Origin of the sequence: Serratia sp. 2723 (genome assembly GCF_050434425.1) — a bacterium.
In the GTDB taxonomy this organism is placed as follows: domain Bacteria; phylum Pseudomonadota; class Gammaproteobacteria; order Enterobacterales; family Enterobacteriaceae; genus Chania.
On record NZ_JBNDIN010000020.1, the window covers coordinates 1 to 57,671 of the forward strand.

General features: G+C 53.8%; 51 protein-coding genes (1 of these 51 running past the window's edge). 21 read left to right on the forward strand and 30 right to left on the reverse strand.

Annotated features, from left to right (window positions below; genetic code table 11):
* Nucleotides 1-246: 246 nt before the first annotated feature.
* The 5 genes from ABIE29_RS21845 to trxC all read right to left on the reverse strand — a co-directional run bounded on the left by ABIE29_RS21845 (nt 247) and on the right by trxC (nt 6,124).
* Nucleotides 247-579 (reverse strand): YfiM family lipoprotein, encoded by a 333-nt coding sequence (locus ABIE29_RS21845; protein ID WP_429621248.1) that lies wholly within the window; start codon nt 577-579, stop codon nt 247-249.
* 76 nt (nt 580-655) lie between these two features.
* The gene (pssA, locus tag ABIE29_RS21850) at nt 656-2,011 is read right to left on the reverse strand and encodes a CDP-diacylglycerol--serine O-phosphatidyltransferase (RefSeq protein WP_429621250.1); all 1,356 of its coding nucleotides are present in this window, start codon (nt 2,009-2,011) and stop codon (nt 656-658) included.
* A gap of 153 nt (nt 2,012-2,164) precedes the next feature.
* Nucleotides 2,165-4,816 (reverse strand): bifunctional acetate--CoA ligase family protein/GNAT family N-acetyltransferase, encoded by a 2,652-nt coding sequence (locus tag ABIE29_RS21855; protein ID WP_429621252.1) that lies wholly within the window; start codon nt 4,814-4,816, stop codon nt 2,165-2,167.
* A gap of 55 nt (nt 4,817-4,871) precedes the next feature.
* Nucleotides 4,872-5,576 (reverse strand): tRNA-uridine aminocarboxypropyltransferase, encoded by a 705-nt coding sequence (locus ABIE29_RS21860; protein ID WP_429621254.1) that lies wholly within the window; start codon nt 5,574-5,576, stop codon nt 4,872-4,874.
* A 128-nt stretch (nt 5,577-5,704) separates the two neighbouring features.
* A complete protein-coding gene (gene trxC, locus ABIE29_RS21865; RefSeq protein ID WP_429621256.1) occupies nt 5,705-6,124 on the reverse strand; it encodes a thioredoxin TrxC in 420 nt (139 codons plus the stop codon).
* Between the two features lie 196 nt (nt 6,125-6,320).
* On the opposite strand from trxC, the gene ABIE29_RS21870 reads away from it, so the two are divergent.
* Nucleotides 6,321-7,412: a tRNA/rRNA methyltransferase gene (locus tag ABIE29_RS21870; RefSeq protein WP_024484850.1), complete on the forward strand. Its 1,092-nt coding sequence runs from the start codon at nt 6,321-6,323 to the stop codon at nt 7,410-7,412.
* A 214-nt stretch (nt 7,413-7,626) separates the two neighbouring features.
* On the opposite strand, the gene ABIE29_RS21875 is transcribed toward ABIE29_RS21870, so the two are convergent.
* The 11 genes from ABIE29_RS21875 to ABIE29_RS21925 all read right to left on the reverse strand — a co-directional run bounded on the left by ABIE29_RS21875 (nt 7,627) and on the right by ABIE29_RS21925 (nt 21,272).
* Complete coding sequence (locus ABIE29_RS21875; protein ID WP_429621258.1) at nt 7,627-8,055, reverse strand: hypothetical protein; 429 nt, start codon at nt 8,053-8,055, stop codon at nt 7,627-7,629.
* A 220-nt stretch (nt 8,056-8,275) separates the two neighbouring features.
* Nucleotides 8,276-9,811, reverse strand: coding sequence for a multidrug efflux MFS transporter permease subunit EmrB (emrB, locus tag ABIE29_RS21880; RefSeq protein WP_429621260.1), 1,536 nt, complete (start codon nt 9,809-9,811; stop codon nt 8,276-8,278).
* Between the two features lie 17 nt (nt 9,812-9,828).
* Nucleotides 9,829-11,001, reverse strand: a complete 1,173-nt coding sequence (gene emrA, locus ABIE29_RS21885; protein WP_429621262.1) for a multidrug efflux MFS transporter periplasmic adaptor subunit EmrA — start codon at nt 10,999-11,001, stop codon at nt 9,829-9,831.
* 21 nt (nt 11,002-11,022) lie between these two features.
* Complete coding sequence (locus ABIE29_RS21890; RefSeq protein WP_429621264.1) at nt 11,023-12,474, reverse strand: efflux transporter outer membrane subunit; 1,452 nt, start codon at nt 12,472-12,474, stop codon at nt 11,023-11,025.
* A gap of 22 nt (nt 12,475-12,496) precedes the next feature.
* A complete protein-coding gene (mprA, locus tag ABIE29_RS21895; RefSeq protein ID WP_429621266.1) occupies nt 12,497-13,018 on the reverse strand; it encodes a transcriptional repressor MprA in 522 nt (173 codons plus the stop codon).
* A 394-nt stretch (nt 13,019-13,412) separates the two neighbouring features.
* Complete coding sequence (locus ABIE29_RS21900) at nt 13,413-14,612, reverse strand: MFS transporter (protein ID WP_429621268.1); 1,200 nt, start codon at nt 14,610-14,612, stop codon at nt 13,413-13,415.
* Between the two features lie 673 nt (nt 14,613-15,285).
* On the reverse strand, nt 15,286-16,287 hold the full coding sequence (gene proX, locus ABIE29_RS21905; protein WP_429621270.1) for a glycine betaine/L-proline ABC transporter substrate-binding protein ProX: 1,002 nt from the start codon (nt 16,285-16,287) through the stop codon (nt 15,286-15,288).
* Nucleotides 16,288-16,358: 71 nt separating this feature from the next.
* Nucleotides 16,359-17,468, reverse strand: coding sequence for a glycine betaine/L-proline ABC transporter permease ProW (proW, locus tag ABIE29_RS21910; protein ID WP_429621272.1), 1,110 nt, complete (start codon nt 17,466-17,468; stop codon nt 16,359-16,361).
* Nucleotides 17,461-18,660, reverse strand: coding sequence for a glycine betaine/L-proline ABC transporter ATP-binding protein ProV (gene proV, locus ABIE29_RS21915; RefSeq protein ID WP_429621274.1), 1,200 nt, complete (start codon nt 18,658-18,660; stop codon nt 17,461-17,463). The genes proW and proV overlap by 8 nt, the downstream gene beginning before the upstream one ends.
* A 315-nt stretch (nt 18,661-18,975) precedes the next feature.
* Complete coding sequence (locus tag ABIE29_RS21920; protein WP_429621276.1) at nt 18,976-19,662, reverse strand: response regulator; 687 nt, start codon at nt 19,660-19,662, stop codon at nt 18,976-18,978.
* Nucleotides 19,663-19,679: 17 nt separating this feature from the next.
* Nucleotides 19,680-21,272 carry an ATP-binding protein gene (locus ABIE29_RS21925; protein ID WP_429621278.1) on the reverse strand — a complete coding sequence of 531 codons (1,593 nt, stop codon included), beginning with the start codon at nt 21,270-21,272 and terminating at the stop codon, nt 19,680-19,682.
* A gap of 342 nt (nt 21,273-21,614) precedes the next feature.
* Between ABIE29_RS21925 and ABIE29_RS21930 the strand changes: the two genes are divergently transcribed.
* Nucleotides 21,615-22,967 (forward strand): 2-hydroxycarboxylate transporter family protein, encoded by a 1,353-nt coding sequence (locus ABIE29_RS21930; RefSeq protein WP_429621280.1) that lies wholly within the window; start codon nt 21,615-21,617, stop codon nt 22,965-22,967.
* 65 nt (nt 22,968-23,032) lie between these two features.
* Here the strand turns inward: ABIE29_RS21930 and nrdF are convergent, their stop codons facing one another.
* The 5 genes from nrdF to ABIE29_RS21955 all read right to left on the reverse strand — a co-directional run bounded on the left by nrdF (nt 23,033) and on the right by ABIE29_RS21955 (nt 27,472).
* Nucleotides 23,033-23,992, reverse strand: a complete 960-nt coding sequence (gene nrdF, locus ABIE29_RS21935; protein ID WP_429621282.1) for a class 1b ribonucleoside-diphosphate reductase subunit beta — start codon at nt 23,990-23,992, stop codon at nt 23,033-23,035.
* Nucleotides 23,993-24,000: 8 nt separating this feature from the next.
* Nucleotides 24,001-26,145 carry a class 1b ribonucleoside-diphosphate reductase subunit alpha gene (gene nrdE / locus ABIE29_RS21940; protein WP_429621284.1) on the reverse strand — a complete coding sequence of 715 codons (2,145 nt, stop codon included), beginning with the start codon at nt 26,143-26,145 and terminating at the stop codon, nt 24,001-24,003.
* Complete coding sequence (gene nrdI, locus ABIE29_RS21945; protein WP_429621286.1) at nt 26,127-26,528, reverse strand: class Ib ribonucleoside-diphosphate reductase assembly flavoprotein NrdI; 402 nt, start codon at nt 26,526-26,528, stop codon at nt 26,127-26,129. Before nrdI ends, nrdE begins: the two co-directional genes overlap by 19 nt.
* A gap of 8 nt (nt 26,529-26,536) precedes the next feature.
* On the reverse strand, nt 26,537-26,773 hold the full coding sequence (nrdH, locus tag ABIE29_RS21950; protein ID WP_024484825.1) for a glutaredoxin-like protein NrdH: 237 nt from the start codon (nt 26,771-26,773) through the stop codon (nt 26,537-26,539).
* A gap of 267 nt (nt 26,774-27,040) precedes the next feature.
* Complete coding sequence (locus tag ABIE29_RS21955) at nt 27,041-27,472, reverse strand: carboxymuconolactone decarboxylase family protein (RefSeq protein WP_429621288.1); 432 nt, start codon at nt 27,470-27,472, stop codon at nt 27,041-27,043.
* 296 nt (nt 27,473-27,768) lie between these two features.
* Here ABIE29_RS21955 and ABIE29_RS21960 point away from each other — a divergent pair, with 296 nt between their 5' ends.
* Nucleotides 27,769-29,211 (forward strand): PLP-dependent aminotransferase family protein, encoded by a 1,443-nt coding sequence (locus ABIE29_RS21960; protein WP_429621290.1) that lies wholly within the window; start codon nt 27,769-27,771, stop codon nt 29,209-29,211.
* Nucleotides 29,212-29,276: 65 nt separating this feature from the next.
* On the opposite strand, the gene ABIE29_RS21965 is transcribed toward ABIE29_RS21960, so the two are convergent.
* Nucleotides 29,277-29,585, reverse strand: a complete 309-nt coding sequence (locus ABIE29_RS21965) for a DUF883 family protein (RefSeq protein ID WP_429621292.1) — start codon at nt 29,583-29,585, stop codon at nt 29,277-29,279.
* A 261-nt stretch (nt 29,586-29,846) separates the two neighbouring features.
* Between ABIE29_RS21965 and asr the strand changes: the two genes are divergently transcribed.
* Nucleotides 29,847-30,266 (forward strand): acid resistance repetitive basic protein Asr, encoded by a 420-nt coding sequence (gene asr / locus ABIE29_RS21970; protein WP_429621294.1) that lies wholly within the window; start codon nt 29,847-29,849, stop codon nt 30,264-30,266.
* A gap of 157 nt (nt 30,267-30,423) precedes the next feature.
* Here the strand turns inward: asr and ABIE29_RS21975 are convergent, their stop codons facing one another.
* Together ABIE29_RS21975 and ABIE29_RS21980 are read right to left on the reverse strand one after the other, a co-directional pair.
* Nucleotides 30,424-30,804 carry a DUF4440 domain-containing protein gene (locus tag ABIE29_RS21975; RefSeq protein ID WP_429621353.1) on the reverse strand — a complete coding sequence of 127 codons (381 nt, stop codon included), beginning with the start codon at nt 30,802-30,804 and terminating at the stop codon, nt 30,424-30,426.
* Nucleotides 30,804-32,183 carry an MFS transporter gene (locus ABIE29_RS21980; RefSeq protein ID WP_429621296.1) on the reverse strand — a complete coding sequence of 460 codons (1,380 nt, stop codon included), beginning with the start codon at nt 32,181-32,183 and terminating at the stop codon, nt 30,804-30,806. Before ABIE29_RS21980 ends, ABIE29_RS21975 begins: the two co-directional genes overlap by 1 nt.
* 106 nt (nt 32,184-32,289) lie before the next feature.
* Between ABIE29_RS21980 and ABIE29_RS21985 the strand changes: the two genes are divergently transcribed.
* Nucleotides 32,290-33,186: a LysR family transcriptional regulator gene (locus tag ABIE29_RS21985; RefSeq protein WP_429621298.1), complete on the forward strand. Its 897-nt coding sequence runs from the start codon at nt 32,290-32,292 to the stop codon at nt 33,184-33,186.
* Here the strand turns inward: ABIE29_RS21985 and ABIE29_RS21990 are convergent.
* Nucleotides 33,146-34,174 (reverse strand): alpha/beta hydrolase family protein, encoded by a 1,029-nt coding sequence (locus ABIE29_RS21990; protein WP_429621299.1) that lies wholly within the window; start codon nt 34,172-34,174, stop codon nt 33,146-33,148. The genes ABIE29_RS21985 and ABIE29_RS21990 overlap by 41 nt on opposite strands.
* 143 nt (nt 34,175-34,317) lie before the next feature.
* Here ABIE29_RS21990 and ABIE29_RS21995 point away from each other — a divergent pair, with 143 nt between their 5' ends.
* On the forward strand, nt 34,318-35,322 hold the full coding sequence (locus ABIE29_RS21995; RefSeq protein ID WP_429621301.1) for a helix-turn-helix domain-containing protein: 1,005 nt from the start codon (nt 34,318-34,320) through the stop codon (nt 35,320-35,322).
* Between the two features lie 103 nt (nt 35,323-35,425).
* Nucleotides 35,426-35,764, forward strand: coding sequence for a DUF2002 family protein (locus ABIE29_RS22000; RefSeq protein WP_429621303.1), 339 nt, complete (start codon nt 35,426-35,428; stop codon nt 35,762-35,764).
* Between the two features lie 27 nt (nt 35,765-35,791).
* Here ABIE29_RS22000 and ABIE29_RS22005 read toward each other — a convergent pair whose 3' ends face one another.
* Entirely contained in the window at nt 35,792-36,238 is a 447-nt protein-coding gene (locus ABIE29_RS22005) for a DUF1198 family protein (RefSeq protein WP_429621305.1), read from the reverse strand.
* Nucleotides 36,239-36,284: 46 nt separating this feature from the next.
* The gene (locus ABIE29_RS22010) at nt 36,285-36,623 is read right to left on the reverse strand and encodes an MbeD/MobD family mobilization/exclusion protein (protein WP_429621307.1); all 339 of its coding nucleotides are present in this window, start codon (nt 36,621-36,623) and stop codon (nt 36,285-36,287) included.
* Nucleotides 36,624-36,799: 176 nt separating this feature from the next.
* Here ABIE29_RS22010 and smrA point away from each other — a divergent pair, with 176 nt between their 5' ends.
* Complete coding sequence (gene smrA / locus ABIE29_RS22015) at nt 36,800-37,372, forward strand: DNA endonuclease SmrA (protein ID WP_414822402.1); 573 nt, start codon at nt 36,800-36,802, stop codon at nt 37,370-37,372.
* Nucleotides 37,373-37,416: 44 nt separating this feature from the next.
* On the opposite strand, the gene ABIE29_RS22020 is transcribed toward smrA, so the two are convergent.
* Nucleotides 37,417-37,830 carry a DoxX family protein gene (locus tag ABIE29_RS22020; protein ID WP_429621309.1) on the reverse strand — a complete coding sequence of 138 codons (414 nt, stop codon included), beginning with the start codon at nt 37,828-37,830 and terminating at the stop codon, nt 37,417-37,419.
* A gap of 106 nt (nt 37,831-37,936) precedes the next feature.
* Complete coding sequence (locus ABIE29_RS22025; RefSeq protein ID WP_429621311.1) at nt 37,937-38,119, reverse strand: YodC family protein; 183 nt, start codon at nt 38,117-38,119, stop codon at nt 37,937-37,939.
* 324 nt (nt 38,120-38,443) lie between these two features.
* Between ABIE29_RS22025 and ABIE29_RS22030 the strand changes: the two genes are divergently transcribed.
* From ABIE29_RS22030 to ABIE29_RS22090, 13 genes are all read left to right on the forward strand, one after another.
* Nucleotides 38,444-38,809, forward strand: coding sequence for an antiterminator Q family protein (locus ABIE29_RS22030; RefSeq protein ID WP_021807641.1), 366 nt, complete (start codon nt 38,444-38,446; stop codon nt 38,807-38,809).
* Between the two features lie 289 nt (nt 38,810-39,098).
* Complete coding sequence (locus ABIE29_RS22035; RefSeq protein WP_429621313.1) at nt 39,099-39,503, forward strand: phage tail terminator-like protein; 405 nt, start codon at nt 39,099-39,101, stop codon at nt 39,501-39,503.
* Between the two features lie 100 nt (nt 39,504-39,603).
* Complete coding sequence (locus ABIE29_RS22040; protein WP_429621315.1) at nt 39,604-40,266, forward strand: phage tail protein; 663 nt, start codon at nt 39,604-39,606, stop codon at nt 40,264-40,266.
* A gap of 73 nt (nt 40,267-40,339) precedes the next feature.
* Nucleotides 40,340-40,690, forward strand: a complete 351-nt coding sequence (locus tag ABIE29_RS22045; RefSeq protein WP_429621317.1) for a phage tail assembly chaperone — start codon at nt 40,340-40,342, stop codon at nt 40,688-40,690.
* Nucleotides 40,691-40,737: 47 nt separating this feature from the next.
* Nucleotides 40,738-40,992 (forward strand): DUF1799 domain-containing protein, encoded by a 255-nt coding sequence (locus ABIE29_RS22050; RefSeq protein WP_037435565.1) that lies wholly within the window; start codon nt 40,738-40,740, stop codon nt 40,990-40,992.
* A 57-nt stretch (nt 40,993-41,049) separates the two neighbouring features.
* Entirely contained in the window at nt 41,050-43,719 is a 2,670-nt protein-coding gene (locus ABIE29_RS22055) for a phage tail tape measure protein (protein WP_429621319.1), read from the forward strand.
* Nucleotides 43,720-44,175: 456 nt separating this feature from the next.
* Nucleotides 44,176-44,517: a phage tail protein gene (locus tag ABIE29_RS22060; protein ID WP_024486957.1), complete on the forward strand. Its 342-nt coding sequence runs from the start codon at nt 44,176-44,178 to the stop codon at nt 44,515-44,517.
* Nucleotides 44,518-44,525: 8 nt separating this feature from the next.
* The gene (locus ABIE29_RS22065; RefSeq protein ID WP_429621321.1) at nt 44,526-45,278 is read left to right on the forward strand and encodes a phage minor tail protein L; all 753 of its coding nucleotides are present in this window, start codon (nt 44,526-44,528) and stop codon (nt 45,276-45,278) included.
* Nucleotides 45,279-45,280: 2 nt separating this feature from the next.
* Nucleotides 45,281-45,991 (forward strand): C40 family peptidase, encoded by a 711-nt coding sequence (locus ABIE29_RS22070; protein ID WP_429621355.1) that lies wholly within the window; start codon nt 45,281-45,283, stop codon nt 45,989-45,991.
* Nucleotides 45,991-46,641 (forward strand): tail assembly protein, encoded by a 651-nt coding sequence (locus ABIE29_RS22075; protein WP_429621357.1) that lies wholly within the window; start codon nt 45,991-45,993, stop codon nt 46,639-46,641. Before ABIE29_RS22070 ends, ABIE29_RS22075 begins: the two co-directional genes overlap by 1 nt.
* Nucleotides 46,642-46,700: 59 nt before the next feature.
* Nucleotides 46,701-52,484 carry a TipJ family phage tail tip protein gene (gene gpJ / locus ABIE29_RS22080; RefSeq protein WP_429621323.1) on the forward strand — a complete coding sequence of 1,928 codons (5,784 nt, stop codon included), beginning with the start codon at nt 46,701-46,703 and terminating at the stop codon, nt 52,482-52,484.
* A 48-nt stretch (nt 52,485-52,532) separates the two neighbouring features.
* Nucleotides 52,533-54,722, forward strand: coding sequence for a hypothetical protein (locus tag ABIE29_RS22085; RefSeq protein WP_429621325.1), 2,190 nt, complete (start codon nt 52,533-52,535; stop codon nt 54,720-54,722).
* Between the two features lie 240 nt (nt 54,723-54,962).
* A complete protein-coding gene (locus ABIE29_RS22090; RefSeq protein ID WP_429621327.1) occupies nt 54,963-56,879 on the forward strand; it encodes a hypothetical protein in 1,917 nt (638 codons plus the stop codon).
* Nucleotides 56,880-57,015: 136 nt separating this feature from the next.
* On the opposite strand, the gene ABIE29_RS22095 is transcribed toward ABIE29_RS22090, so the two are convergent.
* Nucleotides 57,016-57,671, reverse strand: partial view of a class I SAM-dependent methyltransferase gene (locus ABIE29_RS22095; RefSeq protein ID WP_429621329.1) — the 3' portion only. The gene runs 82 nt beyond the window's last position; only the last 656 of its 738 coding nucleotides appear in the window; the start codon falls outside the window, past its right edge; its stop codon occupies nt 57,016-57,018.

Here is a 57,671-nt window from a genome sequence, read left to right on the forward strand (position 1 = left end):
AGCCCTCTCCCAATGCAACGACCGGGAACATCCTGAACACCCGAGTGAGGGAGAGGGAGCAGACCGGCGTCGTGGATAAGCCTGTGCCGCTTCGGGAAATGGGAACCTTATTACTTCGGCAGTGATGAGTAAGCCTAAGGATGGGGTATGACGCAGAGAAAACAGCGAGCTCGATCGGTTCCCTCTCCTGGGGGAGAGGGTTAGGGTGAGGGGTCATTACTCGATCTGGCTTAAATTAACCGGCCCTCAACGCGCCAGATGATAAATACTGTACCCCGTCGCAGCCCCTGCCACATCCCAGGCAAAATCCTTCCAGCTCCAGCCCGTACCGCCTTCCCGGCTGTCATACAGCTCTTTCGCCGCGCCCAGGCCAATCGAAAATAGCAGGCCAAAACTGCGGCTACGTGCCTCATTCCAGTTATGATGATCGCCATAAGCCGCGCCAGTGGCCGCAAATGCAGCGGAAGCGACAAAGTGTTGAGCCTTGTCTTTGCCGGTCCAACTATCATTGGCCATGTGGGTACAGCCACTGGAGAACAACAGTACCGGAAGGAGTATAAGCAGGCGGAGTGGGCGCATAGTGAAAACATCCTGTCTCAATATGGACAAAAAAGCCCGGCGTTGCCGGGCTGTGGTGCAGTCAATTATAGCGAGTTTACAGGATACGGCTAATCAAACGGTCAATACGGATCCGACGCAGACGACGGATCAGTTTGCGTACCTTGACCGGATACTCCTGAATACTTTGCAATTCGAGATAGTGGCCCACCACCGTGGTATGGGTGCGGATCGTTTCCAACTCTTTATGCCGCTGTTCCTGCATTTCGTGCTTGGGATCGTGGAACAGAATGGCGTTCTCCAGATCCAGCCGCCAGGCGCGCGGGTTGAGGTTGTTGCCGGTGATCAACTGCCACTCGTCATCGACCCACATCCCTTTCAGGTGATAGCTGTTATCGCCGTCTTTCCACAGGCGCACAATCAGCTGGCCGGTATCGACATAGCGTTGCAGGCGGCTCAGGAAGCGACGCAGGTTGATTTCGTAAAGATAAGGCAGCGCGCCGATAATCTTGAACGGCTGATCTTCAGGAATGTAGAAGTCATTGGCCGTCTTGTCACCCACGATAATTTCCACCTGCTTCCCTTGGCGCAGCAGATAAATGATATTGCGCACCAGCAAGGCTGGCAGGTTGAAGTAAGGCGTGCACAGCGTCAGTTTCTGATCGGTGCTGGACATCAGGTGGTGGATCGTTTTGTTCAGAATGCTCTGTTTGCCCAGGCCGACTAACGGGGTGACGGCCAGCTCATCATTACTGGCGTTCCCCTGAAATTGATAGGCGGCACGGCGTAGGCCAAAACGGAACAGGCGGGTTTCGTTCTTGATCTCGAGGCTTTTGGGTCTGTCATCACGATCAAGACGCTGCACGGCACCGGCGGTTAACAGATGCTGTTTGATGTAATCGCACAGAGTCACCGCCAACAGATTATTGGTGATCAGCTGATAGCGATCGTAACGATACTTCTCATGCTGGTGCAGATAGACATCATTGATACTCGCACCGCTGTAGATCACCGTATCGTCAACGACAAAGCCCTTTAAATGCAGTACGCCCAGCGCTTCGCGAGTATTGACCGGAACGCCGTAAATCGGCACCGAAACCTGCGGGTGTTGTGCCGCCATGGCGCAGTACCAGTCGGCATTGGTATTGGCCGCTGCTGCACCGATACGCCCACGTTGAGCGCGATGCCAGTCTACCAACACGCAGATCTCCAGCTCAGGGCGCTGCTGCTTGGCTTGATAGAGCGCATTGAGGATGTCGCGGCCCGCATCGTCATGCTCCAGATAGAGCGCTACCAGATAAATACGGGTTGTTGCGTTAGCGATCGATTCCAGCAACGTTGCACGGAAATCAGCCGGCGTAAAAAGGGTACGGACATCAGCAACCGTCTGGGGGAGTTTGGGCAGTTGTGCAAGGTGTTGTTGATGTTTGCTACGTTTAAATTTTGACAACATCACAGTGCGCTTCTTCTCTCATATTTGGATGGCCGGAACGCCACTTTCATGAACACAATACTTCGAACAATCGGGCGATAATACCACTAGTTGCCCCGATTGTGCGTATGTTTTGGCGTTAAGTGGTGGATTCGTATTACATTGCGACAGCGGTCACGGCCTCGCCCCATCCTGTAGCGGCAGGGTTAAATTGACAATCCCCTCGTCAATTTGCACATCGACCTTGAACCCCAGCTTTTGTGCCAGCGTGACCATTCCGCGGTTATTCGGCATGGTGATGCCTGTCAGGCGGGTCAGGCCTTGCGCTCGCGCATAGCCAATCATTTTCATCAACAGCTGCCGGCCCAGGCCCAAGCCTTTCAGATCGGAACGCACCAATACGGCGAATTCGGCGTCGGTGTTGTCCGGATCTGACAGGGCGCGCGTCACGCCGATGATCTCTTCGCCATCGCGTACCGCTACGAAAGCCATTTCTCGATCGTAGTCGATTTGGGTCATGTTAGCCAAATCGTCGTGGCTAAACTCGTTGATCTCACTAAAGTAGCGGTAATAGAGATCTTCCTTGGTGACCCGGTCGATAAAGTGCTTCAGCGCCGGTTCATCCTCTGGCAGGATCGGACGGAACAGGCATTGGGAACCGTCTTTTAATTCAATGCTTTCTTCCAGCTCATGGGGATAAGGGCGGATCGCCAGCCGTGCCTGTGGATCGCCACTGAAAGGCGTTAACTGCATGGAAACGTCCAGCAGGGTAAATTCGCTGCCGGAGGCTAATACCGGATGAATATCGAGACGTGAGATCTCCGGGCAGTCGAGGATCAGGTTGGAAACCTGCACCAACAGGCGGCTCAGGCCCGGGATATCAAGCGGCCTTAGCGCGCTGCGACCTCTGATTTTGCCCCCTTTCACCGCCTGCAATACCAGATAACGTGCCAGCGCCATATTCAACGGCGGCAGGGCAACGGCGACCTGGTTTTCCTTGCGCCATTCGATGCCGCCTTCGCCGAGCATTATCAGCGGGCCGAAGGTCGCGTCCTGTTCGACGGCAATCCTCAATTCCTGTGCTCCGGCACGGTTAGCCATGCTTTGCACCAACAGACCGTGGATGCGCGCTTGCGGATAAGTACGCTTCACCCGATCAAGGATCGCTTCCGCCGCACGTTGCACCTCAGTGGCGGTTCGTAGATAAAGCATGACCCCCTGTACCTCGGATTTATGCGAGATATCTGGAGAACGCAGTTTCAGCGCCACTGGGTAGCCAATCTGTTCGGCAATGTGCACCGCTTCGGCGCTGTCACTGGCAATCCAGGTTGGCAGGGTGCTGAGGCCGTAAGCCTGCAAAATTGGTTGGACTTCATGGGTATCCAACTGGCTTGCTCCTTCGGCCAACGCCTGATGGATTAACTGGTGCGCGGCGGCGGTATTGGCCGTAAGCCCAATCGGTAGCGCCGGAGTTTCCTTCAGTTGCTTCTGGTTACGGCGGTATTCCACCATATGCATAAACGCGGTGACCGCGCCTTCTGGCGTGCGATAGGTTGGGAGCCCGGCCTCGGTAAACTGGCGGCGAGCTTCCTGAGAGGAGTATTCGCCACACCAGTTGGTTAACAGCGTAATGCGTTTCCCACGTGGGTGCTGGCGGATGGCCTCGATCAGCCGTTCGGCGGTCTCAGTGCCCGGAGAGGCGGCGCTAGGGGCATGGATCAGCAGCAGGGCGTCGTAGTCATGGCTGTCGAGCAGCGGTTGCAGAGCTGCCAGATAGCGCTTGGGTGTTGCATCATCACGCAGATCGATAGGATTGCCGGGCCGAATAAACTCCGGCAGGGCGGCGCTAAGTTTCTCCTGCGTTTCCTCGGTCAAGGTTGCCAGCTTGCCGTTACGGGCTAGTAACTCGTCCAGCGCCATGGCTGCGGGGGCCGCGCCGTTGCTGATAATCATCAGCCGCTCACCGCGCAGCGGGTGCATATGGCTTAAGGTTTCCACGGCGGAAAACAGCTCGTGAGTATCCTGCACACGCAGCAAACCGGCGCGTTGGATGGCAGCATCGTAGGCGGCGTCCAATCCCTGCTGGCTGTTAAGCAGTTGCTGTGCTTGTTGGCTACGGCCACTTTTGATCACCAGGATCGGTTTATTGCGTGAGGCACTGCGGGAGGCGGAAAGGAAACGCCGTGCGTCGTTGATGTTTTCCAGATACAGCAGAATGGCGCTGGTTTTGCTGTCGCGGGCCAGGAAGTCGAGCAGATCGTCGACGTCGATATCCAGGCTATCCCCTAACGCGATGAAGTAGGAGAAGCCAACCTCCCGCTGTTGCGCCCAGTCCAGAATGGTGTTCGCCACGGCGGCAGACTGGGAGATAAATGCCAGCTTGCCTCTCTGAATGGGGACCGGTGAAAAGCTGGCGTTGATACCTTGCCAAGGCGCCAGTAAGCCCAGGCTGTTTGGCCCCAGCAGGCGCATTGAGTAACGTTGCGCGGTGGCCTTCAGCTCGGCGAATTGTTCCACGGGGGAGGAAAGTACGATGGCGGTTTTGCAGCCGCGTTTACCCAGGGCTTCGATCAATGCCAGGTTACGCTGGGCATTGGTACACAGCACAGCCAGATCGGGAGTTAACGGCAGGCTGGCCACGTCGGGATAGGCCATCACGCCGCAGACTGCCTTATAGCGCGGCGTGACCGGCATTATCGGGCCGGTAAATCCACCAGCCAGCAGATTGCGCATCATCAGGTAGCCCGCCCGCCCGGGCTGTTGCGAAGCACCGAGCACGGCAATCGATTTGGGACGTAATAGCGCTTCTAACCCTCTCTGGCTCATGTGCGGCTCCTGCTCCTGATCGGTTTACCTGAAAGAGGCAAATTATCGTCTGATTCTAGGCGCTTTGTGGCTGATTTGCTGTGACCGGTGCCTCTGGGCGGTGAGGTTTCCCGGCCAGATACTGTTCACGGAAGTAATTGAAATGTTGGCTCAGCCCGGTTGCGGCCTGCTCATCCCCCGCCTGTTGCAGCAGGGCGGCAGCCACTTCTGCCGTACAGTGCTGTTCAGGGCGGCTGGCAATACGTAGCAAATAGTCCGATGAGGCCAACACGTTCAGTGAAAAGACCGGGAACTGATTCAGATAAGGGCTTTTACGGAACATCTTGCGCGCTTCCGACCAGGTACCGTCGAGCATGATAAATAAAGGCGGCTTGCCACCAGTGGGCAGGCTGCTGACCACCGGGCGATCCGCATCGGCATAAGAGGCCGGGAATACCACGTAGGGTTGACGAGTGGGATCGTTGATGGCCGCCAGCAGGCCCGGATCGACTTCGGTGCGCGACCAGGTAAACGCCTGGGTATCAGGCAGGATATCGGCGATCAGGCGGCCGGTATTGCTGGGTTTCAACGGCTCTGCACCGAACATGATCAGGCAAAAGCGGCTATTGGCCTGCTGCGGTTTGATAGTGGCGCACAGGCAGTTTTGCTGTGGCAACAAACAGCCCTGACAGCGTACGGCGCGGCTACCCCGGGCCAGAAACGGGCGGGTAGCGCGGTCTAAACGGCCTTGGCGCAGACGAAGTACGGCGTTGTCAGTCATAGCTATCCTGAAAAAACCACTATTGTAGCGCAGAAAAAAGCCCGGCGGGAGAGGCGCACAGGCTTTCTGGGTTAGGCATAGCCGATGAGATGCCGACAACAACTGGCGGCATAGTAAACGCTTTTACGTTAAACTAGCTCGTCAAGCCAGTTATCGAACGGCGCTTTCGGCATCGCGCCGTTGAGCATATCGACCATCTTGCCTTCACGGAACACCATGATGGTGGGGATGCTGCGAATGCGGAAGCGGGCGCTCAACTCGGGTTCGGCTTCGGTGTTGACCTTCACGCAGCGCACCTTGCCAGCGCGCTCCTGTGCCACGTCTTCAAAGATCGGCGCGAAGCTGCGGCATGGGCCACACCACGGGGCCCAGAAATCGACCACGATCGGCAAGTCGTCTTGCAGGAGCTGGTCCAACGTGGCGGCGGTGGCGTTAATCACTTCACCGTCGAACAATTCATGGCCGCAGCGGCCACATTTGGCGCCGTCCGCCAGACGTTCTTCCGGCACGCGGTTGGTGGCATTACAAGCTGCACAAACTGTATTCATGGCTACCTCTGGGGAGACGCAGCATAATGAGCTGCGAATATGTATTTTTAATGTTGCTTATTATCGGTAAAAGCGCGGCATTCGACCAAGTGATTTGTTCGATGAATTTGATAGATGCCAGCTTTTAGCGCAAGTTGGTGGCTTAGCGCACCAACATCAGGTAATCTTCGCGCCCTGCGCGTTGGTGGAGAAGACAATGAACGATTCATTTAGTGGCAAGAACGGTAAAGTTAAAGTGATGTTCGTCCGTAGTGACGACGATAGCGGCGACAACCGTAACAAGAATAAACGACCTGACGGCAAAGGCCGCCCGGCTGACAATGCACGCTCTGGCCGTGCCGGTCAGGATAAGGCGCGCGGTGGTGACCGTCGGGGTACCGATCCCCGCCGCAGCAGCAGTGAAAGCGATCGTCCTCGCCGTCCGGCGCGTACCGAAGACAGCGGTGGTTATGAATCACCGTGGAAAACCGTGTCCCGTGCTCCGCAAGAAGAACCGGCGTTCGATCATGGTGGCATCAGTGGCAAAAGCTTTATCGATCCCGAGCAGCTGCGCCGCCAACGTGCGGAAGAAACGCGTGTTTACGGTGAGAACGCCTGTAAAGCCCTGTTCGCCAGCCGCCCAGATGCCATCGTCCGTGCCTGGTTTGTGCAATCCGTAACCCCACGTTTCCGTGAGGCACTGCGCTGGATGGCGGCTAACCGCAAGGCTTACCATGTGGTGGATGAAGAGGAACTGGCCAAAGCGTCCGGTACCGAACATCACGGCGGCGTGTGCTTCCTGATTAAAAAGCGTCAAGGTCTGGATGCGCAGGCTTACCTGCAGAACGCACCGGCCAAAGATTGCGTGCTGGCACTGGAAGAAGTGGGCAACCCACACAACCTGGGTGCGATCGTTCGTTCTTGTGCTCACTTTGGCGTGAACGGCGTATTGCTTCAGGATCCAGCTGTGCTGGAGTCTGGTGCCGCGGTGCGTACGGCTGAAGGCGGGGCGGAACACATCAAGGCAATCAATGCCGATGACTTCCTCTCCGTGCTGGATACGTTCCGCAAAGCGGGTTATACCATCGTCACCACCTCCAGCCATAAAGGCACGCCGTTGGCGCAGGCTAAACTGCCAACCAAGATGGTGCTGGTATTGGGCCAGGAACGTGATGGCCTGAGTGACAGCGCTTGGCAACAGGGTGATATGAGCGTGTCTATCGGCGGGACTGGCAAAGTAGAAAGCCTGAACGTCTCGGTAGCAACTGGTATTCTGTTGGCCGATTGGTGGCGTCAGAATCAGGCGTAATGCTTTACGCTATATAGAATCCGATTAATGACAAAGCCCTGGCCGCAAAGCCAGGGCTTTGATCTATCCATTGCGACCGGTGCGATTCAGGTGACCAATAATACGCGGAAGTTTGAACGGCTAACGGACCTGATACTGGAGGATTGGGCAAAATAACAACGAGAAGGGATAATACTAAAATGAGCGCACTGACGATCGATAATCTGGCTCGCTCTTAAAAATCAGCTTTCTCAACTTTCTTTTCCTCAGGAAATTTCTTTTGTGTCGCATAAAAGCTGCCAAGGGTAAAAGCTTTCAGCTGTTGTTCCGTATCAGCCTGGCACGAAGGGGTGTCGCAAGCAGCACTGATGATTCCGTAAGTTACGGCCTTTTGTTTCATATCAAATTTGGCTTCTTCTAGACTGTTTTTCCCCATAGTGACCACACATCCAGACACGATAGCCTGAGCTTTTTGCTCGTTCATGCGTAGTACTGTGTCATTGACGAGTTTGCTGTACCCATCATTGTTATACACATCGGCGGCGAACTCGCGGCATTCATCATAATACGGACTTGCTTTGACTTCTGTGTAGGCAGGTATTTTCATGCCAGCACAACCAACCATACCAAGGCTCATTGCTGCGATCAGTGTTTTTTTTATCATGCTTTTAACCCAGAGATTCCCTGTTAGAAAAGTTTATAAATTCAACTAATATCCCTTCTGGCACTGCGGCATTATTGTTGTCTTTTATGTACCCAAAATCCACAAAATTAGGTCGATGGGGAAAGCATTATTCAATTCTATGAGGCGGTCCATCTTTGAACCGCCCCATATCACAGCAGATTTTTAGCCACTTCCATTGGAGTTTATGGGCGTCACCCGATCAGTGGGCGCCGCCCCCGCCACCCCCGGAACTGAACGGTGGTTTGGCGAACCAGACCAGCGCCAACAGGATCAGGAACACCCCTGCCGATAGCCAGAATATCTCGTTGGCCGAGATGATCAGCCCCTGCGCGGTGATCTCGTTGGCGATATACGCCGAAGCCTGTTGCTTGCTCATGCCAAGCTGCTCCAGTTTGCTGTACATCTCCTGCGATTGCGGGTTGAACGGATTCACAAACTCGCTCAGTTGTGAGTGATGCATCGCCTCCCGGCTGGTCCAAAGCGTGGTGGTGATCGAGGTGCCGATAGAACCCGCCAAGGTACGGGTAAAGTTCGACAGGCTCGATGCCGCCGCCATGCGCTCCGGCGGCAACCCAGATAGGGTAATGGTCGTCAGCGGCATAAAGAAGCAGGCGATGGCAAAGCCCTGGAAGAACTGCGGCCAGGCGGAAGCGCCAAAATCCATCCCCGGTTCAAACGTGTAGGCGCGCCAGTAGAAGCACACGGCATACATGATGAAGCTGAAGGTGACCAGACGGCGCATATCCAACCGGTTACCGAAGCGGCCGATAATCGGTGACAAGATCACCGGCAGCAACCCGATCGGCGCAGACGCCAGACCTGCCCAGGTGGCGGTGTAGCCATATACCTCCTGTAGCAACTGTGGCAGCAGTACGATCGCCCCAAAATACAGCAGATAGGCCAGGCTGATACATAGACAACCGATGGTAAAGTTGCGCGATTTAAACAGCGACAAATCCACTACCGGGTGATCGTCCGTCAGCTCCCACACCACCAGGAACACCAGTGCCACTACCGCGACGATGGTCAGGACAATGATCTCGGTCGAGTTGAACCAGTCCAGCTCCTTGCCCTGATCGAGCATGATCTGCAACGCACCGATGCCAACCACCAGCAGCACCAGCCCGACGGTATCGATCGGTTTGATCTCGGTTTTGGTCTCCCGACCTTTCAGTGTTGACATGGCTACCAGGATCACAAACAGTCCGATCGGGATGTTGATGAAGAAGATCCAGCCCCAGTGATAGTTATCGCTGATATAGCCGCCAAGGATCGGCCCGAAAATCGGCGCGACGATCACTGTCATCGACCATAGCGCCAAGGCCATCGATCGTTTGGCGGGGGGATAGTTATTCAGCAACAAACTCTGCGATAGCGGGATCAACGGCCCGGCCACCACGCCCTGGATCACGCGGAAGAAGATCAGCATGCCCAGACTGTTGGAAATACCGCACAGCCAGGAGGCCAGGGCAAACAGCGCCGTGGACCACAGGAACAGGCGAACTTCACCCACGCGTTTCGCCAACCAGCCGGTGATCGGAATGGAGATGGCGTTGGCCACCCCAAACGAGGTGATCACCCAGGTTCCCTGCGAGTTGGAAGACCCGAGATTACCCGAAATGGTCGGTATCGCCACGTTGGCAATGGTGGAGTCCAGCACCTGCATAAAGGTCGCCATGGCGAGCGCGACCGTCATCCAGGCGAGCTGGGCACCTTCAAGCGGTTTCTGTGCCAAGGTAGTCTCCCGCTCGCTTAACCGGCGTTTGCATGGATCACATCGGCGATCATCTGATCCACCGGCGCCAGGTCTAGCGTCAGCGCGCTGGTTTCAAACAGCGGTTTTTGACGTACCGTATCGGAGAGCACCAGGCCGTCCAGATTAGTGGTGTCGACCGTGACCAGCGTAGAAAGGCCGATACGCAGAGGATGCTTGGCAACCTGTTGCGCATCCAGTTCGATACGCACCGGTAAACGCTGCACCACTTTGATCCAGTTGCCGGTAGCGTTCTGTGCAGGCAGCAGTGAGAACGCGCTGCCGGTACCCATATCGATACCCACGACCTTGCCTTTGAACACCACGTCGCTACCGTACAGGTCACTCACTACGGTGGCCTCTTGGCCGATACGCATATTGGCAATCTGCGTTTCTTTAAAGTTGGCATCCACCCAGACATGATCCGGTGCCACTACGGCTAGCAGAGGCGTCCCTGGAGAGATCTGCGCGCCAACTTGCACGCTGCGGCGCGAAACGAAACCGGTGATTGGGCTGACGATGCGGGTACGTTGCAGTGCCATCCAGGCGTCGCGCATCTGTGCGGCGGCTTGCAGCACTGCGGGCTGTTGATCCAACGGCGTATTCAGCACCATCGCCTGATTGGCATTGTATTGCTGCACTGCGACTTCCAGTGCTGCTTTGGCATTGTCTACCGCGTCACGCGCATGTTGCAGCTCTTCACGGCCAATGGCATCGGCGTTGCCCAGCACGACACGGCGCTTGAGATCGTTTTCTGCTTTGCTTAAATCGGATTTGCGCAGCGCAATGTTAGCCTGGTATTGCTTACCGTTGATCACTAACTGATGCGTTTGGCGCACGCTGTTGGCCAGCGCGGTTTTGGCCCGCTCAAACGCCTGCTCGGCGTCGGTAGGATCCAGCGTTAACAGCACATCGCCTTTGCGGACAAAATCGGTGTTATCGAAGGTAACGCTGTTCACGCTACCGGAAACCTGGGCCATGATCTGCACCTGATTGCCAGCCACGTAGGCATCGTCGGTTTCTTGGTGATGACGCAGCACCAGGAACCAATACACTAAATAGGCCACCCCAATAACCACAAAAATAAACGTCAACAACAGCAGCCAGAATTTACGCTGCCGTTTTTTGCCAGCCGGTTGCTGCGGGGTTTGAGTTTCCGCGCTTGCACTCATGGTATTCTCCACGCTCTAAAATTATTCTTTAGGTTCCGCTGCCGCCGGGGCCTGGTAGCCACCCCCCAACGCGCGTACCAATGCTATCTTCGCCTGCATCAAGTTGCTGCTGGCATTCAGTTGTGCCTGTTGCTGCTGTAATAGCTGCGTCTGGCTGGTCAACAGTTCATCACGCCCAATAATCCCTGCCTGGTATTTGGCGTTGGCGACCCGGTACACCTCCTGCATGGATTGGGAGGCAGAGGTTGCCTGCAGCAGCTGCTTGCTACTGCTCTGTTGAATGGTGATGGCGTCGGCCGTTTCCTGTAACGCATTGACGAGCGTTTGGTTATAGGAGCCCACCGCCTGATCGTAGAGTGCAGACTCTTCACCCAGCTTGCTGCGTAGCGCACCGGCATGGAAGATAGGCAGGGAAATGGCTGGAACCACGCCCCACGCCTGGCTGGCGGCTTCAAACAGATTCGGGCTGGTACCGCCGACGTTGGTGGTGGTCAGGCCAGCAAAGGCCGAGATCGACAGGCTAGGGTAGAACTCTTTGCGTGCCGCACTGACCCGTTGGTTATAGGACTCCACCAGTTGGCGCTGTGCCACGATATCCGGGCGTTTACCCAGCAAATCCGCGGTGAGTTCGCCTTTGGGGGCTAACTGTTCTTCGCTTGGCATGGCCACCGGATGCAGAGACTGCATCGCATTCGGGCCAAGACCGGCCAGGGCGGCCAACTGGTGTTTCAGTTGTTCAATCTGTGACTGCAGCTGGATGATCTGCTGCTTGGCACTGTCGGCTTGTGCCTGGGTCTGTTGCGGGATTTCCACGCCGTAGATCCCGGCTTGATATTGTTTTTGGCGCAGGTCTGCCAGGCGTTGATTGTTATCCACCTCTTGTTGCAGCACATTCTCAAGCGCGTAATTCGCCTGTAACTGGTAATAAGCAGAGGCAACCGAACTGGTCAGCGTCAGAGCGGCCTGCGCCTGCTCGGCACGAGCTGCATCGATCTGCGCTTTTGCCGCGTTGACCTGATTGCGATATTTGCCCCACCAGTCAAACTCATAAGCCAGATTCAGACCCAGCGAGTTGGAGGACTCATACACCGGATTGGGCAGATAGCCAAAACCCAGGTTGGTGTTTTGTGCCACACGCTGACGGTTGATACTGGCATTCAGATCCAGGTTAGGGCCGTTGGCGGCACTGGCTTCACCCGCCACGCTTTGGGCTTCACGCACGCGAGCGCCCGCTTGTTGCAGCGAAGGCGAGTTTTGCAGCGTCTGGGTCATCAGGCTGTCAAGCTGGGGATCGTTAAGCGTGCGCCACCATTGCGGGCTGATGGCAAGCGAGCTGACCTTTGGCTGGGCAAGCTGCAGTTGTTGCGGATCCATCATCTTGGATTGCGGGGCAATATTATCGGTAGATGCGCACCCCGCCAGCAACAGAACGGCGAACAGCGGGGTGAATCTCCAGTTTAACGGGGATCGCATAAAATGATTACCTGAACAGAAATTATTGGGATAACTGTTCTGAAACTTCCATCTGATCCAAACGGGTCAACAATTTGCGCGTCAGCATTTCAAGCTGCCGCTGCTCCTCGTCGTTCAGTGTAGACCACAGAAAGTGCAGACATTTATGCTGCGGTGGCAGCAATTGTTCGAGAAACGCTTCCCCAGCCTGGGTCATATGCAGATGCAGGCAGCGGCGATCGTGATCGCTTTCCCGGCGTTCAATCCACCCACGTTTCTCTAGTTCATCGGCAATGCGGGTAGCATTGGTGCGCGACGAACCTAGGGCTGAGCTTAGCTCAGAAGGCTGAATACTGTGGTTTTCCTGCGCATCCAGCGTAATGAGAGCCATAAACAAGGTTTCGTTGATACCCTGTGCTTTCAGCATCTTGTTGCGATTTTCCAACAGCTTGCCTTGCATATGCATGCATAGGCGGGTCAGCAGGATTTCCTGGTATGGGAAGTCTTTCTGACGCTTGGCGCGGAAATTCAGCATTTGCTCTATGGGGGTAAACGAGCTTTCCATAATTTAGTGCCTCATTAATTTCGTTCGGTATAGTAACGATGGTGATTAATAATGTAAATCTTCAGTCAGGGGAATTATTTAGCAATTCGTGTCATTTGTAAGTTGTTTGTAAATGCTTAACGCCACAGACTCTAAGGTCTTGTGATTGAAGGCACAAATTCTGCCGTTCCGCAGGCTGAGATGGATAAGATTTGTTTATGTAAATGAGTGGGGAACTACGACACCCTACCGGAGGGGATAGAAGGAAAACTTACGTGAGTAAGGTCGTTCATGGTGGTCCGGGGCGCAGGGTGTATAGGTCGCCAATAATTTACCGCGACAATATTACCAGAGTGTAAGTAATTTTTACACCCTGCGGCCTAATAAATTTCCAGGGTTATTATTTTCTTGCTAATTAGCTGCTGGCCGGCCCCTGCGGGTCATGGCGCTTGCCACACCACCAGGTCAGCAGATTCAGCACGCATAATACGCCACCAATCGCCGCTACGCCGTTCCAGCCAGCATGTTGATAAGCGGCAGCGGAAAGCACCGAACCCACGGCACCCCCAATAAAATAGCTGGTCATGTAACCGGCGGTCAGGCGATTACGCGCCTCTGGCATGATGCGGTAAATCACGCTTTGGTTGGTGACATGTACCCCCTGTACCGCCAGATCCAACACCAGGATGCCGATAATCAGTGCCCAGAGAGAGTACGGTGCCAACGCAATCGGGATCCAGGACAGCAACAGCAGTATCAGCCCAACGCTGGTGGTTAGCCCTGCTTTGCCCTTATCGGCCAGATGACCGGCGCGTGAGGCAGCTAGCGCACCGGCAGCACCCACCAGGCCAAATAGCCCAATCACGCCTTCGGAGTAACTGAACGGTGGGGATGCCAGCAGGAAAGCCATTGAGGTCCATAGCACGCTGAAGTTGGCGAACGACAAAGCACCGATGATCGCGCGGGTACGCAGCAATGGGGTGAAGCAGAACAGGGAAAAGATGGATTTCAGCAACTGAGGGTAATTCAGGCCGGAATGCAGCTTATAGCGTGGCAAGGCGCGCCACAGCAGCAGGGCCATCAGGATCATCAACACGCTGGCCACCCAGTAGATGGTACGCCAGCCGCCGAGGGCTGCCAAAGCACCGGCGACGGTACGTGCCAGCAGAATGCCGAGAAGCAGGCCGCTCATGATCACACCGACGGTTTTACCGCGTTTTGCCGGGAGCGCCAAAGTGGCGGCGAGTGGCACTAAAAGCTGGGCCACGACGGAGAACAAGCCGGTGAGAGCCGTACCGAGGATCATCATCGATAAGGTGCTGGAGGAGGCGGTGATCAGCATACCCCCGGCGGCTAACAGCGTCATAAAGACGATCAGTCCACGGCGCTCAAACATATCGCCCAATGGCACCAGAAACAGCAGGCCAACCGCATAGCCTAACTGGGCCGCAGTGACGATAAATCCGGCCTGGTTAACCGATAGATTAAAGTTTTGTGCGATGGTTTCCAGCAGCGGCTGGGCGTAGTAGTTGCTGGCCACCGCCAGGCCGGTGGCCATCGCGATTAACAGCGTCAATGCAGGGCTGAGGCCCGGGTGTTCGGTTGGTTGCTTCATAAGTCTTCAATAATGGAAATTTGTGATCGAAGTATCAGACACAACAGAATGTTAAGGCAATGCCTAATTTTTATCAGTATTCCGCAGGAATAGTGGCGGTCAGTTAAGCAAAGAAAACGGGCCCCTCACCCTAACCCTCTCCCACAGGGAGAGGGAACCGATCGAGTGGGTCTGAAAATTCGGTGATTTACTTTGGATGAGAGGACAATCGGGTTTGCTGAGATTATCCCTTTTTTGGCAAAAGAGCAGGGGCTAACAAGCTCCCATTTTCTGTGAGGGGGGACCGCTTGAGTGGGGCTGAAAATTCGGTGATGTACCTTGGAAGGGGGAATAATCGAGTTTGCTGAGAAACCCCCTTACTTCCAACAGAGCAGGGGCTAACAACTCCCATTTTCTGTGAGAGGGGACCGCTCGAGTGGGGCTGAAAATTCGGTGATTTACTTTGGATGAGAGGACAATCGGGTATGCTGAGATTATCCCTTTTTTGGCAAAAGAGCAGGGGCTAACAGCTCCCATTTTCTGTGAGGGGGGACCGCTTGAGTGGGTCTGAAAATTCGGTGATTTACTTTGGATGAGAGGACAATCGGGTATGCTGAGATTATCCCTTTTTTGGCACAAGAGCAGGGGCTAACAGCTCCCTCTCCCTGTGGGAGAGGGTTGGGGTGAGGGGCCCTTATGACTTGGCGGCTTCGGTGGCGGTTTTCACCCAGCCGTCAAACGTAGCCTGGTGAGCCTTGATCCAGCCATTGACATGGTTTTGGATGTCAGCCTCGGAGGACTGGCCTGCATGCATCCGCAGGTTCTGCGCGTTGACGTCGGCAATCGGCAGTTTCATGATGGCAAACAGCTTGGCGGCGGCTGGGTTGGCCTGCGCCCATTGCTTATTGGCGGCAATAAGCATGGTGTTGACCGGGAAGCCATAGTTGGCCCCGTTCGGCAGCTTGGTATCGACATCTTTCAGCTCGCCCGGCAGGGAAGAGAACGGGACCTGCAGCCAGACAACGTCACGCCCAGGCACCATCACATCGCTAACCCAGTAAGGCGTCCAGGTGTAATACAGCACCGGTTTGCCTTCTTTGAAGCGGGTGATGGTATCGGAGATCATGGCGGCGTAGTTGCCCTGATTGTGCTCCACGGTTTTGCCCAAGCCATAGGCTTCGATATGGTGATTAATCACCGTTTCACAGCCCCAGCCCGGGGTACAGCCGGTCAGGTCGGCCTTGCCGTCACCGTTGGTATCAAACAGCTTGGCAATTTTCGGATCTTTTAGCTGTTCAACGTTGGTGATGTGATACTGGTCGGCGGTTTTTTTGTCGATCAGGTAGCCCTGAGCAGCACCGCTGACGTAAGCCCCTTCACGATAGAATTTTTTATCCCCCCCGGCGGCCTGATACTGATCGGCGTGCAACTGATCCCAGTTTACCGCCAGAAAAGTGGCATCCCCAGCGGCGATGGAAGTGTAGGCTACGTTGTAATCCACCTCACGAGGCTCTTTCACGTCATAACCGAGCTTTTCCAGCGCCTTGCTGACCAGCAGCGTCTGGAAAGTCTCCTCGGATATGGTGCTCTGTATCGGTTGTACCGAAATACCTTTTCCTGGCAAATCAGCAGCGGAAGCAACCTGTGAACCAAGCAGTGTGGTAAGGGCAATTGCCCAGATCCCTGTAGTGCGCATAGTTTTTCCTCTGTTATTGATGTTGTTTGGAGATAGCCGCCAGGGCAGAAAGCCGCTGGCGGGAAATACGATCAGGCTTTTTTGATAAACGGGCGAGCGAGCAACCCGATTGGGCCGTGGGTATACCAGCGACCTAGCCCTTTACTGCGGCGATCGCGCCCCAGCGACTGGGTGAGACGATCGAGAATAATGGCCAGAATAACGATACCGACGCCACCCACGGCGGCCAGCCCCATATCCAGGCGGCCGATGCCACGCAGCACCATCTGGCCCAGACCGCCCACGGCGATCATCGAGGCGATAACCACCATCGACAGCGCCAGCATCAGCGTTTGGTTAACCCCGGCCATGATGGTTGGCATGGCCAGCGGCAACTGCACTTTAAACAGCAACTGGCGCGGGCTGGAGCCGAAGGATTCGGCGGCTTCGATCAGATCTTCCGGCACCTGTTTGATACCCAGGATCGTCAGACGCACGATGGGCGGCAGGGCGAAGATGATTGTTACCACCACCCCTGGCACGTTACCGATACCGAACAGCATGACGATCGGCACCAGATAGACGAAGGCCGGTGTGGTTTGCATGGCATCAAGCAGTGGCCGGATCACCTTGGCGGCATGTTTGCTGCGTGCCAACCATATGCCCAACGGCAGGCCGATAAGGATGCAGAAGAACAGGGCGGTGAGTACCAGTGCCAGCGTGACCATCGCCTGTGACCAGGCCCCGATAGCGCCGATAGCGACTAACGATAGCAGCGTGGCGGCTCCCATGCCGAGGCTGGATATCTGCCAGGCGATCAGCGAGAACAACAAAATGGCGAGTGGAGCAGGCATACCCAGCAAAAACTGCTGAAAACCGCTGAGGATGAAATCCACCGGCACGCGAATGCCCTGGAACAGCGGACGGAAGTGCAGCACCAGCCAATCAATGGCGTGGGTGACCCAGCTGTCAAACGGCACCCAAGCCTTGTGGAACGGATCCAGCAGGCTAAAGTGCTCTGGCTCCACTGGGGCACTGTTAAGCCAGTCAGCGCTCGATGCGGCCTGATTAGCGGCATCATGGGGCACGCTGTCTGCCGGTGCGACGGTTGCCCAGGGATCGCTGCTGGTGGCAGCCTGGGTTACCGGGGTGTCGTTAGGGGATGTGGCAGCCGTTGCCCATGGATCCTGATTATCACTCATTCGTAGGGCCCTCTTTATCTAAAGCCTGCAGCAGCATGCCTTTGGAAATAATACCGATATAGTTGTTGTCTTCCCCGACCACCGGCACGGCGCAAGGGGCCTGTGCTACCAGTGAGATCAGCTCGCTCAGCGGCATATCCGCCGGAACGGGCAGTGGGGCATCCAGCAAGGCGTCGTCCAGCGTCTGTTTAGCCGCCAGCGCCTGCTTGAGGGAGTCTATCGATACCACGCCGATAAATTTCTCGCGTTCGAGGACGTAACCATAGTCACGGTCTTCATCACGCAGGATCTGCAACGCAGAGCGCGGACCAAAACCGGGGGTCTTACGGATCAGGGTCACCGGGCGACGTTTGGCGATATCTTTGGCACTGAAAACGTGGCTGATATCGACGCCGCGGAAGAAGGTGCGCACATAATCGTTGGCCGGATTATTTAATATTTCATCCGGGGTCCCCACCTGGATCACTTCGCCACCCTGCATAATGGCAATGCGATCACCAATACGCATCGCTTCATCCAGATCGTGAGAAATAAAGACGATAGTGCGCTGATGTTTTGCCTGCAATTTGACGAGCTCATCCTGCATCTCGGCACGAATTAATGGGTCCAGTGCAGAGAAGGCTTCATCCATTAACAATATATCCGGATCGTTAGCCATGGCGCGGGCTAAGCCGACGCGTTGACGCATGCCACCGGACAGTTCATCGGGATAGGCATTGGCATAATTTTCCAGCCCAACCTGACGTAAAGCGTCCAGCGCTTTTTCCTGGCGTTCCTGTAAAGGAATACCCGCTAATTCCATGCCGAAGGCGGTATTATTTAATACGTTCATATGCGGCATTAAGGCGAATGACTGGAACACCATGCTGATCTTATTTCGCCGTACGGTGCGCAGCGCAGCATCGGATATTTTGGATATATCCTCACCGTCAATCAGCACCTCACCGCGGGTGGGCTCTATCAGACGATTGAGAAGGCGTACCAAGGTGGATTTACCGGAACCGGAAAGCCCCATGATGACAAATATCTCGCCTTCTTCAATGGCCAGAGAGGCGTTCTTGACGCCAAGTGATAACCCCGTTTTTTCCAGCAGTTGGTCTTTCGTCAAACCTTTGTCTATCAGCTTAAATGCGCGTTCCGGGTGTTCACCAAATATCTTATATAAATTTTTAACTTCTAGTTTAATTGCCATGCAATTTGCTGTTTCCTTTGGTTTATTATCAAACGATAAAAATGTCCTAATAGAAAATAAGCGTGCCATCTACCCTAACACACTGACATTCTGAGACAACCCTCAATGTTCATATCTTAAGATTTTTCTAGTGATGCCGGGTTTAATGATTGGGCATGATTACCCGATTTTTACGTGGTTATTTAACCGTAATGAGCAATAGGAAATGGCAGGGTATATTGGCCGACATTACGGCCATTTCAGGAAATATAGGTTTTGTCAATTATCCTAATTACCTTATGTATTTCAAGCGCTACAGTCTGAAATGAATTGTCCCTACGCCTTGCGATACAAACGGCGCGGATGGCCGATATTACCGTAGAGCATTTCGACGTGTACAAACTGGGTCGTCACGCAGTATTCCAGATAGCGGCGTGCGGTGGTTTTGCTAATGCCGGCGTGTGCCACCACGTCTTCCACCGCATGGGCTACCTCTGGCCGATCGTTGAACAACGCCTGCACCAACTCCAGGGTGATGGTTTCAATCCCTTTGGCGCTGGGCTCGTTGGAAAACTGCTTGGACTGCAGGTTATACAGCGCATCGACGCTGCTCTGGTCGATGACCTTGAAGGTGCGCTGGGTCTGTACAAACTGCATAAAGCGTTCCAGCGAATTGCGCAGCCGCTTATAGGATACCGGTTTGATGATGTAGTCGAAGGCCCCGTTGCGGATCGCCTGGCTACAGGTATTCATATCGCTGGCGGCGGTGATAAAAATCACCGAGCAGCCGGGCTTTTTCACCGCGGCTTCTTCCATTAGCGCAATCCCCTGGCCGTCCGGCAGAAAGTTGTCCAGCAGGATCAGCCGGGGCTGGTGAGCATTCACTTTTGCTCTGGCTTCCGCCAGGGTAGTGGCATAGGCCACCACCCGCAGATTGAAGTTTTTCTCAAGAAATTCGGCGTGCAGCGTGGCCAGTTGCGGCTCGTCTTCCACGATCAGAACGTCCAGGGTCTCAGGTTGCATAGGTCGGATCCGGGTGCTTAAGCTTTGGGGATAAACAGCGAGAAAATGGCGCCGTGTGGATCGTTGTCCGACACTTCGATGCTGCCATGCGCCTGCGCGACGTGGCTGGCCACCAGGTGCAGGCCAATACCGTGGTCGCCCTTATCTTTGGTTGTCACGCCTTGTTCAAACAGCGTATCACGAACCTGCGGTGCAATCCCGGTGCCGCGATCGGCAACTTCGATCACCAGCTCGTTGCTGCTGTCATTGATATAGAGTTCTACCGCTTCGTGCGGCGTCGCGCAACGCAGAGTCGCATCGAACGCGTTATCCAGCAGGTTGCCAATAATCGACATCAGCTCGGTTTCATTCAGTGCGGCGGGGATTTGGCGCAGTTGGCAGGCGGGATCGAAACGGAGTTCGATGCCTTTTTCCCGAGCGCTGGAGTATTTGCCCAACAGCAGGCCACACAGCGCGGCGGAGCTGAAGCGCTGGGAAATAAAATCGAGGATCTCCTGTGCGCCTTCCGACTGGGCTTCCACATAGCGGATGGCTTCGTCATAACGTTGCATATGCAGCAAGCCGGCGAGCGTGGCCGTCCAGTTCAGCTGTTCGTGGCGCATGATGCGCAGATTATCGGCATAGCGTTTTACCTGGCTAAGCTGGCTGCTGAGGGTGTTGATGTCGTTCTTGCCGCGAAAGCTGATCACCCAACCCTGTAGCTCATCTTCCTGCATGATCCGCACCCGGCTGGCAATCACTCGCACATGGTTGAAACGGCACACCTCATCGTGGGTGTCGTGCCCCAGCTGCGCTGCGGCAAAGAAATCGGGCTGTGACTGGATTACCTCACCGATATGCTGGCCCAGCAGATTCTTGGCCGGTTGGCGCAGATCCAGCAGCTCACGCGCGGCGTGGTTAATGGTGATGATGTGCAGTTGCGGATCTATGGCGATCACCCCTTCATAGATGGCTTCCAGCAGGGCTTTTTGCTGGCGTACCAGCAGCGCGATCTCTTTCGGCTCTAATGAAAACATCTGGCGTTTCAGGTTTTTCGATAACAGCCAGGAAAAGATAAACAGCGCCATCAATAGCAAGACGATCGAGGCCACGATCTGGGTCAGCGTACGGGCATTTAAGCTGTCGATATGGGATTTAAGATAGCCGACGGAAACAATACCGATCACCTGGTTATTACCATCCACAATCGGTGCCTTGCTGCGTAATGAAATACCGATCCCCCCATTGCGGATCGAGATAATACTTTTGCCTTCCAGCACTTCTTTATTATCGCCCCCCACCATGGGGCTACCCAAACGGTCGGCATGTTCGGAATGGTAAAGGTGCATGGTGTGGCTATCGCCGATCACAATATAGCTGGCATCACTGCTGGCGCGAATTTTTTTCATCAGCGTGGCGATGTATTGCGTGTCCTTATTTTCAACGGCGCTGATCAGGGAGGGGATCAGCGCAATCTCACGCGCCTGGACTTGGGCACGGGCACCCAGATCCCGGTGTAGCTGAGCATCCAGCTGGTAGTAAGTGTAAACACCGATCAACGTCAGCAACACGCTGGAAAAAGCGACCAGGCACAGGAACAGCTTGATATGAAAGGAGAGCTTGATGCGCATGGTTGGCCGTGGGTCCTGGTGTCTGTTTGGGTGACTACCCTATCATGAGAAGGCATCAGAGTAATATTGGCCAAGATCAAGTTGTGAGCATCGGCACGGCTTTATTGTAAGGGGAATATTGCACAGCGGCGTGGCGAACAGTGAACGTGCGATAAAATCAGTAAAACGTAAACCAAGCCTATTATTAACGCCATTAACTCCACGAGCTATTTTACATAAATGGCATTAACACCATAGAAACCATAACCCCCATTAAAAACCCTTGTTTATTTTGAACAGAATCACAGCGGTGACTCCGAGCGTTTCTCTATGATGGCCGAACAAACAATAAGAGGCCAGATTATGAGCACAACCGATGATTCCTACCTTGTCAGCAAAGATAAAACTGCCGATATTCCGCTGCGTGAAAGGTGGTGGCATATTCTGGATAATTACAAAATAGGGATTATACCGCTGCCATTCTTCGTGCTGGCCGGGGTACTGATCCTGCTCGACTGCCTGGCAGGTAAATTGCCCAGCGATATCGTGGTGATGGTGGCGACGCTGGCATTCTTTGGTTTTGCCTGCGGTGAGTTTGGCAAACGCTTGCCGCTGGTGGGCAAAATGGGGGCTGCCGCCATCTGTGCCACCTTTATTCCCTCGGCACTGGTGCACTACGGCCTGCTGCCGGACGTGGTGGTCGAATCCACCACCAAATTCTACAAGTCGACCAATATTCTTTATCTCTACATCTGCTGCATTATCGTCGGCAGCATTATGAGCATGAACCGCCAGGTGCTGATCCAGGGTTTCCTACGTATCTTTGTGCCGATGCTGTGCGGTGAAGTGGCCGGTATGCTGGTCGGGATGGCGGTAGGAATGGCATTGGGCCTGGATCCGTTCCAGATCTTCTTTTTCCTGATCCTGCCGATCATGGCGGGTGGTGTAGGGGAAGGGGCGATCCCATTGTCGATGGGTTATGCCGCCATTTTGCATATGGAGCAGGGCGTGGCCTTGGGGCGTATCCTGCCGATCGTGATGTTGGGCAGCCTGACGGCGATCGTGATTGCCGGCCTGTTGAACCAATTGGGGAAACGCTATCCACACCTTACCGGCGAAGGCAGCCTGATGCCGAGCAAGCAGGGTGATAGCGAGATCGCGGTGACGGAGAAACTGAGCGGTAACGTGGATGTCGCTACAATCGCCTGCGGCGCGCTGCTGGCCATCCTGCTGTATATGGTGGGCATGTTGTTACACCGGGTGATCGGCTTACCGGCCCCGGTGGGGATGCTGTTTGCCGCAGTGGCGGTAAAGCTGGCCCACGGCGTTTCACCACACATTCAGCAAGGATCGCAGGTGGTGTATAAATTCTTCCGCACCGCCGTGACCTACCCGATCCTGTTTGCCGTGGGCGTTGCCATCACGCCGTGGCAGGAACTGGTGAATGCTTTCACCGTACAGAACCTGATGGTGATCGTGGCAACGGTAAGCACGCTGGTGGCAACCGGTTTCCTGGTTGGCAAGAAGATCGGTATGCATCCGATCGACGTGGCTATTGTTTCCTGCTGCCAGAGCGGGCAAGGCGGAACCGGTGATGTGGCGATCCTGACGGCGGGCAACAGGATGTCGCTGATGCCCTTCGCCCAGATCGCAACGCGCATCGGCGGGGCGATTAACGTTTCGCTGTCTCTGCTGGTGTTATCGCATTTCTATTGAGTAGTGTGTTGCCGATTTGCCCCGCGAGGATGCGGGGCTTTTTTACGCTAGATGGCATCAGGCATTTAGAACGCCCAGTCTTCATCCTCGGTATTCACCGCTTTGCCCATCACGTAGGAAGAGCCGGAACCGGAGAAGAAGTCGTGGTTCTCATCGGCGTTGGGGGACAGCGCCGACAGGATCGCCGGATCGACCTGTGCCATTGACGGTGGGAACAGCCCCTCGTAGCCCAGATTCATCAGCGCCTTGTTGGCGTTGTAGTGCAGGAAGGTTTTGACCTCTTCCGTCCAGCCCACCCCGTCGTACAGCTCGGCGGTATAGCGCACCTCGTTGTCATACAGATCCTGGAGCAAATCGAAAGCAAAGTTCTTCACCTGCTGGCGGCGGGCCGGGCTGGCCTGTTCCAGGCCCTTCTGGAACTTGTAGCCGATATAGTAACCATGCACCGCCTCATCGCGAATGATCAGGCGGATCAGATCGGCGGTGTTGGTCAGCTTGGCCCGGCTCGACCAGTACATGGGCAGGTAAAAGCCGGAATAGAACAGGAACGACTCCAGAAACACGCTGGCGACCTTTTTCATCAGCGGATCGTCGCTGCGATAGTGCGCCAGAATGATGCTGGCTTTTTTCTGCAGCGTGGCGTTTTCCTCGCTCCAGCGGTAAGCCTCGTCAACATCCCGGGTTTGGCACAGGGTGGAGAATATCGAACTGTAGGAACGGGCGTGTACCGCCTCCATAAAGCTGATATTGGAATACACCGCCTCTTCGTGCGGGGTGATGGAGTCGGCGATCAGCGCCGGAGCGCCAACGGTATTCTGAATGGTATCCAGCAGCGTCAGCCCGGTAAACACACGGATGGTAAGCTGTTGCTCCTTGGCCGTCAGCGTAGCCCAGGATGGAATATCGTTCGACAGCGGCACCTTTTCCGGCAGCCAGAAGTTGCTGGTCAGGCGGTTCCACACCTCCAGATCCTTGTCGTCATCAATCTTGTTCCAGTTGATGGCCTGCACTCGTTGCATCGTCATAATTTTCCTCACAGCGCGCAGGACACGCAGCCCTGCACCTCGGTGCCTTCCAACGCCATCTGGCGCAGGCGGATGTAATAAATGGTCTTGATGCCTTTACGCCAGGCGTAGATTTGTGCGCGGTTAATATCGCGGGTGGTGGCGGTATCGCGGAAGAACAGCGTCAGCGACAGCCCCTGATCCACATGCTGCGTGGCGGCGGCGTAGGTATCGATAATCTTTTCCGGGCCAATGTCGTAGGCGTCCTGGTAATACTCCAGGTTGTCGTTGGTCATGTAGGGGGCAGGGTAATAGACCCGGCCAATCTTGCCCTCCTTGCGGATCTCGATGCGTGAGACGATCGGATGGATGCTGGAGGTCGAGTTATTGATGTAGGAGATGGAGCCGGTAGGCGGCACCGCCTGCAGGTTCTGGTTATACAACCCGTGCATCATCACCGCAGCGCGCAATGCCAACCATTCCTCACGCCCAGGTATGGCGATATTGGCGTTGGCGAACAGCTCACCTACCCGCGCGGTTTTTGGCTGCCACTCCTGCTCGATGTATTTGCTGAAATACTCCCCGCTGGCATAGGTGGAATTCTCGAAACCGGCAAAACGGCTACCGCGCGCTATTGCCAGCCGGTTGGAGGCGAGCAGGGCGTGGTAGGTCACGGTGTAGAAGTAGATATTGGTGAAATCGATCCCTTCTTCCGAGCCGTAGAAGATACGCTCGCGCGCCAGGTAGCCGTGCAGGTTCATCTGGCCGAGGCCAATCGCATGAGAAGCCTGATTCCCGGCAGCGATAGACGGTACCGAGCCGATATCGCTCATATCCGCTACCGCCGTCAGCCCGTAGATCGCGGTTTCCACCGCCTTGCCGAAATCGGGGGCATCCATGACTTTGGCAATGTTCAGCGAACCAAGGTTGCAGGAGATATCTTTGCCGATCTCGGCATAGCTCAGATCCTGATGGTAACGGCTGGCGCCGTTGACCTGCAGGATCTCCGAGCACAGGTTGCTCATATTGATGCGCCCGGCGATCGGATTGCTGCGGTTGACCGTATCTTCGAACATCATGTACGGATAACCGGATTCGAATTGGATCTCCGCCAGCAGCTGGAAAAACTCACGGGCGTTGATGCGGGATTTGCGAATGCGCTTGTCATCGACCATCTCACGGTATTTTTCGCTAACGCTAATCTCTGACAGCGGCACTCCATACACCTGTTGCACATCGTAGGGAGAGAACAGGTACATCTCTTCGTTATTTTTTGCCAGCTCGAAGGTGATATCCGGGATCACCACCCCCAGCGACAGGGTTTTGATGCGGATTTTTTCGTCGGCATTTTCCCGCTTGGTATCCAGGAAGCGCAGAATGTCTGGGTGATGGGCGTGCAGATACACCGCCCCAGCGCCTTGGCGTGCCCCCAGCTGATTGGCGTAAGAAAAGGCATCTTCCAGCATTTTCATTATCGGGATCACCCCGGAAGACTGGTTCTCAATGCGCTTGATCGGTGCGCCAACCTCGCGGATATTGCTCAGCAGAAAGGCCACACCGCCGCCGCGTTTGGAGAGTTGCAGCGCCGAATTCACCGCACGGCCAATCGACTCCATATTGTCTTCGATACGCAGCAGGAAGCAGGAAACCATTTCTCCCCGCTGTTGTTTGCCACAGTTGAGGAAGGTGGGTGTCGCGGGTTGGAAGCGCCCGGAGATGATTTCCTCCACCAGATCCTGCGCCAGAGCAGTATCACCCGCTGCCAGCCGTAACGCGACCATGCACACCCGGTCTTCATAGCGTTCCAGATAGCGTTGACCATCGAAGGTTTTCAACGTGTAGCTGGTGTAATACTTGAAGGCGCCGAGGAAGGTCTCAAAGCGGAATTTCCGGGCATAGGCCTGCTGGAACAGCTGCTTGATAAAGGCAAACTCATACTGCTCCAGCACCGTCGCCTCGTAATATCCCTCATCCACCAGATAGCGCAATTTCTCCGCCAGGTTGTGGAAGAACACGGTGTTTTGGTTCACGTGCTGTAAAAAGTATTGCCTGGTGGCCAGCCGGTCCTTATCGAACTGGATGCGCCCTTCGGCATCGTAAAGGTTGAGCATCGCGTTGAGCGAATGGTAATCCAGCGTGGCGCTGGTGGGCCTGATCAGTTCTGTCGTTGCCAAAATGCGGTGACTCCCTGTTGAACGATAGCGACGTCTTGTGTGGTGCCGAGCAGCTCAAAACGATAAAGCACCGGCACCTGGCATTTTTTGGCGATGATGTCACCGGCGATGCCATACGCTGCGCCGAAATTAGTGTTACCTGCGGCAATCACACCGCGCAGGTAAGCGCGATTCTGCGGATCATTGAGAAAACGGATCACCTGGATCGGTACGGCACCGACGCTGCTGCCGCCGCCGTAACTGGGCACGATCAGGATATAAGGGTGCTCCATCAGCACTTTTTTACCGCCAGCGATCGGGATGCGTATTGCGGGCAATGCCAGCTTCTCAACGAATCTGTGGGTGTTCTCCGAACTGCTGGAGAAGTAGACCAGCGGATCCATGGCACACCTCAGGAGGTTAGGGCGTTGGCTAACGCGCCAATCTTGTCCGGGCGGAAACCAGACCAGTGATCGTCACCGGCGATAATCACCGGAACCTGCTGATAGCCCAGTGATTTAACGTGGTTCAGCGCCTGCTGATCCTGGGTCAGATCGACCACGCGATAGTCGATCCCTTGTCTATCCAGGGCACGGTAGGTGGCATTGCACTGGACACAATCTGGTTTGGTGTAAATAATAATACTCATGATTCGCATTTACCTTTTGTGTTGAAGGAAAGGCGGATAAGTCAGAAAACGGGGTACCCCATGGCGTTTCTGACGGCGTCACCAACCTGGGTATTTTCCCCTGCGGCGATGAATGAATACTATATGTTGATATTTGCATTATCAACATCACTATATGTAGTGTTTTTCTGTTTTTGGTGCGCAGGCCGCGCCGAGGCTGGAAAAGCGATGGGGAAATATTTTTTTGCTGTGGGGATCGAGCAGGCCGGGTTGCCCCGGCCAGCAAAGTTACTGCCGCATGCTGACTGCCAGGCGGTTAAAGGCGTTCATAATGCTGATGGCAAAGGTCAGATCGCTGATTTCGGCATCGCTGAAATGGGCTTTCAGGGCGTCAAAGGCTGTGTCCGGTGCGCCGGTTGCCGCAATCAAGGTGACCGCTTCGGCCCATTCCAGCGCGGCACGTTCTGCCTCGCTGAATTCATGGCTGACGCGCCAGCCCGCCAGCGTATCCAGTTTGGCGTGGCTCGCCCCTCCTGCACGCAGCGCTTTGCCGTGCATATCCAGGCAGAAAGCGCAGCCGTTGATCTGCGAAACGCGCATAAACATCAGCTCAATGATCGCTTTATCCAGCGGGCCTTTCTCTAATCCCCCCAATGCGCTCACCATGGCTTTATAAGGGGCCGGTGACAGTTCGGCATACTGCAAACGTTGCTTGATCATGTTCAAACCTCGGACTAGTGACGTAACCAATGTATGGCGCTACTTTAGCCGCGATATGGTCTATGCTATAGAGCCATAAAATGATTATTTAACCAGGCCATGACACGTAGTGCTTATCAATTTAGACGGCCCATTTCCCCTCACCCCAGCCCTCTCCCAATGTACGGTTCGAGGTTCGTCACGAACACTTGTGTGGGGGAGAGGGAGCCAGTCCGGAGTCGCCGTTGGGCGCCGGTGGTCATTTGTGGCACGGTATGTCCCCTCTCCCTGTGGGAGAGGGTGAGGGGGATTAAGCCATGACACGCCATATTTTTGCAGCCCTAAGGCTGGATCACCAACAGGCCGAACCGCTATACCGGCAGATCTATCTGCGGATCAAAGACGCTATCGTGCAGGGAACCCTGGTGGCCAACAGCCGTTTACCTTCGGTGCGCGGCCTGGCCAGCGATCTGGGAGTAGCGCGCGCGACGGTTGAAAATGCCTACGCTGCCCTGGTGGCCGAAGGTTTTCTGCAAAGCCGGGGCCAGGCAGGAACCTATGTTTCCTCCCAGTTGCTGAAAGTGCCTGAGCACCCCAAGCGGTCAGCGGTTCCCCCCTTGGCGACTCCGGCACCTTCCGTATTTCAGCCTCATCCCGCCGGGCCGACTCAACCTTTCCAGCTTGGCCTGCCCGCGCTGGATGCCTTCCCACGGGCGGTATGGCAGCGCATCGTTGCCCGACAGCTGCGTGGCACCACGATGGCCGCACTGGCACACCCACCACCTAATGGCCTGCCGGAACTGCGCGAGGCGATCGTCCATTACCTGCACCTTTCCCGTGGCATCGTCTGTCGGCCAGAACAGGTATTTATCTGCGCGGGTTATCAGGCTTTGCTAGGGCTGGTGATCAACGCATTGTTGCAGCCGGGAGAGGCGGTCTGGCTGGAAGACCCTGGTTATCCGGTTACCCAGCCGCTGTTTAGCGCTGCCGGAATGCAAATTGTCCCAGTGCCGGTTGATGAACAGGGGATGGACATTGGCGCCGCTATTGCCACCCGGCCAGACGCCCGCATGGCGGTGCTGACGCCAACCCACCAAAGCCCGCTGGGTGTCACCCTCAGCCTGGCCCGGCGTATGGCGCTGCTGGATTGGGCTGCAAGCCACTCGGCCTGGATTATTGAAGACGATTACGACAGCGAATGCCGCTACTACGGCAAACCCTTGCCACCGTTAAAAAGCCTCGACCGCCAGGGGCGGGTACTGTACGCCGGGACTTTCAGCAAAACCCTGTTTCCGGCGTTACGCATGGCCTATCTGGTGGTGCCCGCAGAGCAGACGGCGGCTTTTGAGCGCTGTAGCCAGCTGCGAGGCTGCGGTTGCCCACCGCTACTGCAATCCGGAGTGGCCGATTTTATCAACGGCGGGCATTTTTACCGCCATCTGAAGCGCATGCGGTTGCTGTATCGCCAGCGGCGGGCATGGTTGGCGCAGGCCCTGACGCAACGGCTTGCAGACTATTTGACGGTGGCACCGCAGGCCGGGGGCATCCAGATGCTGGCTCATTTGCAAGCAGGGCTCAACGACAGTGAGTTGGCGAAGAGAGCCTGGCAACAGGGGTTGTCGATACAGGCATTGTCGGATTGGCAGATGTCTTCGCCTGCCGATAATGGCTTATTGATGGGCTTTGGCAACTTCACCAGCTATAACGAAGCAGAGCGCGCGGTGGAGCGGCTGGCGGTGATTATCGAGAGCGGAAAATAAAGCGGCCCACGGAAAACCGTGGGCCAGACGCACATCTGTTGTTATGGCGGCAGGGGTTACATGGATTAACGCCGGGCAAGCAAGACGCCGAGCACGACACCAACGGCGGCACCGATGCCTACGCCCTGCCAAGGTTTGTCTCGTACATAGCTATCGGCATTGCCAACAGCGTCGCGAGCATGTTGTGTCAGGCTGCTGGAATCGCTGAAGCGTGCACGGGCATCGCGTAATATCCCTTTTGCCTTGTTGTGCAGTTCATGCAGTTCTTCTTTGGTCTTACTGCTGGAGTCGCGTAATACTTCATCCAGCGTATCGGCCAGCAGGTTCACGTCCTGATCGATGTTTCGTTCTACTTTGTCTGTCTTGTTAAACATTCGACTCTCCGTTACGACACATGTCTTTTAAGTGTAGACCAGTCTGGGAAATGTGCTGGCGATCACGAAAATTTACGGCTACCCCGGCGAATAACGAGGCTTTTTTGGGGCCTCACTCCAGCCTGAGAGCCTGGCTACAGGCTCTGTACATTTGGTTACTCAGCGAAACCAATCACTCACGGAAGCGGCGGATTGATTCCTCTATTATCTCTTCAACGGCCCAACCGGGCTTACCGAAAAACATAATCTGAGGATTTAAAGATGAAAAAAGTATTAGCGCTGATCGTTGCTGCCACCATGGGCCTGTCTTCTGTTGCTTTCGCTGCTGATACTGCGGCGGCACCGGCACCCACTGCGGCTCCTACTACTGCGGCTCCTGCGGCTGAGAAAGCTCCAGCCAAAGCGACTCACCACAAGAAAGAACACAAGAAAGCCACTAAAAAAGCACCAGAGCAGAAGGCTCAGGCCGCTAAAAAGCACAGCAAAAAAGCGCCAGTAGCTCAGAAAGCTCAGGCTGCCAAAAAGCATCACAAAGCTGCCGCTACCAAAGCGCCAGTAGCCCAGAAAGCTCAGGCTGCTAAAAAGCATCACCAAACCGCTGCCAAACCCGCTCAGAAAGCCCAGGCTGCTAAAAAACACCACAAATCAAGCAAGAAAGCCGCAACTCCAGCGGCTAAATAAGTGAGATAGCGGAGCCGTCAAAGGTTCCTCATCCTCTTGCTGAATACTCTGACACCCGGTTTTCCGGGTGTTTTCTTTTGAAGTGAGCTTCAGTGCCGTCACGCTATGTGGTCTGGTGGTTGCCTGGCAATGGTTCCTGGCCAGCAGCGTCCTGTCATTATTGCCCGATAGGGGTTTCGTGCAGGTGCAGCCAGCGTAGCCCGTCGGCGGTCTGGGTAAAGACCACGGTAGAATAACGTAGGGTCGCCGGTTGGCCTGGCAGCGTTTGCTTCTCGCGATAGTTGACTACGGCCCCCGTTGCCCATTCCGTGACCATCTGCATTTCTTCGATCACAATCTCCAGCCCCGGCTTTGCAGCCTGATGCGCCTGGAAAAATCCCTCCAGTTCGTTGGAGCCCAGCTTGTTGCCGTTTAGGGCAATCATGCAAAAATCCGCGTGAAACCGCGCCAATAGCGGTTGCAATTCCCCAGCCCCTTTTCCCAGCCAGTCGGCGATAGCCACATGGGCGTCAATCACTTCGGTAACATATCGATTCATCATGATCCTTGTTCAGCGTTGAGATGGCGCACGATGGCGCGGTTGGCAATACGCAGGCACAGCATCATCGGGAACAGCGTACTGGCTGCGGCGAGATAAAAACAGTAACGATAGGCCACGAGCGGTGCCATATGGCCGAGCAACAGATTGAGCAACAGGCTGAGCAGGGTAACGCCAAAGCAAAAGCTCAACTGGCGGTTGATATTCCATAGGGCGCTGGCATCGGCCAATTGGGTGTCGGCAATGGTGAGAAAGGCGCAGCTTTGTGCCGTGCTGCTACACAGGCTGCCACCCAGCCCCATCAAGGCAAACGCGAAGATTTGCCAGCTATGCTGCCCGGCATCGCCGATCTGCGATAAGGCCAGCATCCCCAGCCCTTGCAAAGCACAACCGGCAATAAACAGCGGGCGTGGGCCGCAACGGTTGAAAAACTTGCCGGTCAGGGTGATGGCGGCGAAAGAGGCCAGTGACCAGGGAACCATCAGTCCGCCAACCTGAGTGGCCGACATACCCAGTTGATTTTGCAGATACAGCATAGCCACCAGGCTGACGCCGATAAACAGACCAGGGATGCACTGGTAGACGATCATGGCGATACGCAATTGTGGATCCTGCACCAGCCGCAGGTTTAGCAGCGGGTGTGGATGGCGCAGGCTGTGCCGCAGGTAGTAAGCAAACACCAACAGCCCAGCCAACAGCAAGATCGCGCCTTGCAACAGTAAATGGGGTTCGCTCAGACGGGTCAGGCCAAGCAGGACCAAGGTGAGCGCCAGACAGGCGCTAATCAGCCCGGTGACGTCCAGCCGCTTAACCTCGCTGGTCGCAGGCTCGTTACGCAGCCACAGAATAGCCAACAGCAGAGCCAGTGCCGCCAGCGGCAGGTTGCTGAAAAACACCCAGCGCCAGTTGAGGTGATCGACAATCAACCCACCCAATGCCGGGGATAGCGCCGGGGCCAGCAGCCCTACCAGCATGATGGCGGCAGAAAGCCCGGCGCGTTCATGGCTGCGAAACAGCTGATAGGTGAGCGTTTGTCCTATTGGGATCAGCAACCCTCCGCCCATACCTTGTATCACCCGCCAGCCGATCAGCGCTTCGATCGAGCCAGCGCGGCCTGCCGCGGTGGTTGCCAACATAAACAGCACCAACGACAGCAAAAAAACCTGCCGCCCGCCAATACGTTGTGCTAGCCAGGCGCTGAGCGGGATCACCAGCGTCAGACCAAGCAGGTAACCATTGCTGATCCAGGCCAGTTGGCTGATGCTGGCCTGCAAGGCGTGGCCGATCGCCGGGTAGGCGACGTTGGCGATAAACATGTTGATCAGATCGACAAAGAATCCGAGCAGATAGACGATTGCCACTTTAGTGCGATAAGCCATGAAGCCTCCGGTTGAAGGCGTGCAGTGTAGCGGGCGGGAAAGGGCTGATAAATCGGCGCTGGGCGATTACACTGTCAAAAATATTTTGACAGTTGGTGGGTGAAAGATGCTCAATTTAACCAGGTTAGCGATGTTTGCGGCGGTGGTCGACACCGGCAGTTTTACCGCTGCGGCGGAGGCGTTGGGGCAGACCAAGGCGGTGGTCAGTTTTAACATCAAGCAGTTGGAAAGCGAGCTGGGCGTTTCATTGCTGGTGCGCAGTACGCGGCGGCTGTCACTCACCGACGCTGGCGAGCGTTTTTATCCACGTTGCCAACGGTTATTACAGGATGCGGAATACCTGCTCGACGATGTGCGCCGCGATCATCATGGCTTGAGTGGCATTTTGCGCATCACCAGTACGCCGGAATATGGTGCGCAGGTGGTGGTTCCGGCCTTGGCTGCCTTCGCGCAGTTGCATCCGCGCTTACGTATTCAGCACGTATCTTCTTCCTACCATGCGGATTTGATTTCCGAGCGGTTTGACGTGGCTATCCGTCTGGGCCAACTGGCGGACTCCAACCATCATGCGGCGCTGATCGATAATTTCGCTATCTTACCGGTGGCGGCACCGGCCTATCTGGCGCAGCGGCCCATCGCGTCACTGCCTCAACTGGCTCAGGCTGCCTGGCTGGCCCACAGCCGTCTCCCTTCGCCGCTGAGTTGGCAAGTGCTCACCCCTGAACATCAGGCGGTGTTGTTCAAAGTGGAAGATGACGCCAGGCTGATGGCCGATAGCGCCACTGCGTTGCTGACTTTCGCGTTACAGGGGGCGGGTGTGGCCCTGCTGCCAGAATGGTTGGTACGGCCCGTTATTGCTAACGGGCAATTGTGCCACCTGCTGCCAGATCACCAGTTCCCGGTACAGAGCATTTATGCGCTTTATCCCAACACGCGCCATGTGCCGGAGAAGGTGCGGGGGTTTATCGATTTCCTGCGGGCACGGATAGCCACGGCTGAATAAAAGCCAGCACGGCAGCGAGGGTTTGCTGGTGGGCGCGTTCACGCTCGGCTGGCGAAGAGCCACAGATAAAGGCTTCTCCTTCTTCTGCCAATATCTCCGGGGCGGCCGGGGTACAAAGCTGTAAGAAATCAAAGTGATTGCTGCCCGGTAAGACAATGGCCTTGATCGGCTGCTGCCCGCTGTACGTTGCTAGTGACTCAGCTCCCAGACTTTCCGGATCGTTACCCGGCATAAAGCGTTGTGCGGCGATGACCAGCAGCGGCGCGCTGATTTGGCGCAGGCTGGCCGGCTGCAGATAAGGCACCATGCCTGGGTCCATGGCGATGGCGAAGCGGATGCGGGCATCGGTGTAATTAGCGTCAAACTGGCTGGCAGAGATACTGTTCTTGTTAACACCGGCATAAAACAGGCAGTTAGGTGAGCGTGGTTGGCGTTGGCAACCGGCAATAAAATCCTTTAACGCGACTTGGCCGCCAATCGCTGAGATGGCGCTGTAGCCACCTTTGGAATGCCCAGCCACGCCAATGGCCTGTGCGTTGATCCGTAGCTGCCATGTGCTGTCCTTGAGCATCGCATCGATCAGCGCCGAGATATCGCGCGTTTGTTGCCACAGTTCGAGCGATTTTACCGGGATGGAATCACCGCTGGTACTGCCCGGATGATTGGCTGCAACCACGATCATTCCTTGTTGCACCAACGCCTTCGCCAGCCAGGCTTGGCTGCTATTGTTGCCACCGCTGCCGTGGCTGATGATCATCAGTGGAAAATGTCCGGTTGCTGGCGGGGCGTCTGGCAGAGCAGGGATGCCTGCAAATACCGGCCTGCCGCCGACCTGCTGTGGCTGACCTTGAACGTTTGTGGGGTAATAGATACGGGTGACCAATGGGCGATCGCCGTTATAAAACGTTTGCAGGCGGCTGGCAACCTGCCAAGGGGCAGCGGTGACGATACTGCTAAACAGCAGGCACAAGATCCCTAACTTTTTCATAATGACACCTTCAAGGGGAAAACCAAACCATCGCATCCGGGTTCTGCTGGCGCGACCTCGATCGCGATCCAGGTCGTTAAGCGATTGTTTTAGCTTATTATGCTCTCTACACTGGGGCGTTCCCGAATAACCACAGAGGTAACATGCCGCTTATCCCGCTGTCTTTTCTCTTCAGCCTGTTGTGCCTGGCGTTGAGCGTGCGCCTTGGTTGGCCACGGCCACACCGTTGGCTGCTACAGCTGTTGCTGTTGATCTGCGCCTGGCAAAGCCTGCTGGTGGGGATCCGTTTTGGCTATCAGCAACCTTGGGTCGCAATTTTGCAACCGTTGGGGGCCGCCCTGATCCCACCATTGTGTTATCTGGTGCTGATGTTGCAGGCCCGTGGGCCGATGGGGGGGCGCGTCGTTGGGCATCTGACGTTCCCGTTGCTGGTGTTATTGGTACAGTGGCGAGCCTTGGCGGCGCTGGATGGGCTGATCGTTATTGGTTATCTCGGTTACGGCGCGGCTATTTTGCTGTACCTGCGGCGCGGCGAGAATGCTTTGCAGCAGGTGGCACTGGCAGACAGTTGGCTGAGCTATCGCTTATGGTGTGGATTAGGCGGCCTGCTGATTGTCTGCGGCCTGACCGAGTTGGCGATCGCCCTGGATTATTCGCTATTAGCCGGGAGCCATGCTGGCGCGCTGGCGGCCTTTGGCAATGTGATGATGGTCTTGGGGATAGGGTTGGTGCTTGGTCGTGAGCGCCAACAGCCGGAACCCGAAGAGCAGCCCTTGCCACCAGCGAAAGCCGAGGCGCTAACAGAGGATGACGAGCATTGCTTTGAGCTGATCAACCAACGGCTACGCCAGGACGATCTCTATCTGGAACCGACGCTGAACCTGGCCCGGTTAGCGCGCAAGGTGGGCATACCGGCACGTAAGGTCTCCCAGGCGATTAACCAGCAGGCGGGGATGAACGTATCCCAATACGTGAATCAATTACGCATTCAGCAAGCGGCCCAGTGGTTGAGCCGCAGCGATCGCCCGGTTACCGAGATTATGCTGGAGGCCGGCTTCAGCACCAAATCCAACTTTAACCGTGAGTTTCTGCGGGTTCAAGGGATGAGCCCCAGTGAATGGCGTAGGCAACAGGCAGAGGGGCTATAGCTGCAGATTATTCCTAAACCAGAATGAGTACGGATAAATTAATTGTTTCATCTCCTGATTACGGTAAGGTCGCAAAGCTACCCAGAACTGAGAGGAGAAATAGATGTATTTACGGCCGGATGAAGTGGCTAAGGTGTTAGAGAGTACCGGTTTTGAGCGTGATTATGTCACCGATCAGACCTACGGTTTTCGCAAGGGCGAGCACTACGTGTATGTGAATCGGGAAGCGCGAATGGGCAGAATGGCGTTGGTGATCCACCCGGCGTTGAAAGAGAAGAGCCTCCATTTTGCCACGCCCACCTCATTGATGCGTAACAGTGAGCAGTATCTTGAGTTTCCCCTGGATTTAAGCGGTGATACGCCCAATATGCGTTACGGCATTCCTCACGGTTTCAGTTCTCGCGATGCGCTTTCGCGCTATCTTTACAGCATGTTCTTTTAAACTCTCCCCCGTGAGCGGGGGAAAGCTTCACCAGTTGGCCAGCGCTTCCCGGTTATAGCGTTCGTTGTAGGCCCGGCGGAACTGCGCCAGTTCAAACGCATCCAGATCCAGTTCGGCAAAGTAAAACAGCGCCGCTTCGGTGTGCTCGGCATGCAGTTCCGGCGACAGCCCGGCGCGCAGCAGCGTTTCCCGCCACAGGCCAATCTGCTCATTGTCCGCCTGCTTGATAAACGTCAGGTAGATAAACAGCATATAGGCGGCCTGATGCATCTCTTCGGTATAGCCGTTGTTCAACATGCGGATAAAGCTTTGGCTGTGGCGGCTGCCCATCTCCTGCAGCATGGACTCCACCAACATCGGTTTTATTTTCAGCAAATGCGCCAGTGAATCTATCGCCTTACGGGTGTCGGAGGTCAGGACACGATAGCCAATAATGAAAACTACGATCAGGGCGGCGATGATGATCCACGTCATGAATGATTTTTACCGTCTTGGTGCGCAGCATACGCGCCCGAAATTGTCAGTGTTGCTCGCCGCTGAAATTGTCTGCGGCCCGTTGTTGATTATGGACATGGCGATTAAAAGTGGCGGCATCTTGTGCCAGCGCATCCAGATGGTCACCCAGCATCTTGATCTGCCTGACCAGGGCATGCTGTTCCGGTACCGAACTGGCGGTGCTCAGTTTGTTGACCAACTGCTCATTCTGCATGCGCAGCGCGATTTCACGCCGTTGTGCTTCGGCCAACTGTTGTTGCAGAGCCTGGTAGCCTTGTTGCCATTCACGGTGCTGCTGTTCGAAGCTGGCTTGTAACTCATTCATTGCATTCTGAAACTGGATTTCCAGCTCGCGCATATTCATGGGTTGGATCCTTTGCGGCACTCAATAATGGCTTGCAGTATAACGAAAAGCGCTCACAACCTCACCCGTTGCCGTTAATTCCTCACTTGCAACCCTGGCGAGGCGTCTTACAATCAAGCCATTCCCCCTAAAGCAATAGCCCGCCGGTGGGTGAAATCTCCCGAGAGTGATGTGAAATGAGCAACGAAGAGAACGATTTTTTTGCCCAGGCGATGGCCGATGTGAGGCCGTTATCCGCGGGGCAATCCACGCTGTACCTCAAGGCACAGGATCCTGTCGATAAACGTGCACGCCGGGAAGCGCAGGCGTTGCAGTTGGAGAACTTCCTCAGCACCGGCTTTCTGGACATCATTCCCTGCGATATCCCGTTGGAATATAAGGGCGAAGGTATTCAGCAGGGGGTGCTGGATAAGCTGCGTCACGGCCACTATCCGCCACAGGTCAGCCTCAATCTGCTGCGCCAGCCGGTCGAGAACTGCCGCCAGGCGCTGTTCCGTTTTATCATCCAGGCGGAGAAAGACAGCCTGCGTTCGTTGCTGATTGTGCATGGCCGTGGGCGGACAGATCAAAGCCACCCGAATATCATCCGCAGCTACCTGGCCAAATGGCTGGGGCAGTTTGAGCAGGTGCAGGCGTTTTGCCGGGCACTGCCACGTGACGGTGGTGAGGGGGCGTGCTACGTCACCTTGCGCAAGTCTGCCGCAGCCAAGGCGGATAACTTCGAACGCCATGCCAAACATAGCCGCTAAGGTGTGAGCATGGCGGCGCAGGATCACGCCGCCACAGGGGAGAGCTAGCGTTTAAACCACTTATGATCCAGAGAGTAACGGCCAGCACCGGTGACGGCAAGCAGCAGCAGGCCGGCGATAATACTGATGTTTTTAAAGAAGTTGATCTCATTGCCGATCATTTCTGCCCCGCTAAAACGCCAGAACGGATGGCCGATAAAGGCGGTGCCCAGCACATAGAGCGCATAAATGATGGCAATTGGCCGGGTGAAGGCCCCCAGCACGATGAAGATACCGAAAATGAACTCCACTACCACGGCGATAACCGCAGCCAGGTAAGGCATTGGCGTACCGTAGCCCTCCATTGCCGTGACCGTGGCGCCAAAGTTGGTCAGCTTCATCCAACCGAAAATCAGAAACAGGATCATCAGCAAAATTCTGGCCAACAGAATGGTGCCGTCTTTTACACTTTCACTCATTGTGAACCCCTTAACCTCTAGCCAAAAATAGGTTGCTGTACCAGGTAAATACTAGATCAACTTCACTTTTTAGCCAGGGGGATGGCGTGAGGGAGTTAAAGGAAGATCAGCAGACGCCGAAGTCGTCGTCTTCGTGATATGGGGTCACTTCATTGGCCTGCACCTCGGTGCGTTGCTCTACCCCCAGTTCGACCCAACTGCATACCAACGCCTCTCCATCCTCTTCGATAACGGTCATTTTTGGCCCACCGGTCTTACGCTGCACCAAATCACCCACGCTAAATGACATATCGTTTCTCCAGATCTGTTAGGGGGAAAGACTGAGTATAGAAGAGTGCAGGCATTCCTCAGGCGCCATTTCACATGCTGCGCCATATCGCTCAGCTTGCCCTGTCTTGTTCTGCGCCCGTTTCGGGGGAGGCATCTCCTTCGCAGGCTGATATTTAATGCGTTTTCCCCTCTCTGGCGCTATTCTTCAAGGGTATCGTTCATTTTCTATGAAATTTCCTTGCTTGTTTCGGTTGTTTGTCCTGTGGTGCTTCCTACAACGTCCTTCGATGGGCGGCTTTGCCTCGTCTGGTTACACTAGAGCCAATAAAAATAAGGAGATCTTATGCGGGACATTCAACAGGTTTTGGGGCGCTGGGGCGTGTGGGCACGGGAAAGTTCTTCTCTGGGATATTCGCATATCGCCGCCGGTTTTAAAGGGTTGCTGCCGGGCAGTAGCAAACAGCAGGCCTCTTGCTGTGACGAGGACGGCTTGGTGGTGGATCGCGCCGTTGCTCACCTGCAGGCCCTACGTCAGCCGGAGGAGTTGGAACTGATCTTGCGTTACTACGTTTACGGGCAATCGAAGTCCGCCATTGCTCGCGGCTGGAAATGTTCGGAAGGCCGGGTAAGGCAGCAGATGCAGGTGGCAGAAAGTTTTATCGAGGGTTGTCTGGTGAGTCAGAATATTCGTTTGGAAATGGATAGATAAACTATTACCGATAATAAAAAATAACGGCTTTTAAAACTGAAGTAATTACTACCCCGCAATGCGGGGTGGTTTTGTTATTTAAAAATAATGGCGAAAAATAATTTAATAAAAATCTATTCGCTACGAGTTTTATCTAGTAAATTGATAGCGTGGTTATTGAGTTTCGCAGTTGATAAAAATATTTTTAAGAAATAGGCTTCTCGCTACGAAAATTATCAGTTAGAGTGTTATTACTGGTTTAACCCAAGGCAATATACTCTTACCAAGTGCGGTGAAATCTGGAGGGGCTATGAGCACCTTGCGTATTAATGATTTGTTTGAGTCCAGGTTAACGGCCTGGGCTGAAGAGAATAATATTAAATACACCTTGGCTAACGTGACGTTTACGGCGGATGACGATCTTCATCTGGAACCGTTTATTGCTCCAGAGCCTGCGGTGGCGTTAGGTATTTCCCAAGAGGTGCAGACCTATAGCGGGAATTACCAGGTTAATATTGTCATGAAGAAAGGAACCGGCGCGAAAACTGGCTATCAACTGGCGGAGGAGATTATCTCAATATTCCCCAGGGGATTGGTGCTGGCGGACGATGCTTTTAACTGTTATGTCAATGCTGGCGGCAATATCCTGCCAGCGATTACCAAAGATGAATTATATACTCTCCCCGTTACCATCGGTTATTGGGCTGGGTATTAATGCCACAATAGTGTAGTCAATATCGCTGGGGAATACTTTCCAGCAAGTAAACCATACCGCCATCCGGCGGTTTTTTTATATCTGAAATTGGAGAATTACCATGGGTTTTGCATTACCAAATGGCGCCACCGTATTCGCTGGCGCAGCAACAGCACCGGGCGTAGTAACCACCGCAGTCAGCAATGCTAACGGTGCCGTATTTACCGTGGCCACCGGCCACACCCTGAAAGTGGGTGACATCGTAATGGTACGCTCCGGCTGGGGCCTGATCGACAGCCTGGTGGCCAAGATCACCGCCTCGCTGGATACCAGCATTACCATCGGTGCCATCAATACTACCGACGTGAGTTTCTTCCCGGCGGGTGGCGGCAAAGGCTCCTTGCAGAAGATCTCCAGCTGGACGCAAATTCCTCAGATCACCGAGGTAGCGCAGTCTGGCGGCGATCAGCAATACGTGCAGGTGCAGTTCCTGGAAGACGATCGTCAGCGTAACCTGGCCACCTTTAAGGCGGCCAAAACGCAGACCTTTACCTTTGCGCACGATGCTTCCCAGCCGATCTACAGCCTGCTGCAGGATGCCGATCGCAATGGCATGACGCTGGCGTTCTACATGCACGTGCCAAAAGCCAAGGAGCTGCGCTACTGGTCTGCGGTACCGGCTTTTGATCCACAACCTACCACCGCGGTGAACCAGGTTGAAACCGTGCAGGTGGCGCTGGCGGTGCAGTCTTGCGATATGACGTTCTATAAAGTGACTGCTTAATCAGTTCATCAACGAGCCCGATTTTTTCGGGCTCGATTTTTTTGCCGAATTATTTAACGATAGAGAGATAATCATGACCGAATTTAACCTGACACCGAATCCAACCTTTAAAGTCGACGTCAGCATTCCTCGCGCAGGTGATAGTGATGGGGTATTGACGTTTACTTTCAAACACAAAAAGCGCAGTGAATTGGAAAAACTGGAGAGAGCGCTTCGTGAGGCCAGCGAAGAACAGTTGAGCTCTGGCAACTATAGCAATCTACCGATGGCTGACTTCTTACGTGAGATCTGCGCCACTTGGACTTTACCCGATGAGTTGAATCAGGAAAGTCTAATCACTTTGCTGGATAACTACCCACGTGCTTTTGATGCTATCGCTACGGCTTATACCAAAGAGTTGATGGCGGTACGAGAAAAAAACTAATCGCGCTTGCTGAAGCCTTCTATTCGCCGGAAACGCCCCGTGAAGAACTGGCTGCATTTGGTCTATCTCCCGATGACTATGAAACAACCGTTCTCGACGTTTGGCCGGATATGCAGCCTGCATTCCAACTTTTTCAAGCGATGGCAACCCAATGGCGTACCGGTATGGGAGGTATTACGGGGTTAGATTACAATTGCCTTCCCTGGCTAATGCGGGTTTATGCCGTGGAGGATGAAGCAAGCGTGTTAAATGACATCCGAATTATGGAAACCGCAGCGCTTAAGGTGATCCACCAAAAATAATCGTCTGCGATGATGCCAGCCTTGAGCTGGCTTTATTGTTATAGCCAGGAGTAAGGCATGGCAGATATTACAACTATGACGCTGCGTGTTAATGCCAGTGATTTGCAGCGAGCTAATAGAGATCTGGTTGATTTGCAAAGCAACATTTCTGTGGCAACGGGACGATTCGAAATGTTGAATCGTACGTTACGCAGTGGAATGCAGGAGATCAGCCGTTATAGCAATATTGGTAGACAACTGTCTCAGCTAGGAGATAGTACCAATGCATTTATCGTTAACTTGAGAAGAAGCACTGCAGCAATAGAAGAATACCGGCAAGCGCTGGAAGGGATGCAGGGACAAGCTTCGAATACAGCTTCCATTTCTGGCTCTACCTCTGGAGATTTTGGTTGGAAAGAGGCTTTGGACCAGGGTTCACAGCTAGTAGATACCTATGATCAGGTGCAGAAATTACTTGCTCCATTAGGAAGGATGGGACCTCTGATTGCTGTAGCTGTGGGCACTACAGCATTACTGGGTACTGCATATTACCAAGGTGCCAAAGAGGCCGAAGAGTTTAACAAACAGTTAATTCTTACCGGCAACTACGCAGGTAAATCATCTTCCCAGTTACAAGAAATGGCAAAAGCCATCTCGGGTGATGGAATTACACAGCATACTGCTGCAGGTATACTTGCTCAGGTAGTTGGTTCAGGTTCATTCAACGCAAGCCAACTAGAAACGGTAGCTAAGACTGCAGCTGCAATGCAGGAAGCAACTGGCCAATCTGTTGATGCGACCATAAGTAACTTCCAGAGACTTTATGATAGCCCAACTAAAAGCTCTGAGGCTTTGAATAAACAACTGCATTATTTATCTTCCTCTCAGTATGAATATATTTCGTCATTAGAGAAACGAGGTTATAAAGAGGCTGCAGGTGAGGCGGCGGCAAAAGCATATGGTGAGGCAGAGCAAAAACGTAGTAAACGGGCTTTAGATAACCTCGGTCTGATAGAGCGGATGGCTAAATCTGTACGTGATGCTACAAAATCCATGTGGGATTCGCTATTAGATGTTGGGCGGCCAATATCAATGGAAAATAATCTTGCGAAATTACAGAGTGAGCTTGATAATCGACAAAAGGCACTTTTACCTGAGCGAGAAAAACCGGTCTCATATAGTTATACCAGCAGGATTGGGGAAGGGTTAGGTGGAGATGATTATGAGCAACAGAGATATAACCAACTTGCTAGAATCAATGATTTAAAATCGCAAATAGCATTAATACAGAAAGTTATAGATTTGAATGGTGTTGTTACGACATCAACTAATAATGCAACGCAAGCTGATGAAGCCAGAACGGCGTCACTAAAATATCAAAATGATATATTATCCAAAAATCAGTCATGGCAACAAAAACGTAACATCGCCTTAACTGAGCTTTGGCAGATGGTCGCAAAAGCCCCGAAAGATTGGAGTGATGAAGATCGTAAAAAAGCAGTTGGCCAGATCAATGCTGATAATAAACCGCCAGTAGCTGTAAGTTCTCCTCGGTATTATGACGAACAGCCCTCGAGCATACTCAAACAAGAGCAAGAGCGGTTGGCTTTATTGAATGATGAAAATCATGCGCTCAAGATCCAGGATAATAAGCTTGTCAGCCTTACCGAAGGAGGGAAACGTCTAGCGATGCTGGATAGGGAAATAAATCATCTTCGTGGGGTAAACCGTCTGTCATTGCAGGAACAATCCATTCTCAAGGGTAAAGAGGCGTTAAGAACGGCAATCCTTGAAACTGAGCAGCAGGAAAAGTTTAATCAGGAAAAACGTCAAGGCTTGGAATTAGAGCTTAATATGGCTCAGTACGCCAGAACGGTGAAAAACCGTTCGGTACAAGAGTTGGAGAAGTATGGGCTAAGTAATCGGGATCAGTCTCGCTTTGATGAGCGCAATCAGCTGAAAAATGCTTTCATTGAGGGGGGCGGCAAATTTGGTATTGACGATAAAGCCACAGGACCTGGTGCAGAGAAATATAATATAGCTAGAGATACTCAGGATCAATTCTATGTTGATGATGATAAAAAACGCGGGGATTGGCTGCTAGGAGCACAAAAAGGCTGGAGTGAGTATCTGGACTCCGCGACCAATGTGTACGACTCAATGGCGAACATCGGCCAAGCTACCTTTAGCGGTTTATCAGACATGCTTACCAGCATGGTGACCACTGGCAAAGCCAACTTCCAGGAGTTTACCGCCTCAATCCTGAAAATGATTATCCAGGTGATTAACCAACTGCTAGTAGCTTTTGTCATCCAAAAAGCAATGGGTTGGATTAACCCATCGGCTGCAGCAACAGGACATTCCAGCGGTGGCTATACCGGCGATGGCGGCAAATACGATCAGGCGGGCGTGGTTCACCGTGGCGAGTTCGTGATGACCAAAGAAGCCACCCAGCGGATCGGCGTGGGCAATCTCTACGCCATGATGCGCGGCTATGCGGAGGGTGGTCTGGTGGGCGGCAACAAAGCCCCGATGTACGGCCTGGCGGCAGAGCAGCGGGGCGGCATTACGGTCAACAGTACCGTAGTAATGAACAACGACAGCTCGGCGAATGCGGCCAATAGTTCCTCTGCAGGTGGCGGCATGGGCAAGTTGGTGCAGGGCATCGTTAATCAGGCGATCACCGAACGTTTGGGCAAAGAGCTCAAGCCGGGCGGCCTGATCTGGAATGCTTCAGCGGCCCGCTGAATCTCTTTATCAATTATCAATAGTAATAACCGCAGTCTGGCATCTGGCCTGACTAATTGCTCCATATCTCCCCCTCACCCCAACCCTCTCCCACAGGGAGAGGGAGCTGCTCCAGAGTTGTATTCAGGTGCAGCAATTAATCTTTAACAGGGTGATAGGGAGGATGAGCGCTGTAGCTGGTTTGTGGCACGTACAGTCCCCTCTCCGTTGTTCTGGTGCAGAAGTTAAGCTGTAACCGGGGTGATAGGGAGGATAAGCGCTGTAGCCAATTCATGGCTCGCACAGTCCCTTCTCCATTGTTCTGGTGCAGAAGTTAAGCTGTAACCGGGGTGATAAGGAGGATGAGCGCTGTAGCTGGTTTGTGGCACGTACTGTCCCCTCTCCCTGTGGGAGAGGGTTAGGGTGAGGGGTAATTCTGGCCCTGCTGACTGACGGTTATTACTGCTCGGAGTCTTTATGCTTATCGATACTTTCCAATGGCAAACCCAGGCCTCGCCTAGCGGTAACTTTGTCCATAACGTCAGAAGTGCGCAGTTCGGCGACGGCTATAAACAGGTCAGCAGCAATGGGCTGAACCAGGCGGTGCAGCAGTGGCAGTTGGCCTATACCGGCCATCCGGCCGTGACCCAGTCGATGCTGGCCTTTTTAAATCAACACGTGCTCGTAGCCTTTTTCTGGACGCCGCCCAACGGCAAGAAAGCGCTATTTCGCGTCAAATCGGATTCAATCTCCGTCACACCTCTTGCGCGCAATGTGGAGGCGTTGAGTTTTGCCTTTGAACAAGCCTTCGGCGTATAGGTGCAATCATGTCATTTAACAGTGAAGTGCAAAAGCTGGCGCCTGGGGAACTGATCCAGCTGATTGAAATTGATGGCACCGCCTTTGGCGCGGCCATCATGCGCTTTCATGCGCACAATATTCCCCACACTCAGGCCGAGATCGCGGCGGCGGGCACCGATGCCCAGCGGCTGAAACCAAAATCGATCTGGTGGCAGGGAAACGAGTATGAAGCCTATCCCTACGAGATCACCGGCCTGGCAGCAACCAGCGACGGTTCACAACCAACACCCAGGCTTAGCGTCGCCAACCTCAGCAATCTGGTGTCTTCGTTGTGCCTGACCTTCAACGACATGGTGCAGGCGAAAGTGCGGGTACACGACACCTTTGCCAAATACCTGGATGCGGTCAACTTCCCCGAAGGGAACGCCCTTGCCGATGCTTCGCAGGAGCGGGTACAGGTTTTCTACATCGACAGCAAAAGCACCGAAACCAATAGCGTGGTGGAGTTCCAGCTCTGTACGCCGTTCGATCTGCAAGGCCAGCAATTGCCCTCGCGGCAAATTCACGGGCTTTGCACCTGGTGCATCCGGGGTTGGTACCGCAGCGGCAGAGGTTGCGATTACAGCGGCGGAGCCTGTTTTGATAAGGATGATAAACCGATCGACGATCCGGCGTTGGACGTCTGTGGTGGCCGGGTATCCTCCTGCAAAAAACGCTTTGGTGATGCGCAACCCCTGGCCTTTGGCGGATTCCCAGGCTCCAACCTGTTGGGGAGGTAATGATGCAGGCTGAAATCATGCAGGCCATTTGTGAGCATGCCGCAACGGAGTATCCCAATGAGTCCTGCGGTTTTGTGGTGCAGAACGGGCGTAAGGCGCGTTATTTGCCATGCCGCAATGTGGCGGAAAACGTGTTGGATAACTTTGTCATTTCCCCTCAGGAATACGCGCAGGCGGAAGATCAAGGCGAGATCATTCGCATCATTCACAGCCACCCTGATGTGCCCGTATTGATCCCATCGGAGATGGATCGCCTGCAGTGCGATCACTCGGGCATTGTCTGGGGCATCGTCTCGTGGCCGGAAGGAGATTACACCGAAGTTGTGCCACGTGGTGAGCGGCCGTTGGTTGGGCGCAGTTGGTTGTTGGGGCATGCCGACTGCTGGTCATTGATCCGGGATTACTATCGCCAGGAACACGGCATCGTGCTGAATGATTACTCGGTGGAGCATGAATGGTGGCTCGACGGCAAAACCCGCCTGTATGACGATCACTGGTACGCCGAAGGATTCCGGGAATTTCAGGGGCCGATGCGCGCGGGCGACATGATCATGATGCAGGTTTCAGCCCCGGTTACCAACCACGCGGGCATCTATCTGGGGGACGGCATGATGCTGCATCACCTGTTCGGCCAACTGAGCCAGCGTTATCCCTACAGCGGATATTTTCAGGAGCGGACGGTACGCGTAGTCCGCAGGAAGGAGCTTCTATGATGCAAACAACAAGACTGATCCGGTTGGGTGGCCAACTGGGCAAAAAGTTTGGCAAAACCCATCGGCTGGTGGTGGCGGATACTCGCGAAGCACTGCGGGCGCTGTGTATCACCTTGCCCGGATTTGAGAGCTTTATGATGAATGCCCATAAGGACGGCGTGCAGTTTGCTTTCTTTAATGGCCCGCAGAATATTGGCCTGGCCGAGTTTGCTACCTCTAAAGGCAGCGCCGATATCCGCATTATGCCGGTGATTGCGGGGAGTAAAAATGGAGGGATGTTTCAGATTGTGATCGGCGTGGCGGCGTTGGTCGGGGCATTCTATACCGCAGGTTGGTCGTTGAGTGCTTGGAGTGGTGCACTTGGCGCGTCGGGAGCAACAGCGACACTCAGTGCCTCCGCCGTGGCAGCTGTTACCAACTTAACCCTGCTGGGTTCAACGATGGTACTCGGTGGTGTCATGCAACTGATGACGCCACAGCCGGATTTCGGTATGTCCTCTTCCCAGTCGGTAGAAAACAAACCCTCCTATGCCTTTGGCTCACCGGTCAACACCACGGCGCAGGGCTACCCGGTGCCAGTGCTGTACGGCGAACGGGAAATCGGTGGCGCGGTGATTTCTGCCGGTATTTACGCCGAAAATCAGCAATAACGCCCTTTTAGGGCATTTTTCTACAGGTCGCATTCGCGGCCTTTTTTTATGGGCGCAATATGACAAAGTTAACTATTCATGGGCGCAAGGGTGGTGGTGGATCGGCGCATACGCCGGTTGAAGCCCCCGATGATCTGCAGTCCAACGCTAAAATCAAAATCCTGCTGGCGCTGTCTGAAGGTGAAATTGCCGGTGAGTTAGACGGCACCCGCATCCTGCTCGACGGCACCCCGGTACATAACCCCGACGGCAGTGAAAACTTTACCGGCCTGAAGTGGGAAGTGCGTAACGGCACCCAGACTCAGGATTACATCCAGGGCATGCCGGATGTAGAGTCTGAAACGCCGGTCAACGTTAAGCTGACCACCACTAACGTCTGGACTAAAACCTTCACCCGAACCGATATCGACGCGCTGCGCATACGCATGGGCTTCCCGGCGCTGTTCCAGCAGGAAGATAACGGCGATATGAACGGTTCGCTGGTGGAATATCTGATCGAGCTTTCCACCGACGGCGGGGCCTATAAAACCGTGGTCACCGGTACGCTAAAGGGCAAAACCACCAGCCTGTACGAGCGCGATCACCGGATTAATCTGCCAAAAGCGACCACCAGCTGGACGCTGCGCATCAAGCGCATCACCCCAGACTCCACCAGCAGCAAGCTGGTAAACACTACCCAGATCCAGACCTACACCGAGATCGTGGACGCCAAGTTCCGCTATCCCAACACCGCCTTGCTGTTTATCGAGTTCGATGCCCAGCAGTTCAGTTCGGTACCGAAAATTACGCTCAAGCCGAAGGGTAAAATCATCCGCGTACCGGCCAACTACGATCCGCTGGCGCGGACGTATAGCGGCAATTGGGATGGTAGCTTTAAATGGGCCTGGAGCAACAACCCGGCCTGGGTATTTTACGATATCGCGCTGGACAAGAATTACGGCTTAGGCAACCGGGTAACCGCCGCCGAGATCGACAAATGGGGGCTGTACAGCATCGCGCAGTATTGCGATGAGCTGATTGATGATGGTTTGGGGGGCGGCGGTAAAGAGCCGCGTTTCCTGTGCGACGTGTATATCCAGTCGCAGCAGGATGCCTACACCGTATTGCGGGATATCGCCGCCATCTTCCGCGGCATCACCTACTGGGGCAACGACCAGCTGTTTGCCTACGCGGATATGCCGCGCGATGTGGATTTCGTTTATTCGCGGGCCAACGTCATCGGTGGCGAATTTGCCTATGCGTCGGGTTCTTACAAGAATCGCTATACCTCGGCGCTGGTGAAGTGGGGCGATCCGGCCAACCATTATGCTGACGCAGTGGAAGCGGCTTACGATAACGAACTGGTGAAGCGCTACGGCGTTAACCAGACTGAAATCACCGCTATCGGTTGTACGCGGCGCACCGAGGCTCACCGCCGTGGGCGCTGGGCGATCCTGAGTAACGCCAAGGATCGTACCGTCAGCTTTACCGTCGGCTTGGACGGCAATATTCCGCTACCAGCCCGGATCATCGGCATTGCGGATGCGATGCTGGCAGGCAAGACCAACGGCGGGCGTATCCATTCCGCGCAGGATCGCGTAGTGGTGCTGGATCGTGAAGTGGCGTTCGGCAAAGGCGATCGCCTGATCGTCAATCTGCCAGACGGCACGGCGCAGGCTCGCACCATCGCCAGTATCGCGGCAGACAAGCTTACGGTAACGCTGACTGCCCCATTCCGCCAGCAGCCGGAGGCTGAAGCAGTCTGGAGTATCGATTCCGACAGTCTGGCGATCCAGCAGTTCCGCGTGGTGTCGGTTCAGTCCAACGACGACGGCACCTTCGCCATTAACGCCGTTGAGCACGATCCGGATAAATACGCTTTTATCGATAACGGCATCCGCCTGGATGCGCCGCCAATCACCGTTACGCCACCGGGAGCGATGCCTGCTCCGGCGAATATCACCCTTTCGCGCTACGACTACGTCAACCAGGGAATGAACATTGCCTCAATGCGGGTGCAGTGGCGAGCCGTCGCAGGCGCGGTGACCTATGAAGCCCAGTGGCGCAAAGATAACGGCAACTGGGTGAATGTGGGCGCGACGCCTTCGCTCGGGTTTGATGTTAACGGCATTTATGCCGGTAACTACGACGTGCGCGTGCGGGCGGTAAATGCGGTGGGCGTTTCCTCGCAGTGGGGTCATGCCGAGCCGAGCTATCTGGCAGGAAAAGCGGGTGTGCCGCCCAAGATTGTGTCGTTGACGGCAACCAAGGATGTGGTGTTTGGTATCCAGCTTTCCTGGGGCTTTGGCCAGAACTCTGCCGATGGCCTGAAAACCACCCTGATGGTAGCCAGTCGGGCTGATTTCGCCGACGAACGCTTACTGGCCGATGTGCCTTATCCGCAACATCGCTATGACATGCAGGGCCTGCGTGCCGGGCAGGTGTTGTACTTCCGTGCGGCCTTTACCGACAAAACCGGCAACCAGTCCGACTGGAGCGAGTTTGTGCGCGGGATGGCTTCGGACAGCGCGGACGTGGTGCTGGCGCAAATTGCACAAAGCATTACCGAGACCGAACTGGGCAAAGATCTGTTGGAGAAGATCAACAGCCTGCCTTCGGATCAGAACGTGCAGGATCTGGCTGAAAAGATCGCCCAGGCGCAGGCCGATATCGAGGCGAACAGGGATGCGCTGCAAGGGGATGTCGCTACCCTGCAAGCGGCGCTGAACAAGGTTCACGCCGAACTGGCGGGTCGCGATGCCGATCTGAACCATGCTGTTGAGGTGCTACAACAGGATTTGACGCAACTGGGCAAAGCCGCCATCGAAAACAGCCTGACCATCGAACATAACCACCAAAAACTCTCCCTGGCCCAGGAGGCGCTGGATAACGATATCAAGGACGCTCGCGGGGAAATTGACAGCACCCGGGCCAGCTTGGCGCGTGCGGATGCCGAACTGCAAGCCAAGGTTGATGCCCTTACCGGCGGCACCAACGCGGCAATGGCCGAGGTCGCTTCGCAGATCACCCAATTGCAGGACGGCGACCAGCAACTGGCCAGCAAGCTAGACGTGGTGATTGCCAAGGCCGAAGGGAACGCCGCGCAAATCGCGCAGGAGAAAGCGGCGCGTATGGATGCTGATGGGGCGTTGGCCAAGGACATCAGCTCGGTCAAAGCCACGGCGGATAATCAGCAAGGCTTGATTAGCAAGCTGGAGCAGGCGCAGGCCGATGCCGATTCTGCTTTGGCTAAGGTCGAGTCCAACGTTTCCGCCAATGCCAAGGCAATCGGCAGCAACAAGACGGAACAGGATAAAGTTAACTCGCAGGTTACGCAGAAAACCGAAGCGTTGGCCGATCAGCAGAAAACGCAGGGCCTGCAGCTTAGCGGACTGACTTCTGAGTTTAGCGAAAACCGTGCGGACGTAACCCAACAGCTGAAAACACTGGCGGCGACAGACTCGGCTCAGGCTCAGCAGATTTCCGGTTTGCAAGCCAGCACAGGTAGCAACACTGCGGCTATCCAGGCAGAAGCGAAGTCCCGTGCCGATGCTGATGGTGCGCTGAGCCAGCGGGTTGACGTGATCCAGGCCACCAGCCAGGAAAACACGGCGGCCATCACCCGCCTTGGCATCGCGCAAACCGAAGCCGAAAGCAGCACGGCCAGCTTGCAACAGGCTTTGGAGGCCACGGCCAAGGCGAATATCGAACAGGCGCTTAAACAGGATAACGATGTTCAACGTCTGGACGAGAGTAGCGCCCGGTTAACCACGGCGCAAACCGTTTTCGCCGATCGGCAGCAGGCGCAGGCCCAGCAGATCATGCAGTTGGATGCGAACTTTGGCGACGTGTCTGCGCAGTTGCAGCAGGAGATCACCACCAGGGCCAGCGAGACCGGCGCGCTGTCGCAACGGTTTGACCATTTGAGCGCAGATGTCGGCAGTAATCAGGCCGAGGTTAATCAACGTTTGCAGGCGCTGGTGGATAGCGGCAGTGCTCAGGCTTCGTTAATTACCGGTCTAGGGGCGGCCAGTGGCGAGAATAAAGCCGCGATCGCCGCTGAATCGCAAGCGCGGACCACGGCAGACGAAGCGCTATCTCGGCAGCTGAGTTCGCTGGACTCCACCGTTGGGCAAAACACGGCTGTCATCAATGACCGGCTGCAGGCATTGGCCAATCAAGACTCGGCCATGGCGGAGCAGATTGGTTCATTAACGGCGACCTCTGGCGAAAACAGCACGGCGATCGGCGAGCTGAAGCAGGCACAAAGCGATTCGGCGGGTTCGCAGGCCATGCTCAGCAGCTCGCTTGAGGCCATCGCCAAGGCGGATATCGAGCAGTCGTTAAAGCAGGCGGAAGACGTTATCAGCAATGACGTGGTCACCGCATCGATCAAGACCCAGCAGAACGTAATGGCGGACGATCAGCGCGCCCAGGCGCAGCAGATCACCGAATTACGCGCAAGCTTTGGAGATGTCGATGCGCGCTTGATGGCGGAACAGACGGTGCGAGCAGAAGCCGACAAGGCGTTATCCCAGCAGGTGACGGCACTGGCAGGCACCGTGGGGGACAACAATGCCCAACTCAATCAGCAACTGCAGGTGCTGGTGGGTACGGACAGCGCCCAGGCCAAGCTGATTAACGATCTGACCAGCCGAACAGGGGCGAATGAGGCCTCGGTTACCGCCCTGAGCCAAACGTTAACCGATAGCAATAGCGTGACGGCTCAGCAAATTGGTGCTTTGCAATCCGCTACCGGTGACAATACTTCGGCGATTACCTCTCTGTCGAAAACTGTGACCGATAACCAGAAATCAACTTCACAGCAAATTACCAACTTATCTACCTCGGTAGGGGGAAATACAGCAGAGATTGAAAAGCGTGGGCAAACAGTTTTCGATATGGCTGGGATTGGTAAAGCGACGTTTTCTATTAAAACAGGCGTGAATTATAAAGGTCAGTATCATAGTGCAGGGATGGCGATTGGGGTTGAAACGCGCACGGATGGAACCGTTGAGAGGCAAATTTTATTTGATGCTAATAGATTTGCTTTCCTTGATAGTTCTACATCCAAGGTTTCTGTACCATTCGCCATCCAAAATGGTCAGACGTTTATTAACTCGGCGTTTATTGCTGATGGGGCAATTACTAATGCGAAGATTGGTAATTATATTTCTTCAGATGATTACAATTGGGATAATAAAACAGGCTGGGTAATAAGTAAAACAGGTGGTGCGGTATTTAATAGTGTAAATATTCGTGGGCATGTTGAGGCGAGTAGTGGTCATTTTAATGGTGCGATATATGCCGATAGTGGTGTTTTGAATAATGTCACCATTAATGAATCCTGTACTATAAAGGGAACGCTGGATGCGAGTAATATAACTGGTGATATATACAACACTCAGTCTGGAGGTATTTATGTGACTCCAGTAACTCCTTTTTCATCTGGTTTTAGTTGGTCGGGTCAGTCTGGAGACCATATTTTATGGAGTATTATTGGTGAAAACTTCGATAGAGTAATGGACACTAATGTGACGGTATATGCAATGAGCTATAACCGTCAATATTTCTCACTTGTTCTTGTCAGTCCTGGATATGCAGATACGCTCCTCGCTTTTAAAGATACGGGGAATCGTGGTGAGAATGGGCCTATGACTCATTTGATTGCTGACGTAAGGTTACCAAAGATTGGCAGGGGGCAACAGCATAAATTAATAATGAGAATTGGTGAGTCCAGAGACGGTACTGTAACAATAAGCACGCCGATCCTTAGTGGGAGCGGTAATTCAGCTGTTTATGCTTCGCCAAAGATTCAAGTTTATAAAGCTGGGAGAATAATCGCTACAAGTGGTCCGAGATAAGTAAACATCCTCCCGCACTGCGGAACTTTTTATTTGGAGTAAATATCTATGTGGTACAAAACAGGCACGATCAATTTAATCGCTAATAACGCCACCGTAACCGGCACTGGCACCGCGTGGGCCGATGCCAAGTTTGGCGTGATGCCAGGTATGATTTTACTGGCACCGGACAATAAGCTGTATGAAGTTAAACAGGTGAATAGCAACACTTCACTGACCCTTAACAGCAACTATGCAGGCTCAACTGCCAGCGGGCAGAGCTATGCGATTATCACCACTTATGAAGGTGATATCAGCCAGTTCTCCGCTCGCTTTGCGGCGATGCTGACCTTCTTCCAAGGCAGCCGCAATGATACGGTGAGCTGGTTTACTGGTTCCGGGGATATGACCTTTACCAAGGACGATGGTACAAAGTTGACTGTGCCGACGTTGGCAAAAATGCAGGCTGATAACGCAGCAACAATAACCGCTGGGCTGGCTAATAATTATACAAAAAACCAGGTTAACTTGCTGAACTACTCTCCTACAACAGCAGTTTCAAATGCAGTTTGGAGAAAGGTAGGGAGAGTAACTAACATGGGGCAAGGAGGGCAAACAATTGTCATTACAATTGGTGGTATGGCATCGTACAACGGGCATCCCAATGCTAACGGATTAACACAAATTGTAATTAGAACGGGAAACGGTTCGGTGGCAACGGTTAATGCCTTGGGGCGAGCCTCGGTAAGCGCATATGTAACTAATAGTCCTGGTTCTGTGACGTCAACACAATTAATTAGTGATCTTGGATTGATAGAGACATCAGGTAACACATTTGAACTTTATCTAAAATATAACCCATTTATCAGCGGAATATCAGCGTCAATTAGTGCTACATCTGTTTACCATATTATTAATAATTGGGTGTGGGATAACACGATAGTTACTGACCCTGCTATTATCTTAGAACGTGAAATTATCAAGGTTTGGACCGAAGGTAGTTTACCTAATCCTGTAAGTGCAGGGGAGTTTGGGATAGGTGGAGTAACTCCATTGTTAAATCCAGCAACGGTGATGGAGGTAATAAAGACAAAACCGACAGGTAAGTATGCGGTGAACAGTGGTTCTGCCGATATGCCGAGAGATGATGTGGCTTATTATTTAGACTGGTCGATGACGGCAACTTCGAGTGGGGGGTACGGGTTTTTATTAGCATCGGCTCTGGCTGATAAAGGAAGTATACAAGAAGGACTATATAAAAATACACTTAGAAATGGGAACTGGCAAGGTTGGTTGAAAATAGCAATGGATAACTCCATGGCTCAGGTTATCGCGCCAACTATGAAGTCATGGGGCGGTACAGCCGGTTATGTGAAGTTAGCAGAGTATGGCCCAACAGCCACCGGGGCTAGTGGGATATTATTCTCAGTATCAAATGGTCAAGGCTACGGTACACCTGGAATTGATCATAAACTTGTTTATTTCTCAACTAGAGGAGCCTCTAGTACAGCGTTAACCCCTAGAGGGGTGCAAGTCCTATCTTTTGGCTTAAATTATGTTGAAAACGTCAACCTTGTCTTCGGGACATTATACAATTCGACCACCGGTAAGTGGGAGTTATGGATGAAAGGCCCAGGTTATAACGTTCCCAGTATTCAAATATTAGGGAACGTTAGTGGCACAGCAATTCTTGCCGGAATAACCTATAACAGTGAGTCATCTTGGCAAACAGCAATGCCATCCGGTCTAACTTTCGTTACCGAAACGAAAGCGCTGAGTGGTTTTAACACAACCGTGGACTCCAACGGTTTTATCAAAGCCGCATCCCCAATTGTGAAACTGTTTGGTGATGGTGTCAGCGAATTGAATGATGAAAGTCTGGGGGTAACTACTGAGCGTGTTAGTCAGGGGGTTTACCGTGTGTCCAGCGTTCGTGGCTTTAATGCTGATGGGGTTTGGGGCGGCGCTGGAAACGGCATCGAAATCCCGGTCGATGACAATAAGCGCCCATTAGTATGGGTAGAGTCAAAGGTTTTATCGGATGGCGATATCGAGATCCGCACATATCACCGCACTTATGACACTGGTCCATATTCAGCGCGTAACATCGAGGCTATGGATAGCGGGGAGATCGATAATAAAATGCAGCCGATCTTTGTTGAAATGCCAGACGGCACTCCGATTGATATTCCTGATGGGCGCTTTATTGATCTACGCGTTGAAATGCCAACAGTTGATGTACCTGAGCCAGTATTTTAGCCGTGGTCAGTTCCAGCTCAATAGGCGGCTAGTTAAGATAACCCAGAGTAGATATGCCTTTATCAATTTATGCCAAAAAATTAATTAACTCATTGAATATATGATTATTTTTTATTTATTTTATGTGAGCTATATTCATGTTTTCAGTTAAATTACAAGTAAACAACTTTGCGTAATCTAAAGTGATTTTATCCTCAATCCTAATTCGGCATTAACGTTTTTTATTTGGAGTAAATATCTATGTGGTATAAAACAGGCACTATCAATTTAACTGCTAATAACGCCGCCGTAACGGGTATAGGCACCGCGTGGGCCGATGCCAAGTTTGGCGTGATGCCAGGTATGATTTTACTGGCACCGGACAATAAGCTGTATGAAGTTAAACAGGTGAATAGCAACACTTCACTGACCCTTAACAGCAACTATGCAGGCTCAACTGCCAGCGGGCAGAGCTATGCGATTATCACCACTTATGAAGGTGATATCAGCCAGTTCTCCGCTCGCTTTGCGGCGATGCTGACCTTCTTCCAAGGCAGCCGCAATGATACGGTGAGCTGGTTTACTGGTTCCGGGGATATGACCTTTACCAAGGACGATGGTACAAAGCTAACCGTTCCTACGTTGGCGAAGGTTCAGGCGGATTATCTATCAAGAACATCCACTTTAGATCAGAGCATTTCTAGTACGGTGCTTCTTGCAAAGCCTGTTCGATTATCGACAGCATCTGGTTCAGCAGGTTTTATACCGGCCTCTCAGGGAGCGTGGGTATCCTGGAACAGGAAGACATCAACGGATGATGGCCTCACTGGTGCGACAGACTTCATTACTCATAAGGGAGGGTATCAAGGGGGATGGAATTTTTGGAGTACCGATGGCTCTGCTATAAATCTTGTTGGTAAGTTAAGCTGGTCTGGATATTTATCAGTGATTGGTGGTTTGGCTTCTGTCGGTGACCAATCTATGCAGTCTGGTGTGACAACCTCTAATCTCTTATTAAGATTTAGAGATGTTTCAGGTGTAGAGAAAGGTGCTGTTTATGCCCAGACCGATACTGGAGCCATGAATATCCGCTGGAATGGTACAGCTTACACGATGGCTTGCCGCACAGATGGTTTAATTTCGGTGCCAAAGGGCCATGTTATATCAACTGCAATGGCAACTCCTCAAGAGGTTGCTGATATTGTCGGTAACAATAGTGCGCCAATGGCATTTCGTGGAGCCGACACAGCAAGCTTTAATGCTCCAAACAATTATAGTATAGGGACTTGGTACGGTTTTTCTGTAGTTCCTACAATTGGTTCATCTTTAGGGGAAGGGGTAGAGCAAGGCAAGCCAGTGTTCTATGTTAATGCACGACAAGGAACAGCATATGTATTAAATAATATGTATATTGGTTCAACACCTGTCGTGAAGGTTGGAGATTTCGGATTAGGTGTTACAAATAGCGCTGAGGTTTTTGATTTTACTAAAAACTCCTCTCCTGCGGGTATACATCGTGCTATTGAAAGCCAAAATGGTGCACCAACCGGTGGTTCCGCAATGGTTGGGATGACGGCTTCTATTTCTGGGTCTTACTCGGGGCATATATATACATCTCATGGAGCTACACCAGGGGCAATAAAACTATATGCCGGTTGGACACGTTCCAATGGAACATTAGACTTTGTTTCCGCGTGGCATAGTGGCAATACTACGGTTGATTCAAATGGTTTCATTAAGAAAGCCTCACCCATAGCACGTCTCTCCAGCAATCTAGACAAAATGCCAGACGAATACCTGGATGGCTTTACCCTGTCCGGGCTGGCGGCGGTGAATGGCGAAGCTGCGGGCGTTACTGCCGAGCGAGTCTCTGTTGGCGTATACAAAGTGACGGGTTCGCTAGGTTTCGCGCTGGAAGGCTGGAATATTGAAGTGCCGCAGGACGTCAACGGTAACCGCCTGTGCTTTGTGGCTACCGAAGCGGCCGAGGACGGCACGATCACGGTCAAGGTCAGCAAACGCCGCTTTGATATTGATACCGCAGCAGTCGTTGCTGGGGAGCCAATGGATATTCCTGAAGGGCGCTGGATCGATCTGCGTTTGGAAATGCCGCCGGTTGAGGAAGTTCAGAGCGAGCCTGAGCCGGAAAGCCACGAAGGCGAAATGGCGAGCGAGTAAGTTGTTCTGACAGTAACACGGTGTTGTCCTGAAGTTGCCCTGAACCGTTCGCTGTGAAAAAGCTTGAAAAGTATTGGGGGGAGGCAGCCTCCCCAATATTGGATGTTTTAACGACGTTTAACGAAATTAACAGTGATTATGCAGCGGGTTTTTGTACCGCCAGGATAAAGATCATCGGGCGTTCTTTTTCTTCATCCAGTGCCGGATTGTCGGCGATCTGCTGAGCGGAAGGACCCCACTCGTTCAGATAGCGGATGGTGAATCCCTGCTGGACCAGCAAATTGATATAGGTGCCCAGCATACGGTGTTGTTTGATCACGCCTTCTGCCAGCCAGTTGGAAATACGTTGCCCTTCTTGCTGATAGCCATTGATTGGCCAGGATTTTTGCCCTGCCTCATCCACTAACCAGCCCTGATGCTTTGGCGCCGTATAAATCGGGTGCTCGGCGGTAAAAATAAACTCCCCACCATTCACCAATGCCTGATAAACCGTAGCGAACAGCTTGCCGAGGTCTTCGATATAGTGCAGCGTCAGCGAGCTATAGACCACATCGAAGCTGGCTACCGGGAGCTGTAGAGCTTCCAGATCCTGCTGGCGGTATTCAATCGCCGGATCTTCGGTCATCTCTTTCGCCTTGCCCAACATCTTCTCTGAAAGATCCATTCCCAGAACCTGGGCTGCGCCTTGTTCACGAGCGCTGCGGCAGAACCAGCCGTAACCACAGCCAAGATCGACCACCTTTTTGTCCTGCAAATCGGGCAAAATGCTGCGGATGGTTGGCCATTCCGGCG

Excerpts from the sequence above, each read along its gene's own strand:
- ABIE29_RS21845 (WP_429621248.1), bottom strand. The coding sequence starts at position 579 with ATGCGCCCACTCCGCCTGCTTATACTCCTTCCGGTACTGTTGTTCTCC.
- pssA (WP_429621250.1), bottom strand. The coding sequence starts at position 2,011 with ATGTTGTCAAAATTTAAACGTAGCAAACATCAACAACACCTTGCACAA.
- ABIE29_RS21855 (WP_429621252.1), bottom strand. The coding sequence starts at position 4,816 with ATGAGCCAGAGAGGGTTAGAAGCGCTATTACGTCCCAAATCGATTGCC.
- ABIE29_RS21860 (WP_429621254.1), bottom strand. The coding sequence starts at position 5,576 with ATGACTGACAACGCCGTACTTCGTCTGCGCCAAGGCCGTTTAGACCGC.
- trxC (WP_429621256.1), bottom strand. The coding sequence starts at position 6,124 with ATGAATACAGTTTGTGCAGCTTGTAATGCCACCAACCGCGTGCCGGAA.
- ABIE29_RS21870 (WP_024484850.1), top strand. The coding sequence starts at position 6,321 with ATGAACGATTCATTTAGTGGCAAGAACGGTAAAGTTAAAGTGATGTTC.
- ABIE29_RS21875 (WP_429621258.1), bottom strand. The coding sequence starts at position 8,055 with ATGATAAAAAAAACACTGATCGCAGCAATGAGCCTTGGTATGGTTGGT.
- emrA (WP_429621262.1), bottom strand. The coding sequence starts at position 11,001 with ATGAGTGCAAGCGCGGAAACTCAAACCCCGCAGCAACCGGCTGGCAAA.
- ABIE29_RS21890 (WP_429621264.1), bottom strand. The coding sequence starts at position 12,474 with ATGCGATCCCCGTTAAACTGGAGATTCACCCCGCTGTTCGCCGTTCTG.
- mprA (WP_429621266.1), bottom strand. The coding sequence starts at position 13,018 with ATGGAAAGCTCGTTTACCCCCATAGAGCAAATGCTGAATTTCCGCGCC.
- ABIE29_RS21900 (WP_429621268.1), bottom strand. The coding sequence starts at position 14,612 with ATGAAGCAACCAACCGAACACCCGGGCCTCAGCCCTGCATTGACGCTG.
- proX (WP_429621270.1), bottom strand. The coding sequence starts at position 16,287 with ATGCGCACTACAGGGATCTGGGCAATTGCCCTTACCACACTGCTTGGT.
- proW (WP_429621272.1), bottom strand. The coding sequence starts at position 17,468 with ATGAGTGATAATCAGGATCCATGGGCAACGGCTGCCACATCCCCTAAC.
- proV (WP_429621274.1), bottom strand. The coding sequence starts at position 18,660 with ATGGCAATTAAACTAGAAGTTAAAAATTTATATAAGATATTTGGTGAA.
- ABIE29_RS21920 (WP_429621276.1), bottom strand. The coding sequence starts at position 19,662 with ATGCAACCTGAGACCCTGGACGTTCTGATCGTGGAAGACGAGCCGCAA.
- ABIE29_RS21925 (WP_429621278.1), bottom strand. The coding sequence starts at position 21,272 with ATGCGCATCAAGCTCTCCTTTCATATCAAGCTGTTCCTGTGCCTGGTC.
- ABIE29_RS21930 (WP_429621280.1), top strand. The coding sequence starts at position 21,615 with ATGAGCACAACCGATGATTCCTACCTTGTCAGCAAAGATAAAACTGCC.
- nrdF (WP_429621282.1), bottom strand. The coding sequence starts at position 23,992 with ATGACGATGCAACGAGTGCAGGCCATCAACTGGAACAAGATTGATGAC.
- nrdI (WP_429621286.1), bottom strand. The coding sequence starts at position 26,528 with ATGGATCCGCTGGTCTACTTCTCCAGCAGTTCGGAGAACACCCACAGA.
- nrdH (WP_024484825.1), bottom strand. The coding sequence starts at position 26,773 with ATGAGTATTATTATTTACACCAAACCAGATTGTGTCCAGTGCAATGCC.
- ABIE29_RS21955 (WP_429621288.1), bottom strand. The coding sequence starts at position 27,472 with ATGATCAAGCAACGTTTGCAGTATGCCGAACTGTCACCGGCCCCTTAT.
- ABIE29_RS21960 (WP_429621290.1), top strand. The coding sequence starts at position 27,769 with ATGACACGCCATATTTTTGCAGCCCTAAGGCTGGATCACCAACAGGCC.
- ABIE29_RS21965 (WP_429621292.1), bottom strand. The coding sequence starts at position 29,585 with ATGTTTAACAAGACAGACAAAGTAGAACGAAACATCGATCAGGACGTG.
- asr (WP_429621294.1), top strand. The coding sequence starts at position 29,847 with ATGAAAAAAGTATTAGCGCTGATCGTTGCTGCCACCATGGGCCTGTCT.
- ABIE29_RS21975 (WP_429621353.1), bottom strand. The coding sequence starts at position 30,804 with ATGAATCGATATGTTACCGAAGTGATTGACGCCCATGTGGCTATCGCC.
- ABIE29_RS21980 (WP_429621296.1), bottom strand. The coding sequence starts at position 32,183 with ATGGCTTATCGCACTAAAGTGGCAATCGTCTATCTGCTCGGATTCTTT.
- ABIE29_RS21985 (WP_429621298.1), top strand. The coding sequence starts at position 32,290 with ATGCTCAATTTAACCAGGTTAGCGATGTTTGCGGCGGTGGTCGACACC.
- ABIE29_RS21990 (WP_429621299.1), bottom strand. The coding sequence starts at position 34,174 with ATGAAAAAGTTAGGGATCTTGTGCCTGCTGTTTAGCAGTATCGTCACC.
- ABIE29_RS21995 (WP_429621301.1), top strand. The coding sequence starts at position 34,318 with ATGCCGCTTATCCCGCTGTCTTTTCTCTTCAGCCTGTTGTGCCTGGCG.
- ABIE29_RS22000 (WP_429621303.1), top strand. The coding sequence starts at position 35,426 with ATGTATTTACGGCCGGATGAAGTGGCTAAGGTGTTAGAGAGTACCGGT.
- ABIE29_RS22005 (WP_429621305.1), bottom strand. The coding sequence starts at position 36,238 with ATGACGTGGATCATCATCGCCGCCCTGATCGTAGTTTTCATTATTGGC.
- ABIE29_RS22010 (WP_429621307.1), bottom strand. The coding sequence starts at position 36,623 with ATGAATATGCGCGAGCTGGAAATCCAGTTTCAGAATGCAATGAATGAG.
- smrA (WP_414822402.1), top strand. The coding sequence starts at position 36,800 with ATGAGCAACGAAGAGAACGATTTTTTTGCCCAGGCGATGGCCGATGTG.
- ABIE29_RS22020 (WP_429621309.1), bottom strand. The coding sequence starts at position 37,830 with ATGAGTGAAAGTGTAAAAGACGGCACCATTCTGTTGGCCAGAATTTTG.
- ABIE29_RS22025 (WP_429621311.1), bottom strand. The coding sequence starts at position 38,119 with ATGTCATTTAGCGTGGGTGATTTGGTGCAGCGTAAGACCGGTGGGCCA.
- ABIE29_RS22030 (WP_021807641.1), top strand. The coding sequence starts at position 38,444 with ATGCGGGACATTCAACAGGTTTTGGGGCGCTGGGGCGTGTGGGCACGG.
- ABIE29_RS22035 (WP_429621313.1), top strand. The coding sequence starts at position 39,099 with ATGAGCACCTTGCGTATTAATGATTTGTTTGAGTCCAGGTTAACGGCC.
- ABIE29_RS22040 (WP_429621315.1), top strand. The coding sequence starts at position 39,604 with ATGGGTTTTGCATTACCAAATGGCGCCACCGTATTCGCTGGCGCAGCA.
- ABIE29_RS22045 (WP_429621317.1), top strand. The coding sequence starts at position 40,340 with ATGACCGAATTTAACCTGACACCGAATCCAACCTTTAAAGTCGACGTC.
- ABIE29_RS22055 (WP_429621319.1), top strand. The coding sequence starts at position 41,050 with ATGGCAGATATTACAACTATGACGCTGCGTGTTAATGCCAGTGATTTG.
- ABIE29_RS22060 (WP_024486957.1), top strand. The coding sequence starts at position 44,176 with ATGCTTATCGATACTTTCCAATGGCAAACCCAGGCCTCGCCTAGCGGT.
- ABIE29_RS22065 (WP_429621321.1), top strand. The coding sequence starts at position 44,526 with ATGTCATTTAACAGTGAAGTGCAAAAGCTGGCGCCTGGGGAACTGATC.
- ABIE29_RS22070 (WP_429621355.1), top strand. The coding sequence starts at position 45,281 with ATGCAGGCTGAAATCATGCAGGCCATTTGTGAGCATGCCGCAACGGAG.
- ABIE29_RS22075 (WP_429621357.1), top strand. The coding sequence starts at position 45,991 with ATGCAAACAACAAGACTGATCCGGTTGGGTGGCCAACTGGGCAAAAAG.
- gpJ (WP_429621323.1), top strand. The coding sequence starts at position 46,701 with ATGACAAAGTTAACTATTCATGGGCGCAAGGGTGGTGGTGGATCGGCG.
- ABIE29_RS22085 (WP_429621325.1), top strand. The coding sequence starts at position 52,533 with ATGTGGTACAAAACAGGCACGATCAATTTAATCGCTAATAACGCCACC.
- ABIE29_RS22090 (WP_429621327.1), top strand. The coding sequence starts at position 54,963 with ATGTGGTATAAAACAGGCACTATCAATTTAACTGCTAATAACGCCGCC.